Here is a 56141-nt window from a genome sequence, read left to right as displayed (position 1 = left end):
TGGAAATACCAAATGATTCTTGACTCCTGAAAGTGCCAAGGTGTGGTCTGCTTTGATAAGGTGCCAAGTGCCAATGAGAAGATAGAGCACACAGATGGTGTCCTTGGCTGGGTTTATTTACTTTGGTCGGCACTTTTGCATCGCTAGGGTAAATCACCGATTCGAACTAATCGACCTAGATACGCCTTTGTGAGTAGTTGTAGATTTTGCTCCCCTTCTTCTCGACCTTGGTTGGTGGGCATTTGCTTTCTGGCCTACGAAGATTTTAAGAGGAGGCGGACTATCTTGTCTGATTCCCGGTGCGATAAGAGCGTTGCCTTCATGATCAAAGCCGGCCTCCTTGCTTGGCAGATTGCGCCGTCGACGGGGATCTTTTATTGAGGTTTTAGCAAGAGTTCAAGGAGCATCATGTCGATCCATTTTCCAAATTTCCTACCGACTTCACGCTCAAGGCCAACTTCGAAGAAGCCAATTGACTTATGAAGGGCAAGCGATGCGGTGTGATCTGAAGCCACCCTAGCCATACAGGCATGAAAGCCATGTTTCGCCGCTAGTCCAACGATGTTGGAGAGGAGTAATTTGCCGATACCTCGACCCTGGAAATTAGGGTCAATGTAAATAGAGTCTTCGACGGTGGTCGAATAGCCAGGACGAACGCGGTATGGTGATACTGACGCGAACCCTACGACTTGTTCTGAAATGGTGGCAACGAGAGCAGGGTATGGGCCTAAGTGTTCTTCAATCCATTTAGTCTGTGTCTCGATCGTTCTTGGAACAAGGTCAAGTGTCACGCGGGAGCCAAGTACTTCGCGATTGTAGATTTGCATCAATGGCACTGTGTCGGTAAGTGTTGCCGGTCTTACGGCGACTTTCGGGGTATTTGGCATTGTTATTTTCATAATCGTAGTTGATGCCAGCTAGTAGATTGTTGTGAATTTTGATTTCCCTTAAACGTCAGGTTTTGCCTTTGGGCGGATATAGAATAACTAAGCTATTTTTATCAAGCGCCCCCTTAGCTCAGACGGCAGAGCACATCCATGGTAAGGATGGGGTCGTCGGTTCGATTCCGACAGGGGGCTCCAAGGCGGCGTAGCTCAGGTGGTTAGAGCACACGGCTCATAATCGTGGGGTCGTCGGTTCGAGTCCGACCGCCGCTACCAGAAGTAGCAGTGCATTGCCTTTCGTAATGTATAGGTAGTCGCTGTGAACGAGTTTAGAGATACACGGAGAGCTCAATGGCAAAGAACGAAAAAAGAATTAAAGTAACGCTCGCTTGCGAGACCTGCAAAAGGCGTAATTATATTACGACAAAAAACCGAATCAACGATCGCGAGCGAATCGAAATGAAGAAGTATTGTCGTTGGGATCGTCAGCACACAACTCACAAAGAGACTAGGTAGTTTCTTTCTTATTAGATCTCGCCGCATCTTTTGCTAAGGGTTACTCTTGGCAAAAGATGCGGCGTTTTTATTTAATTTTTTGCGAACTCCTAGATCTATCCATTAGCGATAGCTATTTCTAGCTACTTTCAATGCGACGGCCTTGTGCTCTTCAAATCCGTGGTTTGTAATAACCGAAACTTCGCCACCAAAGTGCAGTTTCGCCAATGGATGTTAAACCTTTGCATTGAATCTGAGGAGATATCCAATTGGAGTTTGACCCAGCAAGGATATCTTCTGTTTGAGTCGGTGTTTGGGGCGTTAGGGTACGACTACCGACTCGATTTTGGGTTGAAGGAGTGGTGTGATGGTCGTGGCTTGATTGTTTGGCGTGGGGGTAATAGCAATTTCGAGAATTTCGCTGTTGTTGGTTATATCTGTCTCTTGGATTCTCCTGTCTCTTGGATTTTCACCCCTAGGACCGCTAGCGCGTCGCAATCGGCGCCATGGTCGTAATGTCATTCGGCGGTACTTTGAACTTTAACCGACAGGGCGCTCTGATTGGGTCTGCGCAAATTGGGTCTGCGCAAATTGAGTCGCCGCGGTGATTGTCGGTTTTGATTCATGGGGCATTTAGGTGAGTCACCCGTATTGCTACCTTGGCGATGGTGTGTGGCACTAAGGGATAAAATTCGCTATTTCATTTGGATCACTGGCGAGTGAAACTTTTATCTATTTTTGTCTTGTAGCTATTTCATGCTTTGAGTTCAATGGAGTTGACGACATAACCCCGGCATATTTGTATCGACTTTGGAATCAAGCCGATGTACAAAAACTATGGCCTGTGGGATCAAGTCGGACGTTACCTCAAGCGTGGCGCCTTTTTTTCCCGTTACCTATGACATCTGGCGCTTCACCTTCGGCGATGAGGTGGATTCGCAATAATTTACGCGCCCTATGTAGGCGAACCTTTGCATTGGATTCGGTAATTCCAAGCACCAAAGCGATCTCTGAATGCTCCATTCCATAGAGCTCTTTTAGGATTACGATGCGCCGCAACTCCTCTGGGAGTTTCTTTAAGGCCGCTTGAACCTCCATCGTGGATGCTATATCTTGATCGGTGACGCTTGAATTAGAAAGGGTGTCACCGAGTAGGACGTCAGCTCCTTCGATTACTTCAAAGCGTCGCCTCCTAGCTTTAGCAAGCAGGGTCGAGCTAGCATTTGTGACAATGCTAGACATCCACCGGCTAAAGCTAGAGTCTCCTCTAAAGTTCTTGAGCGAGCGGAAGGCTCTCAAATAGGCCTCTTGGAGTGCGTCACGTGCGTCGTCCAGATTTCCCGTTAGGGCTACGGCCCGCGCTAGGAGGTTTGGATATGTAATCCGTACTAATTCGTCGAAAGCTTCATGGCTGCCGGTTTTGGCCTCTTCTACGAGACGCTTGACTGCATTGGTGTCCATGCTCTGCTCCCGACTTTCTCCAAACCGATAAGTTCCTATGATAGTTCTTAAAATTGGTAGAGGAGACCAATAGCTACAGCATTTTGGTCTCGCGAGCAACCCACTGCGACGTTACCTTCGTTTGACCACGCTAGATCCGTCGATTTGTTTAATTAAATCCCTGGTCTCCTCATTGGCCGCAAGCAAATAGGAGGCGTTCAATGAGAAAATATCTTGATCTAGATCTTTGTCCGGTCTCTGGAGCGCCAGACTGCGTTTGATCTGGACTTCTCGTAGCCATTGGCTCAGACCTTTGTGGATTTAATTGAAGGTTGGAGGGTGAAATTGGGAGGCAATTAGCTTTCTTGGGGAGATAATTGTTCGAGATCAGAATTTCATGGTCGTAAATATTCCTGAAGTTGGAGTGCAAGCGCTTAGAATTGAATCTCCGATAAGTATTTTCGGACACTGTTTAGGTTTGACTTCTTCATGGAGCTAACTTCGCGGTAGTCTGATAAGCTTGTGTCGGTCTTAGGGTAGTAGCTCAATGGTAGAGCACCGGTCTCCAAAACCGGGTGTTGGGGGTTCGAGTCCCTCCTACCCTGCGCAAATTTACCGGAAGAGGTTTTTAGGTGAATCGTCAATCGAAACGTCTTATGGCTCGCCAGCAAAGCCAGAGCGAAGCGGAACGGGCGAACGCCCCAAAGAAAGTTATATCTCAGAAGAATCAGCCAGAGTCAAAGCGACTTACGCCAAAGATATATCTTCGTGAAGTTCGTGATGAACTCAAGAAGGTTACTTGGCCAACTCGAAAGACGGTCATTAACTATTCGACTGTAGTTTTTATAACCCTTACCTTTCTTATCGCTTTGATATTCGTGCTGAACTTGGCTTTCTCCAAAGCCGTTCTATTTTTGTTTGGCTGATTCAGTCTTGGCTCTTGGGTGCCGCTGCTACTTTAGGATTTAAATGACTGACTTTTTTGATGAAACACCCCCAGAAGAAGATATACCTTCACGCGAGGAGGTTGAAGCTCCGATCCAGGTGATACCTGGGAAATTGGAGTATGTAAAGGATGGCGACGAGGTTCCTCTGGAGCCACAAGGGCCTCCGGAACAGAGCCCATTTGATCTGCCAGGGGACTGGTATGTCATACATTCATATTCTGGTTATGAGAAGAAAGTGAAGTCCAATCTGGAGTCTCGCATGAGTTCCATGCAAGTGGAAGATCGAATTCACCAAATTTTTATTCCGATGGAAGATGTCACCGAGATAAAAAATGGCAAACGAGTTGTCTCCCAGAAGAAGGTTTTTCCCGGGTATATCCTAGTGCGCGCTGACCTAGACGATCTGACTTGGGATGTGGTGCGGCATACGCCTGGTGTAACTGGTTTTGTCGGCATGGGATCGAAGCCGACGCCGCTATCACGTAAAGAAGTCGAATCCATTCTTAATTTCTCTGTCGAACCGATGGATCTTCAAAGAAAGTCAAGGCCTACTCTTGAATATCAGGTAGGTGACCCAGTAACCGTCAAGGACGGCGCCTTTGAGGGGCTAACAGGGATGATATCTGAGATAAATGAAGATCACCTCAAGTTGAAGGTGCTTGTCAATATATTTGGCAGGGAAACGCCTGTTGAGTTGGAATTTGCTCAAGTAGCCAAGGTATAGCTACCTAAAATCATATTGGCCTCTGCAGGATATTGCAGGATCCGCCGTATGATGTACTAGTTCATTAGCTGTTGTATGTCAGCCAAAAATTTAACAAAGTGAAACGAAACTAAAGATGGCAAAGCGTCGTGTTACCGCAATTGTAAAGATTCAGCTGCCCGCTGGAGCTGCTACTCCAGCTCCCCCGGTAGGTACCGCTCTTGGACCCCATGGAATTCAAACCATGGAGTTTTGTAAGCAGTATAATGCAGCCACAGAAGCGCAGCGTGGAACGGTTATCCCGGTTGAGGTTACAATCTTCGATGACCGCTCATTCACATTTGTGCTAAAGACCCCTCCGACACCGGTTTTGCTGCGACAAGCAGCCGGCGTTCCAAAGGGATCTGCAACCAACAAGAGAGTTGTAGCCGGAACTATTTCTGGTGACCAACTCGAAGAGATCGCTAAAACCAAGCTGCCGGACCTAAATGCCAACGATCTAGACGCCGCTAAGCGTCAAATTGCCGGAACGGCACGATCAATGGGCATCAAGGTCGCCGAATAGGCCTCGTCGAGCAGTTCATATATTTGGGAGATTTACCTTAAATGGCAAAAGTTACAAAGCGCATGAAGGCGCTAACGGCGTCCTATGACAGAGAACATCTAAATGTTCCAGCTGAAGCGGTGGAGACTGTAAGGAAGCTTGCAACTGCAAAGTTTGATGAGTCGATTGAGTTAGCGGTACGCTTGGGTGTTGACCCCCGAAAGGCCGATCAAATCGTGCGAGGTACCGTTTCACTACCAGCTGGTACTGGTCGAGAAGTCAGAGTCGCAGTCTTTGCATCCGGTGAAGCAGCCAATGAGGCCCGTGAGGCCGGAGCTGACGTCGTAGGCGCCGATGATTTGGTTGCTCGTATTCAAGGTGAGAGTTTTCTCGATTTTGATATAGCAATAGCCACTCCGGACCTTATGGGTCAAGTTGGCAAGTTGGGTCGTATTCTTGGTCCAAGAGGCCTCATGCCTAACCCCAAGACCGGTACTGTCACCACTGACGTTGCCAAGGCAGTCCGTGAATTCAAGGGCGGAAGAGTTGAATATCGCACCGATCGCGTGGGAAATGTTCAAGTACCGATCGGCAAAGCATCCTTCACCAAGGATCAGCTCCTTGAGAACTTTAGAGCAGTCGTTGATGAGCTCAGTAGAGCTAAGCCAGCATCCTCAAAGGGTCGCTACTTCAAGAGCGTTACCTTGGCTTCGACAATGGGACCTGGCGTCAAAGTTGATACTAACCGTCTGAGGGTTACAGAAGAGGATCTAGCGAGCTAGACTCCCCTGATAGATTTCAAATATATAGGCAGTTGCCAAAGACCTTTGGTGCTCTTTTAGAGTGTAAATTCCAAGTGAAGCCAAAGTAGGTAACGATAAAAGTTTTTGGTACTGCCACAGATCGCCCCCAAGCGACTTGTGGCTTTTTGTTTTGTTCCGACTTTGGAGCAAATCTTTTGGATTGGAGAGAGTATGGATAATCCGCGTCCCGATAAGGTGGCGATAGTAGAGGAGCTAAACCAAAAATTTGCTAGTTCCGCTGCTGTTGTGGTCGCTGAATATCGTGGTTTGAAGGTCTCGGATCTCGAGGCGCTTCGTCGGTCTCTTGCGCTAGCCGGTGGCTCCTTCAAGGTGTACAAAAATACTCTTGTGAAGCGATCAGCCGATGCCGCAGGGCTAGAAGGACTGGCAGCTTACCTCGATGGGCCAACAGCTCTGGCGTTCGTGGAAACAGACGTCGTTGAGGTAGCGAAGGTTCTAAAGGAGTTTACAAAGACTCACCCGCTTCTCGTCGTGAAGGCTGGCGTCTTAGGCAATAGCGTGATAGATGCCAAGGGCGCACTTGCCCTCGCAGAGCTTCCTTCGCGCGAGGCCCTCTTGGGCCAGCTGGCTGGAGTCATGGCCGCGCCTATGCGCGACTTCGCTTCGGTTCTCAAGGCACTGCCGCAAAACTTTGCATATGCTCTATCTGCCTTGGTGGACAAGCAGACCGAAGAAGCAGCATAGCATTTACCCAATTTGGTCGTCGCCAGTTGGCGCGGCCGCTTAGATCCCTACGCCAGGTGGCTGGCGGGAGAGTACATCTTTAGTGATGTGCTTAAAATTTGAAAAATAGAAAGGAAACACAAATGGCAACTTCTGAGGAAATTCTAGAATCAATTGCATCCATGACCGTACTAGAGCTGAGCGAATTGCTCAAGGCTTTCGAGGAGAAGTTTGGCGTAACCGCAGCTGCTCCTATGGCTTTTGCAGCTCCAGTTGGTGGCGGCGATGCGGCACCTGTAGTGGAAGAGCAAGATGAGTTCGATGTTATCTTGACCGGCGCCGGCGAGAAGAAGATTCAGGTCATCAAGGAAGTTCGCAGCTTGACAAATCTTGGTCTCAAAGAGGCCAAGGATCTCGTTGATGGTGCTCCTAAGGCCGTACTGGAGAAGGTATCGAAGGAAGACGCCGAGAAGGCTAAGGCTCAGCTCGAAGGAGCAGGCGCCACGGTCGAGCTCAAGTAACATAAGTTTTTCGGTGGCGTTCGATCTATAATTGAGTTTATAGTTAGAGCAATAGATTAGTGAGCCACTTGCTCAGAGATGATATGGTGTTTCACTAATCCTGCCGAACTTGTTGATCAAAGGAGTTAAAATCGATATTTTCTCTGTTTTTGCCTCCTTTGACGAAATATTTGATGAAAGTTGAGTCAATCCTGCAAAGGATTGACTCGCTTTTGCGTCTCTATGTGTAAACTAGAAGATTGCCGTGCTTTCATTCTTACTCGCCCTCTTGCGCTTTTTGAGCATCTTTAAGAGCCCCTTGGCGATTCATGTCCTATTTCAGGTGAACTCTAGCTGGGAGAGATTCGTTGACCTCTAGATCTCGTTCTATTGAACGGTATTCGTTTGCAAATCTGGATGAGGTTTTGCCTCTACCAGACCTCATTTCTATTCAAAGAGAATCCTTCGATTGGTTTCTCCGCAAGGGCCTCTCAGAGGCCTTCGCGGAGTTAAGTCCGATTGAGGATTTTTCGGGTAAGTTAGCTCTTGAATTAAATTTCGACGCCGATGACCCCGACCTTACGCCCGTGCCAAAATATAGCGAAGAGTTCTGCAAAGAGCGTGATTTAACTTATCAGGCTCCGATCTTCGTGAAGGCTACATTTATCAATAAGGGTACAGGTGAGCTCAAAGAGCACACAGTATTCATGGGTGATTTCCCTATGATGACTGAACGAGGTTCTTTCATTATAAACGGCACTGAACGTGTCGTTGTCTCCCAGTTGGTCCGATCTCCCGGAATTATTTTCCAAAAAGGTCGAGAGGCCAAGACTGTCGTTAGCGGAACGATTCATGCTTACCGTGGGGAGTGGCTCGAATTTGATGTCGAGTCTAAGCCTGGTCGCGAATTAAACGCTGGGGCTAGAGTTGCTCGAAAGAGGCGTATCTCTATCTTTACATTGATTCGTGCACTGGGTTATGACGATCCAGAGCTGCTTGAGCGCTTCGTTGAGGAGTTTGATTTTCTTTCGGATCAATGGTCCAAGGACAAAAATATACACAAGACTCAAGAAGAGGCATTGCTCGAGATCTATAAGAGGGTTCGTCCTGCTGACCTTCAGAATATTGAGTCCGCTCGAAATTACTTCGAGAGTTCCTTCTTCTCGACCAAGCGATACGACCTTACTCGAGTTGGTCGTTATAAGCTCTCTCGTAAGCTTGGTGCTGAGATTGAAAGACTATCTGATGTATTGGGGTTGGATCTTCCGGTGCCAGGTAGCAAAGATACAACTCTTTCACCAGCTGAGATATTGAGCGCAATCTCTTACATGCTCTGTTTGGTGGCACAGCGGCCCGGCTATCGCCTTGATGACCAGGATCACTTTGCCAATCGTCGAGTTCGTAGCGTAGGCGAGCTGATTCAGAATCAGCTTCGTTTGGGCCTCTCTCGATTGGAGAGATTGGTCAAAGAGCGTATGTCTACTCAGGATGTTGAGGCAATTACTCCTCAGACTCTGATCAATATACGACCAGTTAGTGCAGCTATCAAAGAGTTCTTTGCGACTTCTCAGTTGAGCCAGTTTATGGATCAGGTGAATCCTCTTTCTGGCCTAGCAAACAAACGTCGTCTCTCGGCATTGGGACCTGGTGGTCTTTCTCGTGAGCGAGCAGGCTTTGAGGTCCGTGACGTTCACACATCTCACTATGGCAGGATGTGCCCAATTGAGACGCCAGAAGGTCCAAACATCGGATTGATTGGTGCGCTAGCTAGTTATGCGCGTATCAACGAGTTTGGCTTTATCGAGACTCCTTATCGCAAGGTAGTCGAGGGAATAGTCACCGATGAGATTGCCTACTATCCTGCGGACTTGGAAGAGCAGTTTATTATTGCTCAGGCGAACGCACCTATCGACAAAGACGGACGGTTCATTGAAGATAAGGTTCTTGTTCGACGTGGTCCAATTGGTGCAGAAGTTCGAGTTGGCGTAGATACCACTTCGTATGCGTCTACCTCGGAGATTGACTTTGTCTCTGCTAAAGAGGTGGAGTTGATGGACGTCTCTCCAAAGCAGATCGTCTCAGTGTCGACCTCTTTGATTCCATTCATTGAGCACGACGATGCTAACAGGGCACTTATGGGTGCGAACATGCAAAAGCAGGCGGTTCCGCTTTTGGTGCCTGAGGCTCCTTATATCGGGACCGGTGTTGAGGCTCGTGCTGCACGAGACGCAGGTGACGTTGTCTTGGCGGAAGGTGTCGGAACTGTTACCGATGTCAGCGGCGATAGGGTTACGGTTGAATATGAGGTTGGGGAGTGCGATCGTTACGGTCGAGTTCTTGGTCGCAAGATCTACCCAATCGCTAAGTTTCGTCGTTCCAATCAAAATACTAGTTATAACCAGGTAGTGCTAGTCAACGTTGGGGAGCACTTGGTCAAGGGCTCTGTGATAGCTGATGGGCCAGCAACTCATGAAGGTGAGTTGGCTCTTGGTAAGAACCTTCTTGTGGCATTTATGCCTTGGGAAGGCTACAACTATGAAGACGCGATTATTCTTTCGGAGCGCCTGGTAAAAGATGACGTGCTCACATCTATTCACATCGATGAGCATGAGACTGATGCTCGTGAAACGCGACTTGGACCAGAGGAGATCACCAGAGATATACCAAATCTTTCAGAAGAGATCCTCTCTGACTTGGACGAACGTGGTATCGTCCGCATCGGTGCGGAAGTCGGACCAAATGATATTTTGGTCGGTAAGGTCACACCAAAGGGCGAGACCGAATTGACACCCGAGGAGAGGCTTCTTAGAGCTATCTTCGGGGAGAAATCTCGAGAGGTTAGAGATACTTCGCTTAAGGTCCCTCATGGTGAATACGGGAAAGTTATCGACGTGAAGGTATTTTCACGCGATGAGAATCCCGATTTAGCTGCTGGGGTCAATCAGTTGGTAAGGGTCTATGTGGCTCAACGTCGTAAGATTACAGAAGGCGATAAGCTTGCTGGTCGCCACGGTAACAAAGGTGTTATCTCTAAGATTTTGCCCCTTGAGGATATGCCCTATATGGAAGATGGCACTCCTGTTGATATTATCTTGAATCCACTTGGAGTTCCTAGCCGGATGAACGTTGGTCAGGTCCTCGAGTCGCACTTAGGGTATACGGCACGTTGGGGATGGCCAGGTAACCCCTTGGCCGATGAGCCCGTGCGAGGTACTGAGACTAAAACTCGACCAAGAACTAAGCCATCTTCGTGGATTGCAACGCCCGTCTTTGATGGTGCGCACTGGGATGAAGAAGATAAAGCTGGTCGTCACCCGACGATCCAGAATATCTTTGAGAATCTGAATCCAGAATCTCGCGATGGGGTGAGGTTGATTGGCAATGACGGCAAGGTCACTCTATATAACGGGCGTACCGGGGATAAGTATGACAACGCGGTTTCTGTCGGTTATGTCTATATCCTAAAACTCGCTCACCTTGTAGATGACAAGATTCACGCACGTTCGACCGGTCCATACTCCATGATTACCCAACAGCCATTGGGTGGTAAAGCTCAATTTGGTGGTCAGCGCTTTGGAGAGATGGAAGTTTGGGCTCTTGAAGCTTATGGAGCTGCATATGCTCTTCAGGAACTTTTGACTATTAAGTCCGACGACGTCTTGGGTCGTGTCAAGGTATATGAGGCGATTGTAAAGGGAGAGAATATTCCTGAGCCAGGAATTCCTGAGAGCTTTAAAGTTTTGATCAAAGAGATGCAATCGCTTGGTCTAGACGTAGAGGTTCTCTCGCATTCTGGTGAGGAGATTCAGATCCGTGAGATCGATGAAGACGCATTTAGAACAACCGAACAACTCGGGATTTCACTAGCACGTCCTGAACGTGGGTCGGATTACGACGACGGTCAAAGGCGCTTCGGTGGAGAAGGGAGCTTTTAATAGATGATTGATGTCAATGAATTCAATAATCTTCGTATCGGCATCGCTAGCTCTGATGCCATTCGTTCATGGTCTCATGGCGAGGTCAAAAAGCCTGAGACGATTAACTATCGAACCTTGCGCCCCGAACGTGATGGTCTATTTTGCGAGAAGATTTTCGGTCCAACTAAGGACTGGGAATGCGCTTGTGGAAAGTATAAGAGGGTTCGTTTTAAGGGTATTATCTGCGAACGCTGTGGCGTCGAGGTTACCCGAAACAAGGTTCGCCGTGAGCGAATGGGCCATATCGAACTGGCAGCTCCTGTAGTTCATATCTGGTACCTTCGTGGTACTAGATCGTGGTTGGCTTATCTATTGATGGGTACATCTCTAAAAGAGGAACTCAAGGCTAAGCAGCTAGAAAAGGTTATCTATTTCGCCGCCAACTTGGTTACCTGGGTTGATGAGGATAAGCGTCACGAAGATCTCTCTAATCTAGAGATCGAACACGCTGCCAAGGTAAAAGAGGTTGAGAATCGAAAGAATCTCGATCTTGATGCTATCTTCAAAGAAAACGAAGAAGAACTAGCTGAACTCGAGGCAAAGGGTGCCAAAGAGGCAGAGATTCGAGCAGTTCAGAAGCGCTTTGAACAGCGTCTTGAGCTAGCTCGTGCTCGCTTTGATAGAGATATCGAAGTGGCCGAGAGGGCTTTTGATGCCTTTAGAAATCTACATGGTCGTCAAATTATCGAGGATGAAATCCTGTGGCGTGAACTTCGGGAGAGCTTTGGCGAATACTTCGAAGGCGGCATGGGTGCTGAAGCTATAGCTAAGCTGATCGGTCGTTTGGATTTGGTCGATGAGGAGCGAAAGCTTAGAGAGATCATTGATCCCACCGACGGAAGAAAGCCATTAGCTGCCCAACGTCGTCAGAAGGCTATCAAGAGACTTAAGATTGTCTCGGCTTTCAATGCCGCGGCAAGCGCTGGTGAGCATGGAAAGATAAATTCTCCATCTTCGATGATCATGGACGTTATTCCAGTGATTCCACCGGATCTGCGCCCTATGGTTCAACTCGATGGTGGTCGTTTTGCTACTTCGGACCTCAATGACCTTTACCGTAGGGTCATAAACCGCAATAACCGCCTAAAGCGATTGCTCGATCTAGCGGCTCCTGAGATCATCGTGAATAACGAAAAGCGTATGCTCCAAGAGGCAGTTGACGCTCTCTTTGACAATGGGCGACGTGGTCGACCCGTTGTTGGTCCAGGAAATAGGCCACTAAAGAGTCTTTCTGACATGCTCAAAGGCAAGCAGGGACGTTTTCGTCAGAACCTTCTGGGAAAGCGCGTTGACTATTCGGGACGTTCGGTTATTGTCGTTGGACCAACACTAAAGCTGCATCAGTGCGGCCTCCCCAAGCAGATGGCACTTGAACTCTTTAAACCTTTCGTTATGAAGCGGTTGGTTGATCTTGAATACGCACAGAACATTAAGTCTGCAAAGCGAATGGTTGAGCGACGGCGAAATGAGGTCTGGAACGTTCTCTCTGAAGTTGTCAAAGAGCACCCAGTTCTCCTGAACCGCGCCCCGACCTTGCACCGCTTAGGTATTCAAGCTTTTGAGCCAGTGTTGGTGGATGGAAAGGCAATTCAGATTCACCCGTTGGTCTGTGCCGCCTTTAACGCTGACTTTGACGGTGACCAGATGGCTGTTCACCTTCCGCTTAGTTCCGAGGCGCAAGCCGAAGCTCGCATTCTGATGCTTAGTGCTAATAACATTCTTTCTCCTGCTACTGGTCGTCCAATTACAGTTCCTACTCAGGATATGGTCTTTGGTATCTACTATCTGACCATGGAGGTAAATGGGGCTAAAGGGGATGGAAGAGTCTTTAGGCACAGCTATGAGATTCAGCGTGCTTATGAGGCAGGCGACGTCAACTTGCACGCTCGAATCCTCTTTCGACGTCCAACTGAGGATGGATATGAAGAGATTGCCACTACTCCTGGTCGAGTTTTCTTCAATGATGCCCTTCCAAGTGACTTTCGTTTCGTAAACACTTTGATAGGTAAGAAGGCAACTCCAATCGGCTCGATCGTAGAAGAGATAGCCAATAACTACTCTAAGCAGGTCGTCTCTACCTCGCTGGATGCGATCAAGAGCCTCGGTTTTCGATTTGCAGCTCAGTCTGGTCTTACGATCTCTATCAATGACGTAAAGACGCCGTCGATCAAGGGTGAAATCTTGGATCGTTATGAGAAGGAAGCGGAAAAGGCTGAGACGCAGTTCAAGCGCGGTATTATTACCGACGACGAGCGGCGTCAAAAAGAGGTCGAGATATGGACCTCTGCAAACAGCGAGATCGGTAAGGCGATGGAGGCAGTACTCTCTTCGTTTGCCTTCAACCCCTTGGACATGATGGTGGACTCAGGTGCTCGTGGTAATGCTCAGCAGATTCGCCAGATATCTGGTATGAAGGGTCTTGTCTCTAACCCTAGAGGAGAGATGATTCCGCGTCCTATTAAATCTTCCTTCCGTGAGGGCCTCTCGGTACTCGAATACTTTATTTCAACACACGGTGCTCGAAAGGGATTGGCTGATACCGCCCTTCGAACAGCTGACTCTGGATATTTGACCCGTCGTTTGGTCGACGTTGCCCAAGAGTTGATCGTTCGTGTGGATGATTGCGGTTCTACCCGTGGTATTTGGATGGACGAGATAGTTCCCGATGAAGCTAAGCGTTCTTCTTATTTGGAGACTCGTATCTACGGAAGGGTCTTAGTAGAGGGCGTTGAACTGGTCGATGGAACGGTCCTTGGGACCGGTACCTTGATTGATGATAACGTTTTAGCTCAACTCCGTGACGATCCGGGTATCGATAGGATCAGGGTGCGTTCTGTATTGACTTGTGAGACTCCTCATGGAGTCTGTCGGGTTTGCTATGGACAATCCTTGAGCGCAGGTCGTTTGATCGACTTGGGTGAGGCAGTTGGCGTTATTGCTGCACAGTCGATTGGTGAACCTGGTACCCAGCTAACAATGCGTACCTTCCACCAGGGTGGCGTTGCAGGCGCTGACATCACCCATGGACTCCCTAGGGTGGTGGAGCTCTTTGAAGCACGTACCCCCAAGGGATCGGCCATCTTGGCCCACCGTAGTGGATCTGTGCAAGTTGAAGAGGGCGAAAGTCATCGAAAGCTTATTGTCATTGACGATCAGGGCGAGCGCGAGGAGTACGATCTATCTCCTAAGCAGCGCTTGGAGGTTCACGGTGGTGACATGGTTGAGGCTGGAGACGTTCTTGTCGATGGCCCCAAAGATCCTAAGGAACTCCTAGACATTAAAGGCATGCGCGAAGTTCAACAGTATTTGGTTGAAGAGGTACAAAAGGTCTACCGTGACCAAGGCGTTTCTATCCACGATAAGCATATTGAACTTATCGTGCGACAGATGCTCAAGAAGGTTACAGTGGCCGAGCCAGGCGATTCGGACTTTTTGCCCGGCGAGAGGGTAGACGCTCGTGTCTATCACGATCGCAACGTCGAACTGACCTCTTCTGATCAAAAGCCAGCTCTTGGTCGGCCCGAACTTATGGGTATTACCAAGGCGAGCCTCGCTACCGAGTCGTGGCTTTCTGCTGCGTCATTCCAGGAGACGACTCGCGTGCTGACTGAAGCGGCCATTGAGGCCCGTTCTGATTCGCTGCTTGGCTTGAAGGAAAATATTATCATCGGGAAGTTGATTCCGGCCGGTAGCGGCATGCCGCTCTATCGCAGTGTTCAGGTCTCAACTCCTCATGCACGGAAGATGTCGTATTGGTCATCTAGTGATGACTTTGATGAGTACGAGGACCCAGATGAGGATGAATTGGCCGACCTTGAGTCGACCATTGATGATTCATTTGACTTTGATCTTGATGTAGATCTAAACGACATTCCCGGTGGAATTGGCGGTAGCGGTCTGGGCGAAGGCGCCTGATATTATTTGATTCCAGAGAGAGTTCATCTTCCATCTTTTTATCATTAAGGGTGGTCCGTGGCCTCTTTCTGGGTCATTTGATCTAAGGGTTGTAGCGTTTGGTAGAAATACCATGCAGGTTGTTCGTCAAATCCGCCCTATAGTGTAATTTTGGCAAATTTTCGCCAAACTGTCGAGAGTTGCGCGACAGATTAGCCAGGGTTGTTTGTGGCGGACAGGGATCCCCTGTTTTTAAAGTTTGTTTTCCCCGAGGCCTGATGGTGGCTTTGGGGTCATGTTATTCGTAGCGGTCATTTGATCGTCTACTAAAGTGGAGAGGTACCAATGCCAACGATTGCTCAGCTGGTACGCACCGGGAGAGAGTCAAAGAGGTCAAAGACCAAGACTCCTGCGCTAAAGGGCGCCCCGCAGCGTCGCGGTGTATGCACCAGGGTCTATACGACTACGCCCAAGAAGCCTAACTCGGCCTTACGCAAGGTGGCCCGTGTGCGATTGACTTCAGGTGTAGAAGTGACTGCATACATACCTGGCGTTGGCCATAATCTACAGGAGCACTCCATAGTGCTCGTTCGTGGCGGTCGAGTCAAAGACCTACCTGGTGTTCGATACAAGATTATTCGAGGTGCACTAGACACCTCGGGAGTAAAGAACCGTAAGCAAGCTCGTAGCCGCTACGGTGCTAAGAAGGAGAAGTAGTAAGCTATGCCTCGTAAAGGTCCAGCTCCAAGGCGGGAGATCGTCGCAGATCCCATTTATCATTCCACCTTGGTTACTCAGTTAATAAATAAGATTCTTTCCCGAGGCAAAAAGACCTTGGCGGAAGCCATTGTCTATGGTGCATTGGAGAATATCAAAGAGCGCACCGGCAACGATCCTTTGGTGATCCTCAAAAAAGCTATCGATAATACTAAGCCTGAACTAGAGGTTCGATCGAGGCGTGTTGGTGGGGCAACCTATCAGGTACCAGTTGAGGTCAAATCCCGCAGGGCTCACACTCTATCGATTCGTTGGCTCGTCTCATTTTCACGTAAGCGCCGTGAAAAGACGATGGTAATGCGGCTTGCGAACGAGATTCTTGATGCTTCTAATGGCATCGGTGCATCAGTGAAGCGTCGTGAGGATCTTCATAAGATGGCCGAATCCAATAAGGCGTTTGCTCACTATCGTTGGTAGCCATCCATTGCCCTATGATCGATCTAGGTTTTAAGATACGCTAGATTTGGTCAAAAGTGCTTTGGGTATGTAAATTTCCCGGCCAAAAATTTAAAAGCGTGGGTTGCGTCAGTAACCCACGCTTTGGTATGGATTTTGATTAATGCAGTTTCTGGGTTTTAAAAATCCTATGGGCGGCATGAAAAACTAGTACAAAGTCGGACAGAGAATTTATCAATTGAAGTCAAGGATCGAATAACTCCAGATCCTTGGAGTGGTTGATGATCGCGGTCTTGTAGGTGACACCAAAAGATGGTGTCGGACATTGAGGGACAAAATGACGGCTCGAGAATATCCGTTAGAGAAAATTAGAAATATCGGCATTATGGCCCACATTGATGCGGGCAAGACAACGACGACTGAGCGAATTCTTTACTACACCGGTAAGAACTACAAGATCGGTGAAGTTCACGAAGGTGCTGCGACAATGGACTGGATGGTTCAAGAGCAAGAGCGTGGAATCACCATTACTTCGGCCGCGACCACCTGCTTTTGGAATAGCCACCGCATTAATATTATCGACACTCCAGGCCACGTTGACTTTACCGTTGAGGTAGAGCGCTCACTTAGGGTTCTAGACGGCGCGGTAGCAGTCTTTGACGCAGTTGCTGGTGTGGAACCTCAGACTGAGACGGTTTGGCGACAGGCAAATAACTACAACGTTCCCCGCCTTTGTTTTGTAAATAAGATGGATCGTGTCGGGGCGAACTTTTATCGCTGTGTCGACATGATAAAGGATCGTTTGGATACCAATCCTCTTGTGATTCAACTCCCAATCGGTGCTGAGAACGGCTTTAGGGGAATTGTCGACATAATCGAGATGAAGGCGACCATCTATGAGGATGAACTGGGTGAGCGCTTTAGCGTTACAGAGATCCCAGAGGATGTTCTGGAGTCTGCCCAAGCCTATCACCACGATCTAATGGAATCCCTTGCATCCTTTGACGATGATCTCATGGAAGCTTATTTGGCTGAAGAGGAGATAACTCCAGCTCGGGTCGTAGAGGTTTTGCGCCAAGCTACAATTGCAGGTTACGGTGTACCGATTCTGTGTGGTTCGGCCTTTAAAAATAAGGGCGTTCAGCCAATGCTAGATGCCGTTGTGAATTTCCTTCCTAGCCCGTTGGATATTCCAGCAGCGATTGGTACTTCCCTTCGCGGAGAAGCCGGACTGAGCAGAGATGCCGACGATAAGGCACCTTTTTCTGCCTTGGCCTTTAAGATCATGACCGATCCATATGTAGGTAAGTTGACTTACTTTAGGGTCTATTCTGGTTCGCTCGAAAAGGGTTCTTCTGTCTTGAACAGCACCAAGGACAAAAAAGAGCGAATCGGGCGACTTTTGTTGATGCACGCTAACCATAGGGAAGATATCGATACCATCTTCGCGGGTGATATTGTTGCAGCGGTTGGTCTAAAGAACACCACCACCGGTGACACCCTTTGTGACGGCGACAGCCCCATTATCCTTGAGTCGCTGGAGTTCCCAGAGCCAGTTATTCACGTTGCAGTCGAGCCTAAGACCAAGGCCGATCAGGACAAGATGGGCAAAGCTCTTTATGCATTGTCCGAGGAAGACCCGACCTTTAGGATCCGGACTGATGAAGAGACCGGCCAGACTGTTATCTCAGGCATGGGCGAATTGCACCTCGAAGTGATCGTGGATCGTATGTTGCGCGAATTTAAGGTTGACGCTAACGTCGGTAAGCCCCAGGTTGCTTACCGAGAGACGATTCGCAAGACGATCGAAAAGGTGGAGTCAAAGTACGTTCGCCAGAGCGGTGGTCGTGGTCAATACGGTCACGTCGTAATCACCTTGGAGCCTACGGGCCCCGGTGGTGGTTACGAATTCGTCGATAAGATTACCGGCGGTGTAATTCCTAAGGAATATATACCTCCGGTTGATGCGGGTATTCAAGAGGCTATGACCTCTGGTGTACTCGCGGGCTATCCGACAGTGGATCTTCGGGTGATTTTGACCTTCGGGTCCTATCACGATGTTGACTCGTCGGAGATGGCATTCAAGATTGCTGGTTCTATGGCATTCAAGGAGGCTGCAAGGCGGGCATCGCCGGTTCTATTAGAGCCGATTATGTCAGTCGAAGTAGTTACCCCTGATGAATACATGGGCGATGTAATCGGAGATTTGTCATCAAGGCGTGGAAAGATTGAAGGTATGGACCAGCGAGGAAATGCTCAGGCAATTCGCGCTCAGGTTCCGCTGTCTGAGATGTTTGGATACGCCACTGACCTACGGTCGCGCACGCAAGGGCGCGCCACATACACTATGCAATTCAACTCGTACCAAGAAGTCCCGGACTCCATAGCCAAGGAGATCGTGGCGAGGGTGCGGGGCGAGTAGCCTAGTATCAGTACCTTGTAAGCAAGTCGGCGCCGTAATTTTCGGCGTCGGTCATACATAACGGAGCAAGTTGGAGAGATGGCAAAGCAAAAGTTTGAGCGCCTCAAGCCACACGTAAACATAGGAACCATGGGTCACATCGACCATGGTAAGACTACATTGACCGCAGCGATCACTAAGACGCTTGCGGATCGCAACCCGGGAGTGAAGTTCACCCCCTTTGATCAGATCGATAAGGCTCCTGAAGAGCGAGCTCGTGGTATAACAATCTCGATTGCCCACGTTGAGTATGAGACGCCAAATCGTCACTATGCCCACGTGGACATGCCAGGCCACGCTGACTACATTAAGAACATGATTACTGGTGCTGCCCAGGTTGACGGAGCAATTTTGGTTGTTTCCGCCGCCGACGGCCCCATGCCCCAGACTCGCGAGCACGTGTTGCTAGCCCGTCAGGTAGGCGTTCCTTACATCGTTGTAGCCCTAAACAAGGCTGACATGGTCGATGATGAGGAGTTGCTGGATCTGGTGGAGCTAGAGGTACGCGAACTCCTAAGCGAGTACGAGTTCCCTGGTGACGATACACCTGTTATTCGCGTAAGTGCACTCAAGGCTCTTGAGGGTGACGCCGAATGGCAAAGTAAGATCGTAGAGCTCATGGATGCAGTTGATTCTTACATCCCAGAGCCAGAGCGCCCAGTAGAGCGTCCTTTCTTGATGCCAATCGAGGACGTCTTTACGATCCAGGGTCGTGGTACTGTCGTAACTGGCAAGGTTGAGCGAGGAATCGTTCGAATCTCGGAAGAAGTCGAGATCGTCGGTCTACGCGCAACTCAAAAGACAGTTTGTACCGGTGTTGAGATGTTCAATAAGATCTTGGACCAAGGACAAGCTGGAGATAACGTAGGCGTTTTGCTTCGTGGAACTAAGAAGACTGACGTTGAGCGTGGCCAAGTGCTTTGTAAGCCTGGCTCGATCACTCCTCACACTGAGTTTGAAGCTAATGTGTACGTTTTGAACAAGGATGAAGGCGGCCGTCACAAGCCTTTCTTCAACAACTATCGTCCCCAGTTCTACTTTAGAACGACAGACGTTACCGGCTCGATCACCCTTCCTGAGGGTAAAGAGATGGTTGTCCCTGGTGACAACATTACTTTGAAGGTTGAGCTACAAAAGCCTATCGCAATGGATGAGGGTCTTCGTTTCGCTATTCGCGAAGGTGGCCGTACTGTTGGTGCTGGCGCTGTAACAAAGATCATAAAGTAACGCTGTCTAAATAGACAACTTCTCAGCGGTCAAGGTACGCTTGGTCGGTCCCAGAGAAATCTAGGGACCGACTTGTGCCTTTGATGCCCTATGATGGTAGGGCGCGTATTCGTGGATTTTATAAGGAATTATGATGGCAGAGAACTCAAAGCAGCGAATTCGTATCAGGCTAAAGGCCTATGACGCTGCCATATTGGACGCCTCAACTCGGAAGATTGTCGATACTGTCCTTCGTACCGATGCTAAGGTAAAGGGTCCAGTGCCACTGCCGACGGAGACGTCGCGCTACACTGTGATTCGATCCCCGCACAAGCACAAGGATTCCCGCGAGCATTTCGAGATGAGAGTTCACAAGCGCCTCTTGGATATCGTAGAGCACACCCCTAAGACTGTAGATTCGCTTCAGCGTCTCGACGTCCCAGCCGGTGTGGATATAGAAATAAAAGTCCAGAGTCTATAAGTAGCCGGATGGTCCAGGTTGGACCGGTAGGCTAGAAGAGTTTGAAAGCTTTGACGTCTGGGTAGGCCCTTGAGGAACCGCCTAGCAAACAGATGGCAGAGCTCCGCCGATTAGGCGGAGTTTTTGTGTCTGAGCAAAGGTGCTTTGTACCTTTGAACGTCGGGTTTTTAGATCTAAGCAAAGAATGTCTTTGCATTTAATTATGAAAGTTTCGTATAGAAATGGCAACCAAGGCTTTAGTAGGCAAGAAGTTGGGCATGACGCAACTCTGGGACGACCAGAACCAAATCATCCCAGTTACTGTCGTCAAGGTTGACCCAATGAGGGTCATGAGGGTGAAGCAGCCCTCCACTGACGGATATTCGGCCCTTTGCGTCACTTATGGCGCGAAGGATGCTAGGAAATTGAATAAGCCCGAGGCAGGAGTCTTTCGGGCTGCCGGCGTAGAACCGGGCGTAGAAATTATGGAGTTTCGACTCGATGATGTCTCCTCCTATTCTGTCGGCTCTGAATATGGAGTTGAGATTTGGGAGAGTGGGGACTTTGTTGATGTAACAGGTACATCCAAAGGCCACGGTTTTGCTGGAGTTATGAAGCGTCATAATTTTGCTGGCCAGAAGGCTACTCACGGTAACCATAAGAAGCATCGAGCTCCAGGTTCAATTGGCGCTTGCGCTACCCCAGCACGAGTCTTCAAGGGGACGCGCATGGCTGGGCAAATGGGTTCCGATAAGGTAACGACCCAGAACCTCAAAGTTGTAAAGTCCGATCCAGAGCGTGGTCTTTTGTTAATCAAGGGTGCCGTTCCAGGTGCTAAGGGCTCGTCTGTAGTCGTTCGTGACGCTGTGAAGGGTGGCAAGTAACTTATGAGCGCTGAAGTTGTTCGAGTGATCGAACTCAATCAATATGTCGCGGCCCTCTTGGACCACAACGGCAATCGCATCGGTGAAGTTGAACTGAATCCAACAGTCTTTGGTTACACGCCAAATGTTTCGCTTTTGCACCAGGTAGTTACTGCTCAGTTGGCTGCTGCCCGAAGTGGAACACAGTCCACCAAAACTCGCGCCGAGGTGCGCGGTGGTGGTCGTAAGCCATTTCGCCAAAAGGGTACTGGACGTGCCCGTCAAGGCTCCATACGAGCTCCCCATTGGGCAGGCGGTGGCGTAGCCCTAGGGCCAAAGCCACGTTCTTATGAGCAACGCACCCCAAAGAAGATGAAGCGTGCGGCTCTATATCATGCGCTTTCTGATCGAGCGGCTAACGACGCAATCGTAGTTGTTGAATCGTTTGAGTATGAGACTCCTAAGACTAAAAGTGGTATCGCATTTTTGTCCAATGCCGGTCTTTCGAATAAGAAGGTCCTCTTGGTGGTGGATCCATTTGAATATAACTTGGTAAGAACCTTTTCCAACTTGCCTCTCGTTCGTCTTATCGATGAGGCTGAGTTGAATCCCTACGATATCTTATGGTCAGATGTCGTTATCTTTGATAAGTCCACACTGATTGGCGAGGCTGATTCTTCCAGCGACGCCGATGACGAAGTGGCCACGGAAGGTTAAACGATGGCAAATCCATACTCGATTATCATCAAGCCAGTTATCTCCGAGAAGTCCTATGGACTCTCCGATGCCGGCGTCTATACATTTGTGGTCGATCGCAGGGCCAACAAGATTGAAATTGGTAAGGCCATAGAGGAGATCTTCTCCGTAAAGGTCGGCAAGGTCAACACTCTGAATCGCAAGGGTAAGCGGAAGCGTTCACGTAAAAGCGGACTCTATGCCAAACTCTCTGATACAAAGCATGCCATGGTCACCCTTAAAGAGGGTCAGATCGAACTGTTCCAGAGATAGAAGGTTTTTAAGAATATGGCTATTAGAAAGAGAAAACCCACTAGTCCTGGACGTCGGTTTCAGTCGGTGTCCGACTTTTCCGAGATTACTAAGTCCAAGCCTGAGAAGTCGCTTTTGGCTCCTAAGAGCTCTAGTGGTGGTCGTAACTCCTATGGACGAAAGACCTCCCGCCACCGCGGCGGTGGTCACAAGCAACAATATCGCTTGGTGGACTTCAAGCGTCGCAAAGACGGAGTTCCAGCAAAAGTTGCTGCGATTGAATACGATCCCAATAGAAATGCTCGGATTGCTTTGCTTCATTATCTTGATGGTGAAAAGGCATATATTCTGGCTCCTAATCGCCTCAAGGTCGGCGAATTGGTGGAGTCGGGTTCCGGTGCTGATATTCGGATCGGAAATGCACTTCCTCTAAGGAATATTCCAGTTGGTACTGTGGTGCATAACGTGGAATTGCGACCTGGTCAGGGCGGCAAGATTGCTCGTGGAGCAGGTATGTCGGTGCAACTAGTCGCCAAAGAGGGCGATTTTGCTACACTTCGTCTTCCCTCTACTGAAATGCGTCGCGTTCCTATTGATTGTCGGGCTACCGTAGGCGAGGTTGGCAACGCCGAGCATGAGCTGATTTCGATTGGTAAAGCTGGACGTAACCGTTGGAAGGGCGTTAGGCCTCAGACACGAGGTGTCGCTATGAACCCAGTGGATCACCCACTTGGCGGTGGCGAAGGCAAGACGTCTGGTGGACGTCATCCAGTTTCCCCTTGGGGTCAACCTGAAGGTCGTACGCGTTCAAGGCGCAAGGCAAGTGATGCAATGATCGTACGTCGTCGTCGCGGACGCGGCGCAAGGCGCTAGGAGGTCTTATAAAAGATGGCACGTAGCCTTAAAAAGGGTCCTTTTGTCGATTCTCACCTACTCAAGAAGGTCGACGCTTTAAATGAGAAGAACGAGAAGAAGGTCATTAAGACCTGGTCTCGTAGATCTACAATTATTCCTGACATGGTGGGTCACACCATCGCCGTTCATGATGGCCGAAAGCATGTTCCTGTCTATGTGACAGAGTCCATGGTCGGTCACAAGTTAGGTGAATTCAGCCCTACTCGAACCTTTAAATACCATGCGGGTCAAGAGAGAACGGGTAAGAGAAGATGAGTACCACTACTTTCAATTCAGGCACTAGGGCTGTCTTGCGTCAATATCGCATGTCGGCATCGAAGGTTCGTGAAGTTCTTGACCTGATCCGGGGCAAGGATATTATTACCGCTCGAGATATTTTGGTCTATTCGGATCGTGGAGCGGCTCGTCCGATCTTGAAGCTTCTGGCCTCTGCTGTGGCCAATGCTGAGAATAACGACGGTATTCCAGCAGATGAACTCTATGTCTCTGCCTGCTTTGCAGACGAGGGGCCGACTATGAAGCGTTTTCGTGCGCGAGCTCGTGGGCGTGCAGGACAGATTTTGAAGCGTACGGCTCACATCACGATCTATGTCGATCGCATGGAATTTACCAAGATTGCTCAGATCAATGCTAAGAGATCCTCTGAGGAAGCTCGTCGTCAAGAACGTCGTAGTGCACGTGTCCGTGGCTCAAACAGTTCTCTCGACGAAATAGAAGTTGTCTTTGACGCCGAGGATTCGGATCTTGTTGTTCATACTGAGACCGAGAACACAGAGACCGCTAACACAGAGACCGCTAACACAGAGCCGACAATTCCAGAGAGCTCGGAGACCGTGAGCGATCAAGGTGATTTAGGTGCAAGTGATGCAGTCTCCAACGACGTCCTTGAGGTAGTTTCAAGCGAAGATCAAGACGTTGTCGATGACGATGCTGAAAGCGAGAATAAGTAATGGGTCAGAAAGTAAATCCCTACGGTTTTCGCCTTGGTATAACCACCAAGTGGAAGTCGACCTGGTACGAGGATAAGAATTACAAAGAGACAGTTCTTGAGGACTGGAGGATCCGTAACTTTCTTATCAAGAGACTTGAGAACTTGCAGCTTTCGCGAGTAGAGATCGAGCGTAAAAGAGGCGATATCAGAGTTGATATCTACTCATCGAAGGTTGGTCCTATCGTCGGACATCAAGGCAAGAAGATTGAAGAGCTTCGCCATGATCTCGGTGCGCTAATTGGGGATGAAAAGGTCCAATTAAACGTCAAAGAGATTCAAAACGCTGAGCTTGATGCCGCATTGGTTGCACAAAGTATTGCAGATCAGCTGGCTCGGCGAGTTAGCTTTAGAAGAGCGATGAAGCGCGCTATGCAGCTCGTGGAGCGTTCTGGTGGTCAGGGCGTCAAGATCCAGTGTTCTGGTCGACTTGGCGGTGCTGAAATGGCACGCAAGGAGTCCTATCGCGAAGGTCGAGTTCCGCTTCATACCTTGAGAGCAGACATCGACTATGGCTTCCGAGAGGCTAGAACTACCTTTGGTCGTATCGGTGTTAAGGTCTGGATCTATAAGGGCGATATCGTTCCCTATAAGGTACCTAGCCTTACCGAAGCAGCTCCTACCGAGCAGGCCGCGCAACGGCCGCGAAGAGTTTCTGCAGGTGGCGGTCGACGCGTAAGCGAAGGAAGGCCCCGTAACGCGGCGCCGGTCGTAAATGGAGAAGAGCAACTTGAGAAGATCCTAGATCGGTCTGAGGAGCTCGAGAAGAAGGTGCGCCAGGAGTCACATGAGACAGCGCACTTCAAGCGGGAGAGCGATTAATCATGTTGATGCCTAGGAAGGTAAAGCACCGTAAGGTGCAGCGTGGCCGGCGAACTGGGCTGGCCAAGGGTGGTACCGAGTTGAACTTTGGTGAGTTCGGTATTCAAGCCTTGGAAGCTGGTTGGTTGACCGCTCGTCAAATAGAAGCAGCTCGTATTGCTATGACGAGGCACATCAAAAGAGGTGGAAAGGTCTGGATTCGAGTTTTTCCAGATAAGCCAGTTACCAAGAAGCCTGCTGAGACTCGCATGGGTTCGGGCAAGGGTAACCCGGAGTTTTGGGTTGCAGTTGTAAAGCCGGGTCGCATCCTCTTTGAATTGAATGGTGTCTCGGAAGAGCTAGCTCGTGGCGCTTTGGAGAGAGCTATTCAAAAGCTCCCCTTTAAAGCACGTGTGGTTGTAAGAGATGCATTTTCTCACGAGAATGAGGGTCAATAATGTCAAAGGCTTCTGAATTAAGAGATTTCGGTGATCAAGAGTTGCAAGAGCGTCTTGATGAGAATATCAAGGAGTTGTTTCAACTTCGGTTTGACCTGGCTACTGCCCAGGTCGCCAATACCTCGCGTGTGGGTCTATTAAAGCGAGAGGTTGCTCGTATTCATACGATTATGACCGAGCGATCCGCTTCATCCGAGGACAAGTAGGTAGGAAATCATAATGAGTGAGATTGAAAGTCCGAATGAGAATACCCGTAAGGTCCGTGAAGGTACAGTTATTTCTGACGCCATGACCGATACGGTTGTTATAGCGGTTGTAGAGCGAGTTCGCCATCCGAAGTACCGAAAGACGGTGCAGCGTACTAAGAAGTTGTATGCGCACGACTCGACCTTTGGTGCACGCGTTGGAGATGTCGTCCGCCTGGAAGAGACAAGGCCTCTTTCCAAGCTAAAGAGATGGCGTGTTGTGGAGATTTTGGAGCGTGCCAAGTGATACAGCAAGAAACCAGACTTAGGGTGGCTGATAATTCAGGCGCAAAAGAAGTCCTCGTTATTAAGGTTTTGGGGGGTTCACGGAGACGATATGCCAGCATTGGCGATATCTTTGTGGCCACTGTTAAGGATGCAATTCCTGGAGGTAATGTAAAGCGCGGGGATGTTGTAAAGTGTGTGGTTGTGCGAACCAAGAAGGAGAAGCGCCGTTCAGACGGTAGTTACATTCGGTTCGACGAGAATGCCGCTGTTATTATCAACGATGCGATGCAGCCAAGAGGAACCCGTATCTTTGGGCCAGTTGGCCGGGAACTCAGGGACAAGAAGTTTATGAGGATCATATCGTTGGCTCCGGAGGTGCTTTGATGAAGATCCGTAAGGGTGACAAGATAAAGGTGCTGGCCGGTAAAGATAAGGGTCGCGAGGGCGTGGTCTCTAGGGTGATTCCTAAAGAGGGACGTATCATAGTTGATCGTATTAATGTCGCTCGCAAGCATCAAAAGCCGACCAATCAGACCTCTCAAGGTGGAATTATCGACAAGGACATGCCTTTTTCGGCTTCGAATGTGCAGATAGTTTGTGCTAAGTGTGGTCCAACACGGGTCGGTTATAAGTTTTCCGACGCAGGCGTTAAGTCTCGCGTCTGTAAAAAGTGTGGGGGTGACCTATGAATGAGTTCGCTGGACCGCAGCCGCGTCTGAAAGAAAAGTACAACACTGTACTGCGAAGCCAACTCAAAGAGAGCCTTGGCCTGTCAAATATCATGCAGGTCCCTCGCATGGAGAAGATAGTTATCAACATGGGTGTTGGCCGTGCTACCGCTCAGGCTTCTCTACTTGAGGGAGCGCTGCGGGATCTAGAGATTATCTCTGGCCAAAAGCCCATAGTTACCAGGGCACGAAAGTCCGTGGCGAGTTTCAAGCTTCGTCAGGGAAATGCTATCGGTGCCAAGGTAACGCTTCGAGGCGATCGCATGTGGGAGTTCTTTGATCGTTTGGTCTCGCTCTCCATTCCTCGCATTAGAGACTTTCGGGGATTGAACCCTAAGTCGTTTGACGGTAACGGTAACTATACCTTCGGCGTCACGGAGCAGTTGATCTTCCCGGAGATCGAGTATGACAAGGTTGATGTAATGCGTGGTATGGATATAACCATCGTTACAAGTGCAACAAGTGACGACCATGGCCGAGCGCTTTTGTTCGCATTTGGATTTCCCTTCAAAAGAGAGGGTTAGGAAGTAGATAATGGCTAAGAAAGCTCTAATCGAAAAGCAAAGGCGTGCAGCGAAGTTTAAGGTTCGCGCCTATACCCGTTGCGGTCGTTGTGGTCGTCCACACTCGGTATATCGCAAGTTTGGTCTATGCAGGATCTGCCTTCGGGTAATGGTTCACGCAGGCGAGATTCCTGGCGTGACCAAGGCTAGCTGGTAGAGGAGGAACTGACCAATGATGACGGATCCGATCGCGGACATGTTGACGCGAATCCGTAATGCCAATACGGCAATGCATGATACGGTTGTAATGCCAGGTTCGAAGCTAAAGAAGGCTTTGGCTGAGGTGCTCGTTAGCGAAGGCTATATAGAGGGCTTTGATATCAAAGAGACTGAGGGTAAGCCCGGTAACTCTCTAGAGATTCAGCTCAAGTATTCACCAGAGCGCAAGCGGGTAATCTCTGGTATTCAGAGGGTTTCAAAGCCCGGGCTCAGGGTCTATTCCCGAGCGGAGTCTGTTCCACGTGTCCTTGGTGGCCTTGGGATAGCGATCGTCTCTACCTCTCGGGGTTTGATGACCGATCGAGAAGCTCGAAAGCAAAAGATCGGCGGTGAGGTCGTCTGCTACGTCTGGTAGTGATGACCCATCTATTGAGGAGTATGTAAGTTCTATGTCACGAATTGGGAAAGTCCCAGTAGAAGTACCTCAGGGCGTGTCGGTCGAGATTCTTGGATCTAACGATATCAAGGTAAGTGGTCCTAAAGGGACGCTTTCGAGAGTGCTTCCTGGTGAGATTTCGGTCAGCCAGCAAGAGTCGGTTTTGGTTATTGAGCGTCCAAACGATGAGAGACTCTCTAAGTCCCTGCATGGCCTTTCGCGCACTTTGGTCTCGAATATGGTCGCCGGTGTAACCAGTGGTTTCACCAAGGAGCTAGAGATTATTGGCGTTGGATATCGCTGTATAGCTAAGGGCCCTGGAGAGCTAGAGCTCTCGTTGGGTTTCTCGCACACGGTCAAGGTCGTTGCACCGGAGGGTATTACCTTCGAGGTGCCCACGCCTACAAGGATCATTATTAGAGGGATCGACAAGGAAATTGTCGGTCAGGTCGCTGCCAATATTCGCAAGATTAGAAAGCCAGAGCCTTACAAAGGTAAGGGCGTTCGGTACCTGGGAGAAAAGGTCCAGCGTAAGGCTGGTAAGACTGGTAAGTAGTGCCAGAGCTTTTTGGAGATAGCAATGTCAATTAACAAAGTTAACAGCCACGCGCTGCGTATCAAGCGACATAAGCGAGTTAGACGTATCGTTGTCGGTACCACAGTTCGCCCACGTTTGGCTGTCTTTCGTTCGAATAAGCACATAGTTGCTCAGATCGTTGATGACTCGACTGGTTCAACGATCGCTTCAGCTTCGACGCTTGAGGCCGACCTTCGTGGCGGTGGCGCTACCGGTAATATAGCTGCTGCTGTCAAGGTTGGAGAACTCGTTGCGCAGCGCGCAGTGCAAAAGGGAATTAAAGCAGTCGTTTTCGACCGGGGTGGATTCCAATACCACGGTAGAGTGGCCGCATTAGCCGATGCAGCCCGTAGCAAGGGATTGGAGTTCTAAGGATATGGCCGAAGAGGTTTATGAAGAGCGCACGATTAAGGTCAACCGGGTTGCCAAGGTTGTAAAAGGTGGACGTCGTTTCTCCTTCACAGCACTTATGGTGATTGGTGACAAGAATGGTCGTGTAGGACTCGGTTATGGTAAGGCCAAGGAGGCCGGTATTGCCGTCCAAAAGGGTATTGAAGAGGCTCGAAAGAATCTTTTTAGTGTTCCGTTGGCGGGAGATACAATAATTCACCCGGTTTTAGGTGCTGCTGGGGCTGGGCGAGTTTTGCTCAAGCCAGCTGCTCCTGGTACAGGTGTTATCGCTGGTGGCGCTGCAAGAGCTATTCTTGAGATGGCCGGAATTCATGACGTGGTTGCTAAGTCTTTGGGTTCGTCCAATGCTATCAATGTCGCACACGCCACCATCTCTGGTTTGAAGGATCTAAAGCGTCCCGACGAGATAGCTGCGCTTCGTGGTAAGTATGTCGATGAGATCATTCCAGGCGCCATTAACCGTGCTTATGCTGAGAAGAAAAAGCAAATAGAAGGTGGCGAACGAGGTTGAGCGAGACTAATTCGGAGAAGAAACTTACAGTTACGCAGATTAAGTCAGGGATCGGTACAAAGCCAAAGCATCGTGCCACCCTTAAGGCTCTAGGGCTTGGACGTATCGGTAAAAGCAATGTGCTTCCTGATCGCAGAGAGATTCGCGGGATGATTGCCAGAGTGCCGCACTTGGTCGAAGTCGTGGAAGAGGTATAGAGGCTGATGTTAAAGTTACATGATCTGACTCCAGCTGAGGGGTCAAAAAAGAAGCCAAAACGCGTTGGTAGAGGTATTGGCGGTAAGGGCGGTAAGACTGCTGGCCGTGGTACCAAAGGCCAAGGAGCTCGCGATACGATTCCTATGGGCTTTGAAGGTGGGCAGCTTCCCCTGACCCAGCGTACACCTAAGGCTAAGGGATTCAAGAACCCCTTTAAGGTGATCTACGAGATCGTCAACTTGGATAAGGTAGCTGAATTGGCTGCTCAGGGTGTCCTGGTGATAGATCCAGGCGTCTTAGCCAATTATGGCATCGTAAAGCGTGGTTCGTTGGTGAAGATCCTTGGAAACGGGGAGATTCGTACCGGTGTTACTGTAACTGCCCATAAGTTTTCTAGGGCGGCTGAGTTTGCCATTAGAGCTGCCGGTGGTTCGATAGTCACTGTGGATCTACCTTATGCTGGTGGGCGACCACCGGTCCGTGGTAACCAACACGCAAACCGTTAATTATTTCTTTTATCTGATTGTGGGGCCGGTTGCTATTCTAAGCTTGCCGGCTCTTTTTTTAGTTTCGGACCCAGTTTCATGGGTTTTTTAAGAGTCTCTATGGAATCTTTTCGCCATTGACTAGTATGGGATAGCTAGGCTTGGGTCCAATTGTACGTAAGAGCCTTATGAATGGTAGGTGAGTCGTTAAGTGCTTGGCAGTTTGAAAAACATCTTCAAAGTCGCAGACTTGCGCAATAAAGTTCTTTTTACGCTGATGATCATTGCGGTCTATCAGTTGGGCGCGAATTTACCAGTACCTGGTATTGACTTCGCGGCACTTAAGCAGTTGGAGACATCTGCCTCTGGTAGCGGAGTCCTTGGGTTTTTAAACCTTTTTTCTGGTGGCGCTCTGACCCGCTTTGCCATCTTCGGCCTTGGGATTATGCCCTATATCACCTCCTCGATCATCATCCAGTTGTTGACGACTGTTATCCCTAAGTTCGAAGAGTGGCGTGATCAAGGACCAGTTGGCGAAAAGAAGCTGACGCAAACTACCCGTTATCTCACCATTGTTCTAGCGATCCTCCAAGGAACTGGTTTAGCCTTTGTCTTTCACAATGGTGGTGCTGGATTTTTGCCTAACGGTCAGCAGATCGATCTAATTCCTAGTTTTACCATTGCGAGGGTTCTCTTCATCGTCCTCACCTTTACGGCGGGTACTGCCTTGGTTATGTGGTTAGGTGAGTTGATTACACAGCGTGGAATCGGTCAAGGTATGTCGATCATCATCTTTGCCAATGTCGTGGCTGGTATTCCTAGCGGTGGCCATGCGATTCTTGCTCAGGCTGGTGGCTTTAAGTTCGGCGTTATCGTTGTCCTTGCGCTTATAATCTTGGTCGCTATCGTCTTTGTAGAACAGGGCCAGCGTAGGATTCCTGTTACCTTTGCTAAGCGTGTAGTTGGTCGTAATATGTATGGCGGTGGAAGCACTCATATTCCGCTCAAGGTCAATCAGGCTGGCGTTATTCCTATCATCTTTGCATCATCTATTTTGTATTTTCCGGTTCTTTTGACGAATATTATCCCGTGGGCCGGCTTTAGAACCTTTGTGAATAACCATTTGGTCTCTGCCACCAGCTTTTATTACATTATTAGCTACGGTATCTTGATAGTCATGTTCACCTTCTTCTATGTGCAGGTGGCATTTGATCCATATCAACAAGCCGATATTATTCGAAAGCAAAGCGGTTTTATCCCAGGTATCCGTCCAGGTGCGCCGACAGAGCGTTACTTGGCTAAGATCCTCAATCGGATCACCTTCCCTGGCTCGCTCTTTTTGGCGGCGGTTGCATTAGTACCCGCTATCGCTTTGGCACTATGGCATGTAACGGGATATCCTTTTGCAGGTACGACATTGTTGATTGCCGTTGGTGTCGCGTTAGAGACTATGAAGCAGGTCGATTCTCAGCTTTCGATGCGAAATTACGACGGCTTTCTTAAGTAGCATCTTTGGGTGCATATTTTAGAATTTAGGGGGCAAGGGGTTGGATAAGCCGTATCGAATTGGCATGCTTGGTAAGCAAGGCGCCGGTAAGGGAACTCAATGTATTCGTTTGAGCGAGGTATTGGGGATCCCCCATATATCCACAGGCGATATGCTGCGAGCTGCACTTCGCGAAGGTACCGATTTCGGTAAGGCTGCGGGTGAGTTTATGGAGCGTGGGGAGTTGGTTCCTGACTCTATCATCGTTGGCGTCGTAGCTGAGAGACTTGCACAAAGTGATGCTCTAAATGATGGTTTTGTATTGGATGGCTTTCCCCGTACCTTGGCTCAGGCCCAGATGTTGGAGGAGACATTAGCTCCAGTGGGGTTGAAGGTTGTCATCAACTTAGACGTCTCAACCGAAGTAGTCCTGGATCGCTTGTCTTCTAGACGTGTTTGCGTGGGCTGTGGTCGGACTTATTCGATCCATTCGAGGCCAAATCGCAATTGGAGCTGTGATAGCTGTGGTGAGGAAGTCATACAACGCAGTGATGATACCAAAGAGGCTATCGCGAGAAGACTGGCACTCTATGATGAGCTGACTGCACCGCTGATTGATTGGTACGGCCAGTTGGGCAAGTTGATTTCGGTTTTTGGCGATGGCGACTTCGACTTGATTCACAAGGAAATACGTAGCGCTATAGATAGCGTTATAGGTTAGAGTACTTGTCCCTATTGGCTTATTAGGCCCCTATCGCTAAACGTGAGGTTTCGAATTGAAGTGGGATTCTACGGTCCGTCGTTCAGGTGCTGAACTTGATAAGATGCGTAAAGCTGGAAAGATAGTTGCAGAGATTCGCGCTAAGACTCGCGAAGCTATTCGAGACGGAATTACTACAGGCGAGATTGATAAGATAGCCCATGAGATAATCGATGCTAGAGGTGCTAAATCTAATTTTCTGAATTACCATGGTTTTCCAGCTACTATTTGCACTTCGCCGAATTCTATGATTGTTCATGGTATCCCTGGTGATTATCGATTAGTCGAGGGGGATATTATCTCCATCGACTGTGGCGCCATTTGGCAAGGATATCATGGCGATTCGGCTTATACAGTTGGGGTGGGAAAGATCTCGAAGGTAGCTGCGAAGCTGATTGAGGTTACTGAGGCCTCTTTGTTTGCCGGTATAGATGAGATGGTGGTCGGAAATCACCTTCATGATATTGGTCGGGCTATTCAAAATCTCGTCGAAGCTAACAAGATGGCAGTAGTGCGCGAGTATGTTGGTCACGGAATTGGTACGGCGATGCACGAGGCGCCCAATGTGCCAAACTATTGGCCCGGATCTCCAGGTCCGAAGCTTCGTGCCGGTAACGTCTTTGCAGTTGAGCCGATGGTGAATTTAGGTAGTGCCGATACTAAGGTTTTGGCTGATGGATGGTCGGTGATGACCGCTGATGGCTCACTCTCGGCTCACTTCGAGCATACGATTGCGGTTACAGATAATGGTCCAGAGGTCTTTACCTTAGAGGACTAGCAAGGGGTTAGTTTTTGGATTGCCTTTCTTTTTGTGATATACCGGAAAGATCTCGGCGTACGCTAGACTAATCTCTCTGTGCAAGATCTTAGGGTGCACCTAAGTTTGTGCAGCTGTCTCCTATGGGGGATTGACAACCGATTTGGTTGTAGCGATTTAAGGAGTTTGATCTGACGAAGCCGAAAGAAGATGCAATTGTTCTCGAAGGGACCGTGGTAGAGCCCCTTCCCAATGCGATGTTCCGAGTTGAACTCGAAAATGGCCATAAGGTATTAGCTCACAGTTCTGGAAAGATGCGTATGCACCGAATTCGAATTCTTCCGGGTGACCGGGTGCAGATCGAACTGACCCCATATGACCTCAATCGGGGCCGGATAACATACCGGTACAAGTAGGAGACTATACTTACCAGTTTTGATTGGTAAATAATTCTCTATCGTCGCTTCTAAATTAGGAGCGACGATTTTCAAGTCAAGAGAGTAAGCAATGAAGGTAAGACCGAGCGTCAAAACAATTTGCGAGAAATGCAAGGTAATTCGCCGCCACAGGGTTGTGTTGGTGATTTGTGAAAACCCTAGACATAAGCAACGACAGGGATAGGTAAATGGCACGTATAGCCGGAGTAGACATTCCAAGGGAAAAGCGGTTGGAGATTTCTCTGACCTATATCTATGGAATTGGACTGACCACCTCGCAGCAGATCTGTGCTGCAACCGGTGTAGATCTGAACACTCGAGTTCGGAACTTAACCGACGAAGAAGTAGCACGTTTACGTGCCTACATCGACGCTAACTTCAAGGTTGAAGGTGACCTCCGTAGAGAGGTATCCCAAGATATCAAGAGGAAGCAGGAGATTGGCTGCTATCAAGGACTGCGTCACCGTAAGGGGCTCCCAGTTCGCGGTCAGCGTACCCACACTAATGCGCGTACGCGTAAGGGTCCAAAGAAGACCGTCGCTGGTAAGAAGAAGGTCAAGCGATAGTGACCCTATAACAGAGCGCTTGTGACACCTCTGTTAGATCTTGTTTTGAAGTTAGAAAATTCCTATAAGGAGCGTCGATGGCCAAGCCAAAACCAGCTGGGCGAAGAGTAAAGAAAAAAGAGCGTAAGAATATCGCTCATGGGATTGCCCATATTCATTCGTCTTTTAATAACACCATAGTTTCGATTACAGATCCAGATGGTAACGTCATTTCTTGGGGTTCCGCAGGAAACGTCGGTTTCAAGGGATCCCGTAAATCCACCCCATTCGCAGCTCAACTAGCTGCAGAAGCCGCCGCCAAGCGCGCGGCTGAACACGGCGTGCGTCGTGTCGATGTTTTGCTCAAAGGACCTGGTTCCGGTAGAGATACAGCGCATCGCGCCATTGCTAATGCCGGTATTGAGATTATGTCCGTGCGCGATGTGACACCTACTCCCCATAATGGATGTCGCCCCAAAAAGCGCCGCAGGGTTTAGAAAGTTTAAAAGGAGTTTATTGTGGCTCGATATACAGGCCCTGTGTGCCGTCTGTGCCGAAGAGAGCGTGAGAAGCTATTTCTCAAGGGTTCCAAGTGTGATACCCATTGCCCCCTGGAAAAGCGTAATTATCCACCTGGTGAGCACGGTCGTGACCGCGCCCGTCAGGGTTCTGAGTACTTGACCCAGTTGCGCGAGAAGCAAAAGGCTCGTCGTATCTATGGTGTTTTGGAAAAGCAGTTCCGAAATATGTTCGAAGAGGCTTCACGCCAAGATGGTATTACCGGTGAGAACTTGTTGCGTATGCTTGAGATGAGACTCGACAATATAGCATTTCGTGCTGGTTGGGGTGTATCTCGTTCGCAAGCTAGGCAATTTGTTTTGCACGGTTTTGTGACGGTAAATGGCCGAAAGGCTACAATCCCATCGATGAGACTTCGTCGAGGCGATATCGTCGCTCTAAAGCCATCGGCTCGTGAACTTGCCGTTGTTACGGAGTCGATTGCATCTCAGGCCCCTCACATCCCGGCCTGGTTGACATCGATCGGATCTGGCTTCGAAGTCGAGGTTTCGAATCCACCACTGCGTGAACAGATTGATGTCAAGGTTCGCGAACAGTTAATCGTCGAACTCTACTCCAAGTAAAGGTTTCGCAAGAGCGCTAAGGAGAAGGAATGCTCTTTATTCAAAGACCCGCCGTTGAGGAAGCATCCGAAGAGGTTGCGGGTCGTCAAAAATTTGCGATAGGACCTCTGGAGCCCGGTTTCGGACATACCTTGGGTAATTCGTTGCGTAGGGTTTTGCTCTCGTCGATTCCTGGTGCTGCTCTCGTTGAAGTTCGCTTCGACGATGCGCTCCATGAGTTTACGACGCTGCCCGGAGTTAAAGAAGATGTCACTGAGATCATCCTTAACTTAAAGGACGTTGTGATTCGCTCTGAGGTAGACGAGGCGATTACTATTCGTCTGGACGTCAGAGGCCCCGGAATTGTAAGAGCGGGTGACTTTCAGGTCACTGCTGATCTAGAGATAGTTAATCCCGATCTACATATCGCCACTCTGTCGGATCGAGGGCGGATAGCTCTTGATGCTGTGGTAGATAAGGGCAAAGGCTATCAGAGTGCCGATTCGTCGCGTTCGAGTGGAATCATTGGACGTATCCCTATGGATGCGATCTTTTCTCCAATTCGTCGTGTAGCGGTTGAGGTGATTGCCACGGCAGGTGAGCGATCTCGTGACTACGACCGCTTGGTCTTAGATATCGAGACCGACGGATCAATTACTCCACGCGAGGCTTTGGCCTCGGCTGGAGAGACTTTGAGGTCGTTGGTTGGATTGATTGCTGATATGAGTGATCAACCCCAAGGACTTGCTTTGACGGAGACGCCAGTTATAGAGGTTCGTTCACCAGATCTTGACCTTCCTATTGAAGATCTTGAATTGACTGAGCGTCCGCGTAACTGCCTCAAGCGTGCTCAAATTAATACGATCGGTGAGCTACTTTCGCGAAGCACCGACGACCTACTCGCGATTACTAACTTTGGCCAGAAGTCACTTGATGAGGTTGTCAGCCGACTCAATGAGCGCGGCCTTTCACTAAGGAAGAGGGACTAGTTATGCCCGGTAGGCCTAAGCAGGGGCGTCGTTTTGGTGGCGACGCAAAACATCAAAAGGCGATTCTCGCTAATCTAGCGGCTTCGCTCTTTGCAGCTGAATCGATTACTACTACAGAGGCCAAAGCTAAGGCTTTACGACCAGTGGCAGAGAAGCTTATTACAAAGGCAAAAAGAGGGGGTCTCGCTAACCACCGTGAGCTCGCTAGCTATCTTCGTGATAAGGATATGGCCCAGAAGTTGATCTCTGATATCGCCGAGCGTTATTCAGAGCGTCAAGGTGGCTATACCCGGATCCTGAAGAAGGGTCCTCGCCAAGGAGATAATGCGCCTATGGCCATTATTGAGTTGGTATAACAAGTCTCTGTGTGATCTAGAGAGTTTTTGATAGCGGATGTTGGGGCGTAAGCTCCTCATCCGCTATTTTTCTTGGCTGAGTTTTCTTTGTCTATGGCTTGGTTCTTCGGCGGGTTTCTAAGGGATTTGGAGAGATCTCCGTGGCAGTGTTTTATGGTGAAATCAGTTTAAAGGGTGGGACCGTTGTCTTCGCCTAGAAACTATCTTCCACAAGAAGTCAATAACTTGGCTATAGAGTTTGCCTATGATGGCTCAGCATTTAGCGGTTACGCGCGTCAGCACGATCAGGTTACGGTGCAAGGGGATCTCGAGGCCGCACTAAGGGCAGTTCTTGGGGACTCTTTTCGAACGTTTGTTTCTGGGCGAACTGATCGGGGCGTTCATGCTAACTCTCAGTTCGTCTCAGTTGTACTGGAGGATCCCAAGTACATTGATTTGGATAAGTTCCGGCGGTCGATCGAGCGCCTCACTAGTGCCTCGATTGCTATTCGTGCGGTATGGTCGATGCCGGAGGATTTCCATGCACGCTTTTCCGCAGTGGCCCGTCGATATCGGTATTGTCTTCTTACCGGCGACTTTGCGCTGCCAATGGAGCGCCGTGCGGGTTGGCATATCGGTTCTCCACTCGATCGAGATGCTCTATTTGCAGCGGCATCCTACTTGGTAGGTGAGAAGAATTTCGCTACCTTTTGTAGAGCCGATCCCAATGGTGGTTCTCTTAATCGACGTGTGAGTGAAGTCAGCGTCTTTGAGACCGATCGCGATCATATCCATATAGAGATTGAAGCCAATGCCTTTTGTCACCAGATGGTTAGGGCTCTAGTGGGTTACTTAGTAAAGGTCGCTCTAGGCAATGCTACTCCTTGGGATTTCAGTAGGGCTCTTGATGCACAGGATCGTTCTAAGGGAGTCGATCTCGCCCCACCGTATGGTCTTTTTCTTATCATGGTTCGCTTTGAGGAGCGCTTTGAATTTTTGAATCGGCCTGTAATTTCGGTTGGCAATCGAGTTATGTCCAAAAGGTTGGAGGATTAGCGGATTGGCTATCGTTTAATCCTGTTATAATGTTCCTTTGTGTCTTATGCGACCGAAACTGTCGTAGGCATCTAATTCGTACCTTTGAAACCAGTGAGATTATGCGCACCTATTCAACAAAGCCATCAGAAATTGAGAGAAAGTGGTTCGTAGTCGACGCCGAGGGCATGGTCCTTGGTCGTTTGGCTACCGAAGTCGCCAGAATTCTGCGCGGTAAGCACAACCCTTATTTCGCACCACATCTCGATACCGGTGATCACGTTATCGTGATTAACGCCGATAAGGTTATTTTGACTTCCAACAAGGCGGAACGAAAGTTCTCCTATCATCACTCGGGTTATCCGGGTGGCCTTCGTACGACTCGATACACTGACCTTATGGCTGATAAGCCTGCCTTCGTCGTGGAGAAGGCCATTAGGGGTATGCTTCCTAAGAACCGATTGGGTCGCGCTATGTATTTGAAGTTGAAGGTATATGCAGGGCCGACTCACCCGCATTCTGCCCAGATGCCAGTTCCGCTAGAGATTCCAGGCGCTACGCGCACTGCAAACCGTTAAGCCGGGGAGAGATTATATGTCAATACCATTAGTTCAATCGACAGGTCGTCGCAAAGGTGCAGTCGCTCGTGTTAGGCTTCGCTCAGGCGAAGGCTCTGTGACCTGTAATAAGCGAAGTTTCGAAGAGTATTTCGGGGCTCCAAGCCTGCGCCAGCACGCGATCGAGCCGCTTCGGCTGACCAATTTGTTGACCAACTATGACGTGGATGTCACCCTAAATGGCGGCGGCGTCTCTGGTCAAGCTGGAGCCCTTCGCCTAGGTTTGGCAAGAGCTATTGTCGAGTTGGATCCTGAACTTAGAGCACAGCTCAAGAAAGCAGGATTGCTTACTCGCGATGCCCGTGAGAAGGAATCTAAGAAATACGGCCTCAAGAAGGCGCGCAAGGCTCCTCAGTACTCCAAGCGTTAATCTTCGGTGTTGGAATTTGGTACGGATGGCGTACGTGGTAGGGCGAACTCTGAGCTTAATTCAGAGTTCGCCCTTCGTCTTGGTATGAGTGTTGCAAATACAATTGCTGGCTCTACTTTTTTGGTTGGTCGTGATACTCGGGTCTCTGGAACCATGTTGCAGGCTGCATTTTCTGCTGGTTTAGCCGCTGCGGGTACCTCAGTTTTGGATCTCGGGGTAATTCCTTCTCCAGGAGTCGCTTATCTGTGCTCTAGATTGAAGCTAGCTGGCGCGGTGATTTCTGCTTCCCATAACCCCTATCACGACAATGGGATCAAGATTTTGGGGCCGGCAGGCGCTAAATTATCGAATGCAACCGAGATTGAGATTGAACGTGGCGTGAGAGATGGCATTGCCATCGACGAAGGTGTTGGAACCATCAATGACGCTTCGCATCTAGTCTCTGACTATTTAACCTATATTACATCTCAGCCGCTGATTCAATCGCTAGTTGGACTAAAGCTGGTTTTGGATACCGCTAATGGTGCCGCATCCGGATTTGCTCGAGAGGTTTTTGAGCGTTACGGTGCAAGTGTTGTGGTGATCAACGACTCCCCTGATGGTGTAAATATCAATGCAAATGCAGGTTCGACTCATCTTCAAGGTTTGATTGACACCGTTTTAGCAGAGAAGGCTGATCTGGGTTTAGGGTTTGACGGAGATGCAGATCGAGTATTAGCAGTAGCTCAGGACGGCTCCGTTATAGATGGTGACATAATCCTAGGGGTTTTAGCTAAGTTTTTGAATAGCCGTTCGCTGCTGTCGCATAATGGTCTGGCGATAACGGTTATGAGCAATATGGGCCTTCGGATCGCCATGGCGCAAGCCAATATCGAGGTGGTTGAGACGCCGGTTGGTGATCGCCATGTATTTGAAGCTATGGAGCGGCATGGTTTTGTGCTAGGCGGCGAACAGAGTGGCCATATAATCTTGGCGGATTTGGCGACAACCGGCGATGGAATGCTCACCGGAGCCGTCTTTAGCCGCGCTCTTTTGGAGTCCGGCATCGCTGCTAGCGAGTTAGCCAATAGAACCATGGTGCGATTCCCACAGATTTTGCGTAATGTCGCTTGTGTTGGGGATCCAAAAGTTGTTCTTGGTGCTCCAGAGGTCAAAGATGTGATCGCCAGAGCCGCGCAGCAATTGAGTGATGCAGGCCGGGTTTTGGTTCGACCTTCAGGCACTGAGCCTTTGATACGTGTTATGGTCGAAGCTAGGGACGAAGCTCTCGCTACTGAGTCGATCGAGCTGATCCTAAAGGTGATTTCTCAGACTGATCTTTAATTCAGATTGAGCTTTAGTGTGATCGGGACGTGATGGCGGCCTTTTGCATCTAAGCAGGTAATCTCCCAGCTTCATTACCCACGACGCCTTATCCGGCAATGCTTTAGAACATCTAGGAAGCTCGTTGTATGCAAATAATTACAGCGCTGCGAGTTTTAGGGTTGAGCTCATCTCTTGTGCTGCATGTTGATTCGTCCATGCTGAATTAATCAATGGTACTTGGTAAGAATCCAAGAACGCGTTTGTAATCTTGATGATCGAAAGGCCGATGGCGGATCTCTGTATATCTTTATTTCTGGCTTGGTTGCAAGTGGCTTAGCGGTATAGTTTGGCGCGATTTGTGATCTTTGCCAGGGTGTTTGTTCCAATTGTGGTAGAGCTGTTGATGGCTGTCTCGTATTTTTTCGGAATCATTGACCGAAGGGCTTAAAGTCTTTCTTTGATTTAGGTTTTAATCTCATTTTGACGAACGAATTTTATATTTTGATCAAAGGGCTAGGGTATTAAAGCGTGTGTGGAATTATTGCAGTAACTGGCCAAGGCGCAACCGTTGAGGTTTTGACAAGTGGCCTCAAACGTCTGGAATATCGGGGATACGATTCCGCAGGAATTGTAGTCTGTGATGAAAATGGTCTATTTTCGCGATTGCGGGTAGCACAGGGTAAGAATTCTTTGGATCGATTAGATAGCGATGCTAAAGAGAGCGAATTTGGCTCGATCATCAGCGGAATCGGTCATACTCGATGGGCAACTCATGGTGGTCCAACCCTATTTAATGCGCACCCCCATATCGATTGCAATGGGACAATAAGTGTGGTTCATAACGGAATCGTTGAGAACTTCAGAGAGCTCAAGGATGATCTTATTTCGCGGGGCCATATATTTTCCTCCGAGACCGATACGGAGGTAATCGCACACCTTCTAGAGGAATCTTTGATTTCGAAGGGAAGCTTGGTCGAGGCTGTTTCATCGATAGCGCCAATCATGCGTGGCGCGATGTCTTTTGTGGCAATCTCTTCGACCGAGCCAGGGGTTTTGGTTGGTTTTAAACGTATGGCGCCGATGGTTATCGGTCGGGCTTCAAACACCTGGTTTATTGCGAGTGATATACCGGCGATTCTTGATCGTGCGGAGGTTTTTTACCACTTAGAAGATGACCATCTTGTCTGTGTTACTGGGGGTGGTGCTGAGATCTTTAACCTCGAAGGGGACTCGGTTGATCTGGTTGAATTCCCCGTTACTTGGTCGCTTGAGTCCGCTGAGAAGTCGGGTTTCGATGATTTTATGTCGAAGGAGATACTTGAACAACCTGGGGCGCTGCGAGACACTTTGGCAGGACGCTTAGCATCCTCTGGTGAGTTGATTTTGGACGAGACGACCAGCGATCCAGATTCTTTAGCGCGCATAAATAAGGTTTTTATCGTTGCCTGTGGAACCTCTTATCACGCAGGTATGGTAGCGAAATATGCAATCGAGCATTGGACGAAAGTCCCCGTAGAATTGGATATTTCTTCGGAATTTCGTTATCGGGATCCAGTGGTGGATGAGCGTACTCTCGTAGTGGCCGTTAGTCAATCGGGCGAAACCCTAGATACGCTTGCTGCTTTACACGAGGCAAAGAACCTCGGAGCCCAGACGTTAGCGGTTTGTAACGTAGTGGGTTCATCAATGGCGCGATTGGCCGATACTGTGATGTACACCAGAGCCGGACCTGAGGTTGGTGTAGCCGCCACGAAGACTCATACCGCACAGATAGGGGCTCTTTTACTTTTAGCTTTGAATCTAGCTCGAACTAAGGGCCAGCTCTACCCGAGTGAGATCGACGCCTTGTACGAAGAGTTGACTTTGGTACCTGCAAAGATCCAAGAGGTTTTGAACTCATGGGATGCCATTGGCGAGGTGGCTAAGCGCTTTAGTGGCTCAAGTAGATTTTATTTTATTGGCCGCCATGTTGGCTATCCTGTTGCCTTAGAAGGAGCGCTAAAGCTTAAAGAGATCTCATATCTACCCGCGGAAGGCTATCCCGCTGGAGAGCTCAAGCATGGTCCAATTGCAATGCTCGATGAGATGGCGGTTGTTGTGGCGATAGCGACTCGAACCAGGCTTTACGAGAAGATCGTTTCGAATATAGAAGAGGTACGTGCTCGCAATTCTTCTGTGATAATTATCGGCAATCCTGGAGATGAAGGACAGGCTAACTTAGGCGAGTCCTTCATCTCGGTACCCAGAGTTCATCCTCTCTTTGCTCCATTGGTAGACGTGGTTCCCCTACAGATATTCGCATACCATATGGCTCGGAACCTAGGTATGGATGTCGATCGTCCACGGAACCTCGCCAAGACGGTGACTGTGGAGTGATGCTGGACCCCACGGGGATCAAGTTTTATTATGAGAATCGACGATTGCGATTTTGAGCCTTAAGGCTGGGGATTTGGACTCTAACTTGATCTTACAATTGCGCCTAGCCTTGGATGGTAAAGACTTTTATAGGCATGATATAAAAAGCTAGGTTCCATTGGCGGCTCAACTTCTCGAAGTTGCCAACTTGGGGGACTAGTAGGGTTTGAATAGAGGTTGTCGTGGAGGATTTTTCATCGTTTTTACATGTGATTACTTGGGAGCTGACCAAGGCATGTCATCTCCATTGTCGTCATTGTCGAGCAAGAGCGATCCCAAACCGAAATGAAGGAGAACTTGATATTGACGAGATCCAAAGTGTCTTATTAGATATTTCGAATCGGCTTCCAAGAAAGCCGATCATGGTCTTCACTGGCGGTGATCCAACCGAACGACCAGATCTCGATGAAATTTTGAAGAGTTCGATCGAGATGGGATTCATCACATCTATCTCGCCATCTGTTACTAATCGCGTTACTCCTGAATTGGTCTATCATTGGGCAGAACTTGGGGTTCGTGCGATCTCTCTTTCAATCGATGGACCATCTCCTGAGATTCACGATAGATTTAGAGGCGTTAAGGGAACCTTTGAACGCTCCATTGAAATAGCTCGCACAGTCGTTGACGCCAAGATGTCCCTGCAGATCAATACCTCAATTGGGAGATTTACATTAGACGGTTTAGCCGAGATGGCGGATCTGGCCAAAGATCTCAAGGTGTCGTCTTGGGAGGTATTTTTTGTAATACCTATGGGTAGAGCGAAGTTGTCGAGCGCCCTAGATTCCTCAGAGATGGAAGAGGTGCTTCGGTATCTCGCGACTTTTAGCCGCAGCGTTGATTTTCGCGTTACTGCGGTTGGCGCGCCGCAATTTCAAAGGGTGCTTCATGAGATGAACTACCTAGAGACCTCTGGCCTTCGTCCGTCGGTACGAGAGGGTCGAGGATTTGCATTTATTGACCACCTAGGGGAAGTCTATCCTTCGGGTTACCTTCCTTTGTCCGGTGGAAATGTGAGATCGCAATCGCTAGTGGATATCTACTCCAGTTCGCCACTGTTCACATCAATGCGCGACCCCTCTAATTACAGCGGTGCATGTGGATCGTGTGACTACAGCGGCTTTTGTGGAGGATCCAGGGCTCGTGCATTTGCAGTGACAAAAGATGTGCTTGCCTCTGACCCAGGCTGTCCAAGGACTGACTCTTATGGATCATTTCTTGATTTAGAACCTGTAGAATTGGTTATAGAGTAGCAATTAGGCTCCAGATCTGTTTTCATTTATAAGTTGTATGGCCGTTCTGGTCGGCGCCAATTTCATGGAACTCGCGATCATAATGAAAGACACAAGCCCCTAAAAGAGATCTCTTTTAGGGGCTTGTGTCTATTGATGGATAAATACGGATCAGTTCGATCGTCTGTCTTTGGATTAATCACCCTGTTGTATCCCTACTGGTTGATGCAACAGGGTGAGGGAGCTGACCCAAGAAGGCTCCTATAGCTTTCATAGCCGTTATGTCCGACCTAGATGGGCCAAAACCAGCTATGTGAGTTAAGCAGCCCACTTATTTAGCCCACTTATTTAGCCCACTTAGGCAGCTTGAGCCGTTCCAGCGCTGGTAGTACTTCTAAGTGCCGCGCCACCATTAGGTCCACCAAAGCCAGGGCCACCATGACCGCCAGGGCCACCAGCGGGACGTGGGTTATTGACGAAGTTGGTGATAGCTGTATTTAGATGAGACAGGATCTGAGTGGCTTGAGTAGAGGTTATCTTTCCAGCGGTTACAGCGGAGTTGATATTTGCTGTAGCACTAGTTACCAACTCTGAGATCAAGGTAGATGGAGAGATATTAGCTGCCGTTGCTACTGCGGCTAGGGTCTTTCCAGCTTGCAAGTCTGCTTTGAGAGCAGATGTAGTTGTCTTTAGGTCACTAGCTGCAGTTTTCAAGAGATGATCTCCAGCAACAGCTCTCATAAGACCACCATGGTGTCCACCACTTGGGCTCGTCGTTGTGAATGAAGAGAGAGCCGCAGGTATCGATGTAGATGGGGTTGTGCTCGCAGATGATACCGCTGGGGTTCCAAGTGTTGCACCTGCTAGCCATCCACCGCCTATCGCCAAAACTGTAAGACCACTTGCTATCTTTGCGTTTAGTTTAATTTTTCTCATTTGAACTTCCTCTGAGATTTACTTTCCTATTTTGCTTCGCCCTAGGCCTTCAGGGGATACTTACATGCTCGTTGAGATTGCCTAAAATTAGCTGTGGAGCGATTAATGACTTTGTTTATAATTCCTGAACTTACTTTTACCTTTCTTAGACAACTTTCATATTTGAATAAAGTCCCAGCTAGCAATAGGTGTAGACACCAAGCAATTCTAAAGATCTCAAATGGAACTTGTAAAAAACTATGGCAAAGTGCTCAATGATCCCTAACGAAAAGGTTGTGTCGAAGGTATTTTGGGACCCAATGGCAAATTGGACGCAGGGCAAGAGATAGTCTCAGCTAGCTGGATATCGGTGGTGGATCGAGGTAATGGGCTTTATGCAAGCTCGAAGCGTTGAATTAATTCTTCACGGCTTGATTTACCGTAGCACTTTCGGGCTGGCATAAAGGAGATATTCCGCCCTAAGCAAAAGGTGGTAGGTTTGTCTTTGTTGGCCCAGGACCATCAAGCCGATCACGGCTGTATTCTCGGGTACTTCATAGGACGTGGTGGCGTTTTAGGGATCTGGCTTGGATAGATTCCGGTCGTATTGAATGAGGGTTGGGCTCTGTATGAATCAAAGATATACCTTTGGAATTGGGGTGGACGTGGTCGACCACGATCGCTTTGCTTTATTTGTGAAGCGTCGGAGTCGAGGGGTCGATCGGATCTTTACTGATGGTGAGCTTGACTATATCAACCGCTTTAAGGGAGATGGCGCAATTGCACGTATGGCCGCGCGCTTTGGGGCCAAAGAGGCAGTCTCAAAGGCGCTAGGCGTCACCCTCTTTTCGCTCTCACTGCATGACATTGAGGTAGTGAATTCCAGTGACGGACCACCGAAGGTGAAGCTACACGCTAAGGCAAAGGAGGTTGCTTTTCAATCAAATGTTGTTGAAGTCAAAGTTTCATTTTCTCACGAAGTCAGAGTTTCAATTGCCTTCGCTATGGCAATCGCCGAGATTCGGAGCGTTGATCTTCAAGGACCACTAGAGCTCGGCTGAACCCTATGGTCGGTTGGGGCGTTGAAATCGTCTCTTTGGAGCACTTCTAAAGGTGTAATTTATCTCCTTGAATTCATTAATACTAAACCAGTCGGTCGCGGTGGCGTGATGGAAGCGATGTTAGGAAACCCCAACCAAACAGACGGAGCCAGAAGCCCCGTCCGTAAGGGCGGGGAAGGTTCACGAAAAATAGGGTAAAGCCCCAAGGAAGCCATGATTCAAATATATTCGACCGAAACGATGAGATCTCTAGATGAAACCTTGGCCGCCCAGGGTTCGTTGGCCACCATAATTGATCGCGCTGGTTTTGCACTGGCACAATTTAGCGCCTTGATTCTAGGTGGAGCCTACGGCAAGGTGGTAGTAATCGTAGTGGGCAAGGGAAACAATGGAGCAGATGGCAGGGCGTGCGCTAAGTATCTCTCTATTCTTGGAGCAAGTGTAGGGGTTATTGAATATGAAGATCTCCACGAAAGATCGACTCCTCGATGCGATCTTTTGATCGATGCTGTCTTTGGTTTTGGCTTTCATGGTGATTTGAAAAGGTCGATCAAAACTCCCCGTGGAGCGTTGATCCTAAGTGTCGATATGCCAAGCGGCGTCAATTCTACGAGCGGTGAAGTTGCACCAGGAACACTCAAGAGCGACTTTTGTCTGGTCCTAGCTGGGCTGAAGAGAGGTTTGCTTTCCGGTGATGCCATTGAGGTTATGGGTGAGAGCTATCTCTGTGATCTAGGTGTGGCTACCAATCTCGCGGGTGAAGGAACCTTTTATCAATCCTTTGACTTTAGCGAAGTCCCAACTCCAACACAGCATCACAAATGGAAAAGTTCGGTAGCGGTCTTTAGTGGATCACAGGGAATGGAAGGTGCTGCTATCTTATCGTCGGTAGCAGCGATGCGGGCGGGGGCGGGAATCGTTCATCTTTTTTCGCCGAGCAGTTCAATCTCATACCTTTTGGCTGCTTCGAATCCAGAAGTTGTCCTGCGTCCGTTGCTCCACGACGGAGAGTTGCAGATCCCGAAGGAAGACCTCTCACGGTTCAATGCTATTGCAATTGGCCCGGGGTTAGGGCGATTTAGCGGCCAGTTGCTTGAATATGTTGGACGAGCCAGCGGCGCTAGTTTAGTTGTCGATGCGGACGCCATCTCTGCCTTGGCGGCCTCGCCGGATTCTCTCGGATTACTTAAAAAGGGTAAACGAGGCATTGTGCTAACTCCACATATGGGAGAGCTTGACCGCCTCTCTATTGCATTTGGCTTTGCTAAGACAGATCTCGGTATCTTGGAGTTTTGTCGGCGGTGGGGCGTATACATGTTGGTTAAGGGATTTCCGACCTTTATATATTCTCCGGAGGGTCACTTTGGGGTGGTCTCCTCCAACGGTAGTGAGCTGGCAACCGCAGGCTCAGGCGACGTGCTAAGCGGCATCATTGCTGGTGTTCTTGCAAATGAAGTGATCTCTATCTCTGCTATTGCTAAGGCTGCCTATATTCATGGACTTGCCGGTCGTCTGACCTTCCGAAGGGGAATGATCTCCTATGATCTATTGGATAAAATTCCGCGCGCAAGGTGGCTGTGTCAAACAAGCAGTGAGCTGCAACGCCAACAAAGCCAATTTGTGCCATTGTTTTCTCGCGGTCCATTGATCTCTAGCCGCGAATCCAAGATCGATTGGGGTGTACTCGCATGGGGGCAGAACATAGGCCCGTCTGGGCAGAGATAGATGCACAGGCGCTGATTCACAACTATCGCTTATTTGCTGCTCTGGCTGCGCCCGCAAGAATCTGTGCCGTTGTAAAGGCCGATGCTTATGGCCATGGTGCCGTGGATGTGGCTCGAATCCTTCATGAAGTGGGATGTCGCGATTTTGCTGTCGCCTTTGTCGATGAGGGAGTCGAGCTTAGACAAGCTGGTATCGATGGAGAGATTTTAGTCTTGAGTGAGCCCGCCGTCTCTGACTTTGGAGTTGCGGGCGATGCAGATATCTCTCTCACGCTCTATAGCCTCGAGGCTATAGGGATAGCGTTGGCTACTCGATTTGGCAAGGAGGGAAAGCGACTCTCTTTTCAGCTGAAGTTAGATACAGGAATGTATCGAGCCGGTGCATCCTTGTCCGATATAGACAGGATCTCAGAGCTCTTAGAAGGAGTTGATTTAGATGGCATTTGGAGCCACTTTGCCGTTGCCGACTTGGACGATCCTGAGTCGGTTGCCTTTACCAAGTTGCAGATTGAAAGGTTTAGAGATGCCGTAGAAGCGCTTTCGCTAAAGGGTATCACCGCTCGTCAGTTGCATATTGCCAATACTGCAGGGCTCTTGGACTTTCCAAAGGTGCGATTTTCAAAAGTTCGCGTAGGTCTTGGACTCTATGGTTACGACCCAAATCCAAAGTCACGATCGATTGGCTTGCGTCCGGTGCTCTCTTTGATCTCCAAGGTGACTTTCATACGGCAGGTAGAACAAGGTGTCAGGCCATCTTATGGGCGCCTTCGACCTATTGATTCAGATGGATTCCTAGGGCTGGTTCCAATTGGATATGCAGATGGAGTTCCTAGGGCACTCTTTAGGGGTGGGGGTAAGGTGGCAATTAATGGTGTGCTATATCCATTTGCAGGAATGGTCTCTATGGATCAATCTGTAATAGACCTTGGGCCAGGTCCAAGGGTGCAAATAGGCGATCGAGTAGTACTTTTGGGTTCGGATAATCCGGTTTCAATTTGGGCAGATGAGTGGGCTTTGCGCACTGGAACTATTTCGTGGGAGATTCTTTGTGGAATCTCAAAGCGGGTTCCCAGAAGAGTGGTTTAGGCCAGATAGCCTGTTTCTAGCCATTCAAAACAAGGGATAATATTGAGTTCGCGAACTGATTTTGAGAGAACAAGATCTGCGGCCCTGGAGTGCCAAAAGTGTTCTTTATGTGAGAGTCGTTTGAATGTGGTCTTTGGCGAAGGTGATTTGTCATCTCCGATACTCTTTGTCGGTGAAGCCCCAGGAGCTCAAGAGGACCTTCAATCAAGGCCATTTGTCGGGCGTTCAGGGAAGTTGCTCGAACGTTTAATCTTCGAGGCATTGGGGCTTAACCGAGGTGATGTCTACATCACCAATGTTGTAAAGTGCCGTCCACCAGAAAATCGATTACCAAAACCAGATGAGGTTAGAAGCTGTAGTGGCTACCTAAAGGATCAGTTGAACTTCATCTCGCCTTTTCTTGTGATTTCACTCGGTTCGCTTGCGACAAAGGTTTTTATGGGTCGAGACGTTCAGATAACTAAATGCCATGGGGAAATTGTACAGAGTGAACTTGCTTTGGTGATGCCCATCTTTCATCCAGCCTATGCGCTGAGGCGAGGGCTAGTAGCTCAAGACGCTATTCGCAATGACCTCATCGGCGCTAAAGGGTACCTGCAAGAGATCGGTGTGTGGAACTTTGAATGAGATACTACGGGTCAAGTCATCATCGGCGCTAGAGACCAAGGCTATTGGTCAGCGCCTGGGCTCTCTTTTGCATGGTGGCGATGTAGTCCTTCTAATTGGCGATTTGGGAATGGGTAAGACTGCAATTACTTCTGGTATCGCGGTTGGAATGGGAATTTCTCAGAGGGTCGCATCTCCAACATTTGTAATGGTTCGGGAGTATTTTGGGAGTTTTCGTTTGGTCCACTGCGACCTTTATCGAATTGACACCACCAGAGGAGTTGACTTCGATGATTTGGAACTCTTCGACGAAGATAGCGTTACGGTCGTCGAATGGGCAGATCTATGCCTTTGGCAATTCGACGACTTTGATCCCTTAGTGATTTTGTTTGCCAATGGGGCTGATGAAGATTCCAGGTCGATAACGTTCACTGAGAACAATTCGAGATGGAATGAACGATTTTTAAAGTTTTGACTAGATGAGGTGACAATTTCCACAACTTGTGACTAAAAACGATCCCTAAGGATTCCTTGAATAAGTCTAGGAGATCCTATGTCAGGGATGCAAAGCTTGATGTAGCTGTGTACTATAACAAAATATAAAGAACTTGCCTGGATTGGGTCCGGGGCATATTTACAAGGCGCCCATAATAAAGGGCATGTAAGGTTCTACAAGGGGTAATATAGGTGCCATGCAAGCGGTATGGAGTGCAGGTTGCATCGTGTATCGCTAGATTCGATCAAACCAAGCACGCAGAGTTGGTCAACACTATATGGTGTTTTCAGCGGTGTTTTTTGATCACCTCGACTTTGTCCAGGGGGAAACCTTTGGGGTGAATAGATTGCACCTCCGGTTTCTTTTATAGAATTTTATTTCTGCCCTATTTGATCTACATCGGAGTCCACCTTGTCAAAGAGAAATTCACCAAAACGAACTATTTTGGCCATAGACACCGTCTCGCCGAGGTCATACATAGGGCTGGTCCAATTTCCACAAGGTGAATTTGACGCTGGCGAATGTGCCTATTACATGGAGATCTCTAAACCAAGAGCCTTTCTTTCAGAAGTTGGGATCTTCTTAGAAAGAGCTCTTGGTCCCAATGCGAACTTTGGTCTTCCCGAGGCAATTGCAGTGGCTGTTGGCCCTGGAGGGTTTTCTGGAAGTCGCCTTGGAGTCGGCATCGCCAAGTCGTTAGGTTTTTCTATGGGCTTGGGGGTCTTGGTCTATGATCATTACGAGATGGTGGCGAATTCATACCTTGAATGGATGCGCGCTGAGACAAGAGGTGTCGCTGTGATTGGCGACGCGAGAAGAGGTCAAGGCCATCTTATGATCAAGGAGGGCGACCCAAAAGGCAACCTTTCCTATGGTCAGTTCTCAAAGACTTTGGACTACCATGACATGAGCGATCTCCTCATGGACGCGGATCTATCCTCAGTCATATTTTCAGACCCGGTGACAGCATTGAATTTGGGCGATTTGATTGATCGTAGTGATATGCAAGTAGCAAGTGAAGTATTTTCCTACGTTAATTCAAAGTCCCTTGGGAGATATATCGGCCGACTTTCAGCACAAGGGGGCGAGGTGGAGGCCTCTAGCGTAGTGGTTAGGTATTCTAGAGACTATGACGCGAAGGTCAACTTCGAGACGATTCTGCCATCTTGATGGTCTAAAAGTTGCGCTTTGAACCATTTGCTAGCAATTGGTCAATTCCAAGATTTGCTAGTTGGTCGGCTCTTTCGTTGCCCTCATCGCCGTTATGGCCCCGAACCCAAATCCAGTTGATCTCGTGGCGTTTGGTCGCTTGATCTAGCAACTTCCAAAGATCGGTATTTTTAACTGGCTCTTTTTTAGAGTTGACCCAATTTTTCTTCTTCCAATTTACGATCCACTTTGTAATGCCGTCCATAACATATCTCGAGTCGGTGTGGAGGCTTATACGACACGGTACTTTTAGGAGTTCTAGGGCTTCAATTACCGCTTGGAGCTCCATCCGATTGTTGGTTGTTGGGTTGTCACCACCGTAGATCTCTCGTTGCTTTTTTGGGCTAATCAACAGCGCACCCCAGCCTCCGGGCCCCGGGTTACCTCGGCATGCTCCATCTGTGTAGATCGTCACGGCCTGCAATTCTTGATTGGCAGAGCTAGAGGCACCACTGGGTTGTCCCACAGATGTGGATTGGTTATTTTTTTCTTGCATATCCCTGGTGAGCTTGCGCAGATTCCCTTCAAAGTCGACTTATTCTTGGCCCATGATCTTATAGGCGCGGTAGAAGATGTGGCGCGAGGCCACGACTATCTTGGTCCAAAGGTATGTCGTTGAATAAATAAATACCAAATCTCCAAGACTCCTCGAAGCACGATATTTCTTTGAGGAGTATTAACAGGTGAGTTGTTTCGCCCAACCTTGAGGTCTTTATCGAGTATCGATTGTGAGAGCCCCGGTGATCCCAGTGAAAGGGGATCACGAGGTCAAAGCCAAAGAGACCAAAGTAATCTGCAAGCTATGTTGTTCATTTGCCAGTTGAGGTGACTCGCCGCGTTAGTAGCTTTTGTGAGGTAAAAATTTGCCTGAGAGCTCTATGTGTACGCGGTCGCCATTTGGGTCTTCTTGGCGGGTAATTGACATATCGAAGTCGATAGCACTCATGATTCCATCTCCGAATTCTTCATGGATCAGTTCTTTGATTGTCGGTCCATAGACTGAAACCAGTTCGTATAGGCGATAGATCGTTGGGTCCGCCGGTATCTGATTTGGTAGGCTTCCTCTAAATGGAGGGACTCGCAACATGGCGATCTCTTCCGGAGAAAGGTCAAATAACTCACCGACTACCTGTGCTTGGTGATCGGAGAAGGCCATTTGTCCAAGACAACCTGCCGTAACCCACTCTTTGGACTTGCCAACCTCTTCTGCAACTTTCGACCATGTGATGTTTCGTCGGATTTTGGTCTCGATAATCTTTTCAGTAACGTCGTTTCGATCCATGGCCCTACCTTTAGATAGTGAGAGATAGAGCTATCCTAAGGTGAATTGACGAATGCAGTTCGCAACCTTCTCAAAAAATTCATCTTTGTGGCCATCCCATGGTGCTAACACCTCTTGGACTTATATGCTGAGTGGCCATAAGGCCTATCTTTGGACTCTTGCGAGTGCGATTCCGGGTTGTACGAGAACTACGTCGCCAACGGCTAGGTGCTCGATAAAGGCGTAAGCCACCTCAGAGATATTTCCACAAGGGTCGACCCCTAATGCGAAGCCTGATTTGATCTCCACTATCTCGATTGCGGTCGCATCATCTAGGCAGACGCTACAGCTCGCAGGTTCTTCTTGGTCTAGCGCCAAGGGAATTAGGAAACGTCTGGTATCTGTCATGAGCTAGGAGTTTTCATTAGAGAAGCCTTTCAGATCTGATTCGTAGGGTAGGTGCTGAGGTGAATAATTATCGATCTGGAAAAAGCCAAGACAGTAGCCTTATTTTCCTTATTTAAAGTTATTGACTAAGAATAGAAATTTCATTGATCTTTGCGCTAGGGGATTTGGTCACTATATCTTCGATTGCGGTTTCATGGTTAGCTTTTCTTTAGGTGTGAACCGCTATTGGTTTCATGAACCTCAGGTTATGGCTTTTGGCGAACTTGTTTGGCCAAGGCGAGCTGCCGCTATGGCGACCTGCCCCAAGGAGATACCCCCATCGTTTGGAGGAACTTCTAAAGAGCAAAGCACTCTAAACCCCGCCATCTCTAGCTCCTTAGTTGACTCTTTGAGCAGGATTATGTTTTGAAAACATCCACCTGCAAGCACCACGGTTCGAAGATTTGTAGTCGCTGAGAGTTCTATTAGAACCTCAGCTGTTGATGTCGCTAAGGCCCCATATGCATATAGCGCTATCTCAGAAGGGTCTTGACCATCCAGGATCTTTTGAGCGGTCTCTCTAAAGATTGATGCCGTATCAATTACCCATCGCTCTTGGTCTTTGTCAAAGCGCACATGGGGGTCAGCCTGATTTGAGTTCATAGCACGATGGGCCAGCACCCCTAGGTACATGGCCCCTTGGCCCTCGAAGGTGCGACGTCACATAGCTCTATGAGCCCACCGACCGCGTCAAAGAATCTTCCCATTCCAGAGGTGCATGGCGAAAAAATTGGAGATCTTGAGATTGCGAGTAGACGTTTGAGTTTGGATTCGAATCTGGCGATGGATGGAAATGATAAAAATGGTGCCTCGTCGCCGAAGGCTGCTATTAAGTAGGAAATTGCCATGCGGTTGGGCTCGGTGATTGCCTTTTCGGCACCGATCATTGGTATGGACGATGAAGTTGCAAGTCGAAAAGAGCTGATAAGGTTGGCGACCGAGATGTTATTGTGGTTGCCCACAACGATGAGTTCTCATGTTTTGAGAATGCATGTTCTCATATGGAACTGCCTCTTGACCGAGCAAGTGTTGACGCCGATGGCGTCTTGGCATGCCCATGGCATGGCTTTTGATTCGATGGACTAACTGGTGAATGTATAACATTTCCGGATGTCTTTCTAGAGCGCCACGAATGTAAGGTCGTGTATGGAGAGATCTTTATCAAGGCATGTCCTTGATGCTTCGAGTAATTTCTCTCGGGGCCGAGTCGCCAGGAGGGCTAGCACCTCCCGCTGCAACTTTCGCGCCCGATCGATTTTATGGTCCCCGTGGACTCGTGTTGATCGGATCGACTTTGATCGTATGCGATACGGGAAATCATCGGGTTTTGGTCTTCAGAGATTTGTGCGATGGGATTGTCAGTCCAAAGGCGTCAACGATCCTTGGACAGCCTGACTTTTATTCAGAGAGCCACAGCAACGGAGGCGGATCTCAAGGGTTGTTTTTGCCTACAGGGGTTGCAACTAGGGATAATAGGTTGATTGTGGGCGATGTATGGCATCACAGGGTTCTCATATGGGACGCCATCTCGACAGAAGATTGGACCGGAGCCGATCACGTAATCGGACAAGCCACTATGGAGGATGTCGAACCCAACCAGGGCGGAGAGTGTAGCACTGCCAGCTTGGATTGGCCCTTTGGTGTTGGCTTTGTAGAAGACCGTTTTTTTATTGCGGATACTGGCAATCGTCGAATTTTGGGTTGGGATCATCTTCCTCTAGATGGCGAACTGCCCGAGGTGATAGTTGGGCAAAGTGACTTTAACTCACGTAATGAAAACAGAGGAGAGGTAGGGCCATCGAGTTTTAGGTGGCCCTACTCCGTAGTCGGTGACTGTGATGGAATGTATGTAGCTGATGCGGGAAACCATACAGTCCTTATGTTTGATCTAAAGATTGACAAAGATTGCGATGCGCTTTGTGTGATTGGTCAAGTTGATCCTTGTTCAAATAGCGAGTGGCCCTATGGCCTTCAGCCTCAAATGCTTATCGTTTTCCATATGCCATTGCCAAAGATGGTGACAGATTTATGGTTGCAGATACCGCCAATAATCGGGTGCTTCTTTACGATAAGCTGCCTAAGAGTTATAGTTACCTTCCTTATGGGTCAATTGGCCAAAAGGACTTTAGCTCAAATGGTGAGAACCGATGGGCTGGGGTTGCTCCCGACACCCTTTGTCGGCCATATGAATTTCGCAGGTGTTAGTCGTGACGTCTGTTTTGCTTCATGGCCAGATGTAAAGGTCGGAGACTATGTTCTGGTACATGTCGGATTCGCGTTGACAGTATTGGATGAATCTAGCGATCATGAGACACTTGCCATCTTTAGGGACTTTGGCCTAATTGATGGTGAACTTGGTAGCGACGCAGAGATCGTTCCACAGCGTTGCGCCCTTTTGGCAGGAAAATAGAAAAAGCGCTTAGACGTAACTAGCCCCATCTTTCGCCGTGCGTCATGAATGAAAGAGGTTGTAAATCACCTACAAGCTGATAACAATCACACTGCAATGCTACATAGATGATGGAGGTAGGCCCTCCGGGATCGCCTTTTGGGAGGAGATTCCAAACCACCTTATCGATAATGGCACGGGGCATTAGCTAAAGACTGTTGTCCAAAGCGGTACTAAAAAAGTTAGAGCAATGACTCTTTCAGGTATGAGTTAAGAAGACGAGTGAAAACAAACCACTGACGAAGCGTTCGAAATTGGTATGGATGATGTCGAAACCGAGGGACGTCGAACTTTCGGGACAACTTGGAGACTAACCCAATTAGTGCTCCTTGGGCATCCGGCGTGTAGGTGGCGTGAGCTTAACATCAGGCGTTTATGTGGTGTTGCCCACCAGCCAAGCTGATCATGCAGACGACATAGTAACTGATCATGTTGTGTGATCGCTATGTCGCCAGTGACACTGATGGTGGTCACGGCGGTCCTCTGGTTGTCGCTAACTTTCTCATTCTCACTCTGAATCAACTTCTGATATTGCCTGGCGTGCCGATTTCTCATCTACGATTGCGCTTTTATTTGCAAATGTGGCTATCAGTGCTTGACGGGCAAGGTTGTTGACCGCTCTCGGCAGACCTCTGGAAACCTGATGAATCAGTCCCAACGCTTCATCTGAAAATAGAGCATCCGTTCGACCTGCCAGCTTCAGGTGATGTAGCGTATAGCTTTTGGTTTCCTCCGATTTCATTGGTGGAACGCTATAGCGAAGCGATATTCTCTGTTCAAGTGCGCTAAAGGTTGAAAGTCGCAGCCGTGCCTTTAGATTTGGCTGACCAACTAAAACCAGAGCAAAAGAGCTGGATGAATCCATATCGCTATTGGTAAGAAATCTCAGCTCTTCTAACTGGGAACCTTCCAAGAGATGAGCCTCGTCACATACCACTACCACCTTTCGTCCCTTTTCCGATTCAGATGCAAGCAGCGAGATTGTCTGGGAGATAAGCGGTGTTTTGTAAAAACAGGGACTCTCGCCTAAATGAGAGACGATCCCTGAATATATCCCTTTAGTTCCAAGTGCCGGATTAGCCAGATAGATAATACTGTGTCTCGATGGCTCTAACAGTGACACTGCTTTTCTCACTGCTACTGTTTTGCCAGATCCAACTTCTCCGGTTATCACTCCAATAGCTGATTCATCAACTAAAAAGCCAATCCGGGCAACTGCTTCTAAGTGCCCCTGGTTGGGGTGGAGATCAGACGGGGATATTTCTTTTGTAAATGGCATCTTTGTAAATCCAAAATGTGAACGTATCTGATCTATGCTCATTTCTCTTCCTCTGCGTTTAGCTCCCTGTAGCCAATTGGAGATCCAAGGTATTTCCTGTGCTGTTTATCCACCAGGGATAGATAGTCAATTCCGGTTGGTTTTATGGTTTCTGGCGAGTGGGCAATGGTCATCGGATGCGAATGGCGGGAGATTTTATGAATAACAGCCTTACCAAAGTCTCTGTCCATATACCGCACATTGATAGCTGAGAGATCGAATGGATCAAAGACCAGATCTACTTTCCTACCTACCAGAGCCTGGTCTACTTCGTAGTCGTTCCCATAGAGGGAAACCGTTGCAGTTTTTGTAACAGTTCTTGATTCAGAGAATAGAAATGCCTCCCTCACAAGAGAAAGATCTGGTATCTTTGGCAGAATGGAGAACCGTTCAAGTGGTGTCTGGCCGGTTTCAGAATGAATCCGTCGGTGATAGACCTGTTCC

The 56141-nt window shown here is 48.8% G+C and carries 65 protein-coding genes, 3 tRNA genes and 2 pseudogenes; 61 read left to right on the top strand and 9 right to left on the bottom strand.

Translation table 11 applies throughout. The annotated features are described in order from the left end of the window. Window positions 1–374: 374 nt before the first annotated feature. Complete coding sequence (locus AXFE_RS02645) at window positions 375–887, bottom strand: GNAT family N-acetyltransferase (RefSeq protein ID WP_160291698.1); 513 nt, start codon at window positions 885–887, stop codon at window positions 375–377. A gap of 119 nt (window positions 888–1006) precedes the next feature. Between AXFE_RS02645 and AXFE_RS02640 the strand changes: the two genes are divergently transcribed. The 3 genes from AXFE_RS02640 to rpmG all read left to right on the top strand — a co-directional run bounded on the left by AXFE_RS02640 (window position 1007) and on the right by rpmG (window position 1400). Further along, window positions 1007–1082, top strand: a tRNA-Thr gene (locus AXFE_RS02640). Between the two features lies 1 nt (window position 1083). Beyond that, a tRNA-Met gene (locus AXFE_RS02635) sits at window positions 1084–1160 on the top strand. Window positions 1161–1235: 75 nt separating this feature from the next. After that, window positions 1236–1400 (top strand): 50S ribosomal protein L33, encoded by a 165-nt coding sequence (rpmG, locus tag AXFE_RS18235; RefSeq protein ID WP_082058425.1) that lies wholly within the window; start codon window positions 1236–1238, stop codon window positions 1398–1400. A gap of 846 nt (window positions 1401–2246) precedes the next feature. Here the strand turns inward: rpmG and AXFE_RS02625 are convergent. After that, the gene (locus AXFE_RS02625; RefSeq protein ID WP_052604339.1) at window positions 2247–2840 is read right to left on the bottom strand and encodes an RNA polymerase sigma factor; all 594 of its coding nucleotides are present in this window, start codon (window positions 2838–2840) and stop codon (window positions 2247–2249) included. 512 nt (window positions 2841–3352) lie between these two features. Between AXFE_RS02625 and AXFE_RS02620 the strand changes: the two genes are divergently transcribed. From AXFE_RS02620 to AXFE_RS02385, 50 genes and pseudogenes are all read left to right on the top strand, one after another. Further along, window positions 3353–3424 (top strand) — tRNA-Trp (locus tag AXFE_RS02620). A 27-nt stretch (window positions 3425–3451) separates the two neighbouring features. Then, window positions 3452–3745 carry a preprotein translocase subunit SecE gene (secE, locus tag AXFE_RS02615; protein WP_152625815.1) on the top strand — a complete coding sequence of 98 codons (294 nt, stop codon included), beginning with the start codon at window positions 3452–3454 and terminating at the stop codon, window positions 3743–3745. Between the two features lie 43 nt (window positions 3746–3788). Beyond that, window positions 3789–4490: a transcription termination/antitermination protein NusG gene (gene nusG / locus AXFE_RS02610; protein WP_052604337.1), complete on the top strand. Its 702-nt coding sequence runs from the start codon at window positions 3789–3791 to the stop codon at window positions 4488–4490. 115 nt (window positions 4491–4605) lie between these two features. Continuing rightward, entirely contained in the window at window positions 4606–5034 is a 429-nt protein-coding gene (gene rplK, locus AXFE_RS02605; protein ID WP_052604336.1) for a 50S ribosomal protein L11, read from the top strand. Window positions 5035–5075: 41 nt separating this feature from the next. Beyond that, window positions 5076–5795 (top strand): 50S ribosomal protein L1, encoded by a 720-nt coding sequence (gene rplA / locus AXFE_RS02600; RefSeq protein WP_052604335.1) that lies wholly within the window; start codon window positions 5076–5078, stop codon window positions 5793–5795. Window positions 5796–5987: 192 nt separating this feature from the next. Then, the gene (gene rplJ, locus AXFE_RS02595) at window positions 5988–6521 is read left to right on the top strand and encodes a 50S ribosomal protein L10 (protein WP_052604363.1); all 534 of its coding nucleotides are present in this window, start codon (window positions 5988–5990) and stop codon (window positions 6519–6521) included. 122 nt (window positions 6522–6643) lie between these two features. Then, window positions 6644–7021 carry a 50S ribosomal protein L7/L12 gene (rplL, locus tag AXFE_RS02590; RefSeq protein WP_052604334.1) on the top strand — a complete coding sequence of 126 codons (378 nt, stop codon included), beginning with the start codon at window positions 6644–6646 and terminating at the stop codon, window positions 7019–7021. A gap of 347 nt (window positions 7022–7368) precedes the next feature. Next, window positions 7369–10935, top strand: coding sequence for a DNA-directed RNA polymerase subunit beta (gene rpoB / locus AXFE_RS02585; RefSeq protein ID WP_052604333.1), 3567 nt, complete (start codon window positions 7369–7371; stop codon window positions 10933–10935). 3 nt (window positions 10936–10938) lie between these two features. Continuing rightward, window positions 10939–14892, top strand: coding sequence for a DNA-directed RNA polymerase subunit beta' (locus tag AXFE_RS02580; protein WP_082058424.1), 3954 nt, complete (start codon window positions 10939–10941; stop codon window positions 14890–14892). A gap of 324 nt (window positions 14893–15216) precedes the next feature. Then, window positions 15217–15588, top strand: a complete 372-nt coding sequence (gene rpsL, locus AXFE_RS02575) for a 30S ribosomal protein S12 (protein WP_052604332.1) — start codon at window positions 15217–15219, stop codon at window positions 15586–15588. A 6-nt stretch (window positions 15589–15594) separates the two neighbouring features. After that, complete coding sequence (gene rpsG, locus AXFE_RS02570; RefSeq protein ID WP_052604331.1) at window positions 15595–16065, top strand: 30S ribosomal protein S7; 471 nt, start codon at window positions 15595–15597, stop codon at window positions 16063–16065. A 316-nt stretch (window positions 16066–16381) separates the two neighbouring features. Beyond that, window positions 16382–18466, top strand: a complete 2085-nt coding sequence (fusA, locus tag AXFE_RS02565) for an elongation factor G (protein WP_052604362.1) — start codon at window positions 16382–16384, stop codon at window positions 18464–18466. Window positions 18467–18544: 78 nt separating this feature from the next. Continuing rightward, complete coding sequence (tuf, locus tag AXFE_RS02560; protein WP_052604330.1) at window positions 18545–19732, top strand: elongation factor Tu; 1188 nt, start codon at window positions 18545–18547, stop codon at window positions 19730–19732. 133 nt (window positions 19733–19865) lie between these two features. Continuing rightward, the gene (gene rpsJ, locus AXFE_RS02555; protein WP_052604329.1) at window positions 19866–20192 is read left to right on the top strand and encodes a 30S ribosomal protein S10; all 327 of its coding nucleotides are present in this window, start codon (window positions 19866–19868) and stop codon (window positions 20190–20192) included. A 221-nt stretch (window positions 20193–20413) separates the two neighbouring features. Continuing rightward, window positions 20414–21055: a 50S ribosomal protein L3 gene (gene rplC / locus AXFE_RS02550; protein ID WP_052604328.1), complete on the top strand. Its 642-nt coding sequence runs from the start codon at window positions 20414–20416 to the stop codon at window positions 21053–21055. A gap of 3 nt (window positions 21056–21058) precedes the next feature. Beyond that, a complete protein-coding gene (gene rplD / locus AXFE_RS02545; RefSeq protein ID WP_052604327.1) occupies window positions 21059–21751 on the top strand; it encodes a 50S ribosomal protein L4 in 693 nt (230 codons plus the stop codon). Between the two features lie 3 nt (window positions 21752–21754). Continuing rightward, window positions 21755–22042 (top strand): 50S ribosomal protein L23, encoded by a 288-nt coding sequence (gene rplW, locus AXFE_RS02540; protein ID WP_052604326.1) that lies wholly within the window; start codon window positions 21755–21757, stop codon window positions 22040–22042. Window positions 22043–22057: 15 nt separating this feature from the next. Beyond that, window positions 22058–22894 carry a 50S ribosomal protein L2 gene (gene rplB / locus AXFE_RS02535; protein ID WP_052604325.1) on the top strand — a complete coding sequence of 279 codons (837 nt, stop codon included), beginning with the start codon at window positions 22058–22060 and terminating at the stop codon, window positions 22892–22894. Window positions 22895–22909: 15 nt separating this feature from the next. Further along, entirely contained in the window at window positions 22910–23191 is a 282-nt protein-coding gene (gene rpsS / locus AXFE_RS02530) for a 30S ribosomal protein S19 (protein ID WP_052604324.1), read from the top strand. Next, window positions 23188–23886 (top strand): 50S ribosomal protein L22, encoded by a 699-nt coding sequence (gene rplV, locus AXFE_RS21265; RefSeq protein ID WP_082058423.1) that lies wholly within the window; start codon window positions 23188–23190, stop codon window positions 23884–23886. The genes rpsS and rplV overlap by 4 nt, the downstream gene beginning before the upstream one ends. After that, the gene (gene rpsC, locus AXFE_RS02520) at window positions 23886–24746 is read left to right on the top strand and encodes a 30S ribosomal protein S3 (RefSeq protein ID WP_052604323.1); all 861 of its coding nucleotides are present in this window, start codon (window positions 23886–23888) and stop codon (window positions 24744–24746) included. Before rplV ends, rpsC begins: the two co-directional genes overlap by 1 nt. A 2-nt stretch (window positions 24747–24748) precedes the next feature. After that, complete coding sequence (rplP, locus tag AXFE_RS02515) at window positions 24749–25183, top strand: 50S ribosomal protein L16 (RefSeq protein WP_052604322.1); 435 nt, start codon at window positions 24749–24751, stop codon at window positions 25181–25183. Next, window positions 25183–25389 carry a 50S ribosomal protein L29 gene (gene rpmC, locus AXFE_RS02510; protein ID WP_052604321.1) on the top strand — a complete coding sequence of 69 codons (207 nt, stop codon included), beginning with the start codon at window positions 25183–25185 and terminating at the stop codon, window positions 25387–25389. Before rplP ends, rpmC begins: the two co-directional genes overlap by 1 nt. Window positions 25390–25402: 13 nt before the next feature. Further along, window positions 25403–25675, top strand: a complete 273-nt coding sequence (gene rpsQ / locus AXFE_RS02505; RefSeq protein WP_052604320.1) for a 30S ribosomal protein S17 — start codon at window positions 25403–25405, stop codon at window positions 25673–25675. Next, complete coding sequence (gene rplN / locus AXFE_RS02500) at window positions 25672–26040, top strand: 50S ribosomal protein L14 (RefSeq protein ID WP_052604319.1); 369 nt, start codon at window positions 25672–25674, stop codon at window positions 26038–26040. The genes rpsQ and rplN overlap by 4 nt, the downstream gene beginning before the upstream one ends. After that, the gene (gene rplX / locus AXFE_RS02495; protein ID WP_052604318.1) at window positions 26040–26345 is read left to right on the top strand and encodes a 50S ribosomal protein L24; all 306 of its coding nucleotides are present in this window, start codon (window positions 26040–26042) and stop codon (window positions 26343–26345) included. Before rplN ends, rplX begins: the two co-directional genes overlap by 1 nt. Continuing rightward, the gene (gene rplE, locus AXFE_RS02490; protein ID WP_052604317.1) at window positions 26342–26908 is read left to right on the top strand and encodes a 50S ribosomal protein L5; all 567 of its coding nucleotides are present in this window, start codon (window positions 26342–26344) and stop codon (window positions 26906–26908) included. Before rplX ends, rplE begins: the two co-directional genes overlap by 4 nt. A 10-nt stretch (window positions 26909–26918) precedes the next feature. After that, complete coding sequence (locus AXFE_RS02485) at window positions 26919–27104, top strand: type Z 30S ribosomal protein S14 (protein ID WP_052604316.1); 186 nt, start codon at window positions 26919–26921, stop codon at window positions 27102–27104. Between the two features lie 15 nt (window positions 27105–27119). Then, on the top strand, window positions 27120–27521 hold the full coding sequence (gene rpsH / locus AXFE_RS02480; RefSeq protein ID WP_052604315.1) for a 30S ribosomal protein S8: 402 nt from the start codon (window positions 27120–27122) through the stop codon (window positions 27519–27521). A 34-nt stretch (window positions 27522–27555) separates the two neighbouring features. Continuing rightward, window positions 27556–28098 (top strand): 50S ribosomal protein L6, encoded by a 543-nt coding sequence (gene rplF, locus AXFE_RS02475; protein WP_052604314.1) that lies wholly within the window; start codon window positions 27556–27558, stop codon window positions 28096–28098. 24 nt (window positions 28099–28122) lie between these two features. Continuing rightward, a complete protein-coding gene (gene rplR / locus AXFE_RS02470) occupies window positions 28123–28491 on the top strand; it encodes a 50S ribosomal protein L18 (protein ID WP_052604313.1) in 369 nt (122 codons plus the stop codon). A 4-nt stretch (window positions 28492–28495) separates the two neighbouring features. Then, window positions 28496–29041 (top strand): 30S ribosomal protein S5, encoded by a 546-nt coding sequence (rpsE, locus tag AXFE_RS02465; RefSeq protein WP_052604312.1) that lies wholly within the window; start codon window positions 28496–28498, stop codon window positions 29039–29041. Continuing rightward, a complete protein-coding gene (gene rpmD, locus AXFE_RS02460; protein WP_052604311.1) occupies window positions 29038–29238 on the top strand; it encodes a 50S ribosomal protein L30 in 201 nt (66 codons plus the stop codon). Before rpsE ends, rpmD begins: the two co-directional genes overlap by 4 nt. A 6-nt stretch (window positions 29239–29244) precedes the next feature. Beyond that, on the top strand, window positions 29245–29745 hold the full coding sequence (gene rplO / locus AXFE_RS02455) for a 50S ribosomal protein L15 (protein ID WP_052604310.1): 501 nt from the start codon (window positions 29245–29247) through the stop codon (window positions 29743–29745). A 190-nt stretch (window positions 29746–29935) separates the two neighbouring features. Continuing rightward, a complete protein-coding gene (gene secY / locus AXFE_RS02450) occupies window positions 29936–31231 on the top strand; it encodes a preprotein translocase subunit SecY (RefSeq protein ID WP_052604309.1) in 1296 nt (431 codons plus the stop codon). Between the two features lie 40 nt (window positions 31232–31271). After that, window positions 31272–31931 carry an adenylate kinase gene (locus tag AXFE_RS02445; RefSeq protein ID WP_200891171.1) on the top strand — a complete coding sequence of 220 codons (660 nt, stop codon included), beginning with the start codon at window positions 31272–31274 and terminating at the stop codon, window positions 31929–31931. A 55-nt stretch (window positions 31932–31986) separates the two neighbouring features. After that, window positions 31987–32748, top strand: a complete 762-nt coding sequence (gene map / locus AXFE_RS02440) for a type I methionyl aminopeptidase (protein WP_235347526.1) — start codon at window positions 31987–31989, stop codon at window positions 32746–32748. A gap of 170 nt (window positions 32749–32918) precedes the next feature. Beyond that, window positions 32919–33143 (top strand): translation initiation factor IF-1, encoded by a 225-nt coding sequence (infA, locus tag AXFE_RS18225; RefSeq protein WP_082058422.1) that lies wholly within the window; start codon window positions 32919–32921, stop codon window positions 33141–33143. A 91-nt stretch (window positions 33144–33234) separates the two neighbouring features. Next, the gene (rpmJ, locus tag AXFE_RS18220; RefSeq protein WP_082058421.1) at window positions 33235–33348 is read left to right on the top strand and encodes a 50S ribosomal protein L36; all 114 of its coding nucleotides are present in this window, start codon (window positions 33235–33237) and stop codon (window positions 33346–33348) included. A gap of 4 nt (window positions 33349–33352) precedes the next feature. Continuing rightward, complete coding sequence (gene rpsM / locus AXFE_RS02435; protein ID WP_052604308.1) at window positions 33353–33730, top strand: 30S ribosomal protein S13; 378 nt, start codon at window positions 33353–33355, stop codon at window positions 33728–33730. A 77-nt stretch (window positions 33731–33807) separates the two neighbouring features. Further along, window positions 33808–34206, top strand: coding sequence for a 30S ribosomal protein S11 (gene rpsK / locus AXFE_RS02430; protein ID WP_052604307.1), 399 nt, complete (start codon window positions 33808–33810; stop codon window positions 34204–34206). 21 nt (window positions 34207–34227) lie between these two features. Continuing rightward, window positions 34228–34851 carry a 30S ribosomal protein S4 gene (gene rpsD, locus AXFE_RS02425; protein WP_052604306.1) on the top strand — a complete coding sequence of 208 codons (624 nt, stop codon included), beginning with the start codon at window positions 34228–34230 and terminating at the stop codon, window positions 34849–34851. A 29-nt stretch (window positions 34852–34880) separates the two neighbouring features. Beyond that, the gene (locus AXFE_RS02420; protein ID WP_052604305.1) at window positions 34881–35819 is read left to right on the top strand and encodes a DNA-directed RNA polymerase subunit alpha; all 939 of its coding nucleotides are present in this window, start codon (window positions 34881–34883) and stop codon (window positions 35817–35819) included. 2 nt (window positions 35820–35821) lie between these two features. After that, a pseudogene (gene rplQ, locus AXFE_RS02415) lies at window positions 35822–36172 on the top strand (50S ribosomal protein L17); the annotation flags it as partial. A 186-nt stretch (window positions 36173–36358) separates the two neighbouring features. Beyond that, the gene (truA, locus tag AXFE_RS02410) at window positions 36359–37210 is read left to right on the top strand and encodes a tRNA pseudouridine(38-40) synthase TruA (RefSeq protein WP_052604303.1); all 852 of its coding nucleotides are present in this window, start codon (window positions 36359–36361) and stop codon (window positions 37208–37210) included. Between the two features lie 101 nt (window positions 37211–37311). Further along, window positions 37312–37767 carry a 50S ribosomal protein L13 gene (gene rplM / locus AXFE_RS02405; protein ID WP_052604302.1) on the top strand — a complete coding sequence of 152 codons (456 nt, stop codon included), beginning with the start codon at window positions 37312–37314 and terminating at the stop codon, window positions 37765–37767. Between the two features lie 16 nt (window positions 37768–37783). Then, window positions 37784–38176: a 30S ribosomal protein S9 gene (gene rpsI, locus AXFE_RS02400; RefSeq protein WP_052604301.1), complete on the top strand. Its 393-nt coding sequence runs from the start codon at window positions 37784–37786 to the stop codon at window positions 38174–38176. A gap of 9 nt (window positions 38177–38185) precedes the next feature. Next, complete coding sequence (gene glmM / locus AXFE_RS02395; protein ID WP_200891170.1) at window positions 38186–39499, top strand: phosphoglucosamine mutase; 1314 nt, start codon at window positions 38186–38188, stop codon at window positions 39497–39499. A gap of 510 nt (window positions 39500–40009) precedes the next feature. Further along, window positions 40010–41857: a glutamine--fructose-6-phosphate transaminase (isomerizing) gene (gene glmS / locus AXFE_RS02390; RefSeq protein ID WP_052604299.1), complete on the top strand. Its 1848-nt coding sequence runs from the start codon at window positions 40010–40012 to the stop codon at window positions 41855–41857. Window positions 41858–42078: 221 nt separating this feature from the next. Next, on the top strand, window positions 42079–43146 hold the full coding sequence (locus tag AXFE_RS02385; protein ID WP_052604298.1) for a radical SAM protein: 1068 nt from the start codon (window positions 42079–42081) through the stop codon (window positions 43144–43146). A 336-nt stretch (window positions 43147–43482) separates the two neighbouring features. Here the strand turns inward: AXFE_RS02385 and AXFE_RS02380 are convergent, their stop codons facing one another. Beyond that, window positions 43483–44061, bottom strand: a complete 579-nt coding sequence (locus tag AXFE_RS02380; RefSeq protein ID WP_052604297.1) for a hypothetical protein — start codon at window positions 44059–44061, stop codon at window positions 43483–43485. 608 nt (window positions 44062–44669) lie between these two features. Between AXFE_RS02380 and acpS the strand changes: the two genes are divergently transcribed. The 6 genes from acpS to AXFE_RS02350 all read left to right on the top strand — a co-directional run bounded on the left by acpS (window position 44670) and on the right by AXFE_RS02350 (window position 50183). Next, window positions 44670–45101: a holo-ACP synthase gene (gene acpS, locus AXFE_RS02375; RefSeq protein WP_052604296.1), complete on the top strand. Its 432-nt coding sequence runs from the start codon at window positions 44670–44672 to the stop codon at window positions 45099–45101. Between the two features lie 213 nt (window positions 45102–45314). Beyond that, a complete protein-coding gene (locus AXFE_RS02370; protein ID WP_052604295.1) occupies window positions 45315–46826 on the top strand; it encodes an NAD(P)H-hydrate dehydratase in 1512 nt (503 codons plus the stop codon). Continuing rightward, window positions 46790–47911 (top strand): alanine racemase, encoded by a 1122-nt coding sequence (gene alr / locus AXFE_RS02365; RefSeq protein WP_052604294.1) that lies wholly within the window; start codon window positions 46790–46792, stop codon window positions 47909–47911. Before AXFE_RS02370 ends, alr begins: the two co-directional genes overlap by 37 nt. A 42-nt stretch (window positions 47912–47953) precedes the next feature. Continuing rightward, window positions 47954–48538 carry a uracil-DNA glycosylase gene (locus AXFE_RS02360; RefSeq protein ID WP_160291697.1) on the top strand — a complete coding sequence of 195 codons (585 nt, stop codon included), beginning with the start codon at window positions 47954–47956 and terminating at the stop codon, window positions 48536–48538. Next, window positions 48531–48992, top strand: coding sequence for a tRNA (adenosine(37)-N6)-threonylcarbamoyltransferase complex ATPase subunit type 1 TsaE (gene tsaE, locus AXFE_RS02355; protein WP_160291696.1), 462 nt, complete (start codon window positions 48531–48533; stop codon window positions 48990–48992). Before AXFE_RS02360 ends, tsaE begins: the two co-directional genes overlap by 8 nt. Window positions 48993–49424: 432 nt before the next feature. Beyond that, complete coding sequence (locus AXFE_RS02350; RefSeq protein ID WP_052604292.1) at window positions 49425–50183, top strand: hypothetical protein; 759 nt, start codon at window positions 49425–49427, stop codon at window positions 50181–50183. A 4-nt stretch (window positions 50184–50187) separates the two neighbouring features. On the opposite strand, the gene rnhA is transcribed toward AXFE_RS02350, so the two are convergent. From rnhA to AXFE_RS21260, 4 genes and pseudogenes are all read right to left on the bottom strand, one after another. Next, window positions 50188–50646 carry a ribonuclease HI gene (rnhA, locus tag AXFE_RS02345; protein ID WP_052604358.1) on the bottom strand — a complete coding sequence of 153 codons (459 nt, stop codon included), beginning with the start codon at window positions 50644–50646 and terminating at the stop codon, window positions 50188–50190. A 414-nt stretch (window positions 50647–51060) separates the two neighbouring features. Then, the gene (gene cynS / locus AXFE_RS02340; RefSeq protein WP_052604291.1) at window positions 51061–51504 is read right to left on the bottom strand and encodes a cyanase; all 444 of its coding nucleotides are present in this window, start codon (window positions 51502–51504) and stop codon (window positions 51061–51063) included. 144 nt (window positions 51505–51648) lie between these two features. Continuing rightward, a complete protein-coding gene (locus AXFE_RS02335) occupies window positions 51649–51891 on the bottom strand; it encodes a HypC/HybG/HupF family hydrogenase formation chaperone (protein ID WP_052604290.1) in 243 nt (80 codons plus the stop codon). Between the two features lie 240 nt (window positions 51892–52131). After that, window positions 52132–52817: pseudogene (locus AXFE_RS21260) on the bottom strand (Kae1-like domain-containing protein). 63 nt (window positions 52818–52880) lie between these two features. On the opposite strand from AXFE_RS21260, the gene AXFE_RS21255 reads away from it, so the two are divergent. Both AXFE_RS21255 and AXFE_RS02320 read left to right on the top strand, forming a co-directional pair. Beyond that, complete coding sequence (locus AXFE_RS21255) at window positions 52881–53003, top strand: Rieske (2Fe-2S) protein (protein ID WP_160291695.1); 123 nt, start codon at window positions 52881–52883, stop codon at window positions 53001–53003. Window positions 53004–53107: 104 nt separating this feature from the next. After that, window positions 53108–54340, top strand: a complete 1233-nt coding sequence (locus AXFE_RS02320) for a HypC/HybG/HupF family hydrogenase formation chaperone (protein ID WP_160291694.1) — start codon at window positions 53108–53110, stop codon at window positions 54338–54340. 547 nt (window positions 54341–54887) lie between these two features. On the opposite strand, the gene AXFE_RS02315 is transcribed toward AXFE_RS02320, so the two are convergent. After that, the gene (locus tag AXFE_RS02315) at window positions 54888–55700 is read right to left on the bottom strand and encodes an ExeA family protein (protein WP_052604286.1); all 813 of its coding nucleotides are present in this window, start codon (window positions 55698–55700) and stop codon (window positions 54888–54890) included. Beyond that, the coding region (locus AXFE_RS02310; protein ID WP_200891169.1) for a Mu transposase C-terminal domain-containing protein at window positions 55697–56141 on the bottom strand (445 nt) is incomplete at its 5' end. The genes AXFE_RS02310 and AXFE_RS02315, both read right to left, overlap by 4 nt.

It is taken from the genome of Acidithrix ferrooxidans (assembly GCF_000949295.1).
Classification (GTDB): domain Bacteria; phylum Actinomycetota; class Acidimicrobiia; order Acidimicrobiales; family Acidimicrobiaceae; genus Acidithrix; species Acidithrix ferrooxidans.
Note: the sequence above shows the minus strand (reverse complement) of the source record. Positions and strands in the feature narration are given on the sequence as shown.

Excerpts from the sequence above, each read along its gene's own strand:
- rpmC (WP_052604321.1), top strand. The coding sequence starts at position 25,183 with ATGTCAAAGGCTTCTGAATTAAGAGATTTCGGTGATCAAGAGTTGCAA.
- rplM (WP_052604302.1), top strand. The coding sequence starts at position 37,312 with ATGCGCACCTATTCAACAAAGCCATCAGAAATTGAGAGAAAGTGGTTC.
- rplB (WP_052604325.1), top strand. The coding sequence starts at position 22,058 with ATGGCTATTAGAAAGAGAAAACCCACTAGTCCTGGACGTCGGTTTCAG.
- AXFE_RS02485 (WP_052604316.1), top strand. The coding sequence starts at position 26,919 with ATGGCTAAGAAAGCTCTAATCGAAAAGCAAAGGCGTGCAGCGAAGTTT.
- rplV (WP_082058423.1), top strand. The coding sequence starts at position 23,188 with ATGAGTACCACTACTTTCAATTCAGGCACTAGGGCTGTCTTGCGTCAA.
- AXFE_RS02420 (WP_052604305.1), top strand. The coding sequence starts at position 34,881 with ATGCTCTTTATTCAAAGACCCGCCGTTGAGGAAGCATCCGAAGAGGTT.
- rpsK (WP_052604307.1), top strand. The coding sequence starts at position 33,808 with ATGGCCAAGCCAAAACCAGCTGGGCGAAGAGTAAAGAAAAAAGAGCGT.
- rplE (WP_052604317.1), top strand. The coding sequence starts at position 26,342 with ATGAATGAGTTCGCTGGACCGCAGCCGCGTCTGAAAGAAAAGTACAAC.
- rplW (WP_052604326.1), top strand. The coding sequence starts at position 21,755 with ATGGCAAATCCATACTCGATTATCATCAAGCCAGTTATCTCCGAGAAG.
- rplA (WP_052604335.1), top strand. The coding sequence starts at position 5,076 with ATGGCAAAAGTTACAAAGCGCATGAAGGCGCTAACGGCGTCCTATGAC.
- rpsS (WP_052604324.1), top strand. The coding sequence starts at position 22,910 with ATGGCACGTAGCCTTAAAAAGGGTCCTTTTGTCGATTCTCACCTACTC.
- cynS (WP_052604291.1), bottom strand. The coding sequence starts at position 51,504 with ATGGATCGAAACGACGTTACTGAAAAGATTATCGAGACCAAAATCCGA.
- rplX (WP_052604318.1), top strand. The coding sequence starts at position 26,040 with ATGAAGATCCGTAAGGGTGACAAGATAAAGGTGCTGGCCGGTAAAGAT.
- rpmJ (WP_082058421.1), top strand. The coding sequence starts at position 33,235 with ATGAAGGTAAGACCGAGCGTCAAAACAATTTGCGAGAAATGCAAGGTA.
- rpsJ (WP_052604329.1), top strand. The coding sequence starts at position 19,866 with ATGGCAGAGAACTCAAAGCAGCGAATTCGTATCAGGCTAAAGGCCTAT.
- rpsL (WP_052604332.1), top strand. The coding sequence starts at position 15,217 with ATGCCAACGATTGCTCAGCTGGTACGCACCGGGAGAGAGTCAAAGAGG.
- fusA (WP_052604362.1), top strand. The coding sequence starts at position 16,382 with ATGACGGCTCGAGAATATCCGTTAGAGAAAATTAGAAATATCGGCATT.
- rpsC (WP_052604323.1), top strand. The coding sequence starts at position 23,886 with ATGGGTCAGAAAGTAAATCCCTACGGTTTTCGCCTTGGTATAACCACC.
- AXFE_RS02380 (WP_052604297.1), bottom strand. The coding sequence starts at position 44,061 with ATGAGAAAAATTAAACTAAACGCAAAGATAGCAAGTGGTCTTACAGTT.
- rplD (WP_052604327.1), top strand. The coding sequence starts at position 21,059 with ATGAGCGCTGAAGTTGTTCGAGTGATCGAACTCAATCAATATGTCGCG.
- rplF (WP_052604314.1), top strand. The coding sequence starts at position 27,556 with ATGTCACGAATTGGGAAAGTCCCAGTAGAAGTACCTCAGGGCGTGTCG.
- AXFE_RS02370 (WP_052604295.1), top strand. The coding sequence starts at position 45,315 with ATGATTCAAATATATTCGACCGAAACGATGAGATCTCTAGATGAAACC.
- AXFE_RS02335 (WP_052604290.1), bottom strand. The coding sequence starts at position 51,891 with ATGACAGATACCAGACGTTTCCTAATTCCCTTGGCGCTAGACCAAGAA.
- rpsI (WP_052604301.1), top strand. The coding sequence starts at position 37,784 with ATGTCAATACCATTAGTTCAATCGACAGGTCGTCGCAAAGGTGCAGTC.
- acpS (WP_052604296.1), top strand. The coding sequence starts at position 44,670 with ATGAATCAAAGATATACCTTTGGAATTGGGGTGGACGTGGTCGACCAC.
- rpsG (WP_052604331.1), top strand. The coding sequence starts at position 15,595 with ATGCCTCGTAAAGGTCCAGCTCCAAGGCGGGAGATCGTCGCAGATCCC.
- AXFE_RS02320 (WP_160291694.1), top strand. The coding sequence starts at position 53,108 with ATGCTTCGAGTAATTTCTCTCGGGGCCGAGTCGCCAGGAGGGCTAGCA.
- AXFE_RS02645 (WP_160291698.1), bottom strand. The coding sequence starts at position 887 with ATGCCAAATACCCCGAAAGTCGCCGTAAGACCGGCAACACTTACCGAC.
- rplL (WP_052604334.1), top strand. The coding sequence starts at position 6,644 with ATGGCAACTTCTGAGGAAATTCTAGAATCAATTGCATCCATGACCGTA.
- rplR (WP_052604313.1), top strand. The coding sequence starts at position 28,123 with ATGTCAATTAACAAAGTTAACAGCCACGCGCTGCGTATCAAGCGACAT.
- rpsM (WP_052604308.1), top strand. The coding sequence starts at position 33,353 with ATGGCACGTATAGCCGGAGTAGACATTCCAAGGGAAAAGCGGTTGGAG.
- AXFE_RS02315 (WP_052604286.1), bottom strand. The coding sequence starts at position 55,700 with ATGAGCATAGATCAGATACGTTCACATTTTGGATTTACAAAGATGCCA.
- rpsH (WP_052604315.1), top strand. The coding sequence starts at position 27,120 with ATGATGACGGATCCGATCGCGGACATGTTGACGCGAATCCGTAATGCC.
- AXFE_RS02580 (WP_082058424.1), top strand. The coding sequence starts at position 10,939 with ATGATTGATGTCAATGAATTCAATAATCTTCGTATCGGCATCGCTAGC.
- rplP (WP_052604322.1), top strand. The coding sequence starts at position 24,749 with ATGTTGATGCCTAGGAAGGTAAAGCACCGTAAGGTGCAGCGTGGCCGG.
- rplO (WP_052604310.1), top strand. The coding sequence starts at position 29,245 with ATGTTAAAGTTACATGATCTGACTCCAGCTGAGGGGTCAAAAAAGAAG.
- rpsE (WP_052604312.1), top strand. The coding sequence starts at position 28,496 with ATGGCCGAAGAGGTTTATGAAGAGCGCACGATTAAGGTCAACCGGGTT.
- tuf (WP_052604330.1), top strand. The coding sequence starts at position 18,545 with ATGGCAAAGCAAAAGTTTGAGCGCCTCAAGCCACACGTAAACATAGGA.
- rplJ (WP_052604363.1), top strand. The coding sequence starts at position 5,988 with ATGGATAATCCGCGTCCCGATAAGGTGGCGATAGTAGAGGAGCTAAAC.
- rplC (WP_052604328.1), top strand. The coding sequence starts at position 20,414 with ATGGCAACCAAGGCTTTAGTAGGCAAGAAGTTGGGCATGACGCAACTC.
- rpsQ (WP_052604320.1), top strand. The coding sequence starts at position 25,403 with ATGAGTGAGATTGAAAGTCCGAATGAGAATACCCGTAAGGTCCGTGAA.
- AXFE_RS02625 (WP_052604339.1), bottom strand. The coding sequence starts at position 2,840 with ATGGACACCAATGCAGTCAAGCGTCTCGTAGAAGAGGCCAAAACCGGC.
- rplK (WP_052604336.1), top strand. The coding sequence starts at position 4,606 with ATGGCAAAGCGTCGTGTTACCGCAATTGTAAAGATTCAGCTGCCCGCT.
- nusG (WP_052604337.1), top strand. The coding sequence starts at position 3,789 with ATGACTGACTTTTTTGATGAAACACCCCCAGAAGAAGATATACCTTCA.
- alr (WP_052604294.1), top strand. The coding sequence starts at position 46,790 with ATGGGGGCAGAACATAGGCCCGTCTGGGCAGAGATAGATGCACAGGCG.
- rpmG (WP_082058425.1), top strand. The coding sequence starts at position 1,236 with ATGGCAAAGAACGAAAAAAGAATTAAAGTAACGCTCGCTTGCGAGACC.